Here is a 57671-nt window from a genome sequence, read left to right on the forward strand (position 1 = left end):
CCGACTCAGCATCCCGGAAAAGGGTGAATTTGTTTTTCCAGGTAGTCGGGAACCAGCTGTTGTCACTTAAGTAACGTGTTCGTACTTTGAAGCTGTCGTTATCAATATTCCCGGGGTAAGCCGCATAATGTCCTTTCATCCCTTTCGGATGCAGGGGAAGCTGGTTCCACTTGATGCAAACATCGATGCTGCTGGTGTTCTTAATGGCCATTTCGTAGTTTCCGATCACCATCCAGGTTCCGGCGGAAGTATTGATCCCGAAAGGTGGGAAGGATTTCGTATTATCGATCTTGCCCAATTCGTTGTAAACCTGCAGATCGTTGATCCCTTCTACTTTGGTGCGGATCAGGATGCGCTGAATGGATAATTGATGGATCCACGAAAACGGGTAGAGCCAGGCATCGAAATTCAGGCGGATCTGGATAGCCGGGAATTCGGATACAAACCCATGCACTTCTTCCGTGCAGCCGGAGGTAGATGGAAAATCTTCCGGAAGCAATAGTTTCAGGATCAAACGGTTGCGGGTTGTGTCTTTTTTGACTTCGAAAACGGTGACGTTTGTCCAGCCGGTCGGCGTACTGATCGTAATGTAGAACAGGTTATTGAAAATGTTGGAGCGAATGGTTTGACGAACCCTTCTGACCCGGCTCATTTCCTGCTTGTCCAGTTTCATTTTGAGTAACTCTTCACGCGTAAACAGCAGTTTGTCTCCTTTCAAATGGCTGAGCTTGAGTTTGGACAACTCGTGTTTGAGCCATCTCAACCGTTCTATGACTTTCGGATCGTGGCTCTTTAGCTTTTCCAATTGGTGTTTCTCGTACCTGAATTTCTCGATTTTCATTTTGAGCAATTCCAGTTTTACGAGTTTCGGTTCAATCGATTGAAGGGTTTTAAGCCATTCCCTGTTTTCCGCCTCGAAATAAATATTCACCACGCGTTTTCCTTCCCGCAAAACCAGTGAAGGAGCTGCAATCCGTATCCCGATAGCGCGCGTTTCAAGTGAGAACTCATTGTCGAAAAGCAGTTTTCTTTCCGCTACCGGTTTATCGTGCAACAGGTTGCGGGTTTTGATTGCCGTTACGAAATTCAGGTTTGCAGCAGGGTAGTGGTACGGATTCCGTTCAAAGCAAACCGTGTAAGCACCGATCGCTTCAATATCGTGGATAGTTACTTCGTCTTCCAGGCGGTAAGTCAATACATTTTGGTTTGCATTCTTGCGGTTGAACCCGGTATTTTTTTCGATGGTAATGGTTCCCGGAGTGGCTTTGTCAAACGCCAGCCAGACACGGTCTCCTTTCACGGAAAGCGGGCTTACCTTCAGGTATTCCGTCAGGTACCAATTGGGAAAATCGTTCCAGCGGGAATTGTACTTTTCGATGACCTTTTGCAGGTTTTCCACAAAAGCCAGGAGCAGCGCCTGGGAGGGTTCCATTTTCCCGATGGCTTCGTGTGAATGCTTCATATGAATGCTTTTCAGCAAGGCTTTCAATTCCCCCAGGAAAGCATCGAAGTATTCATTGGAAACGTTTTGTTCGTTGTAAAAATGGATCCATTTGGCAATTTTGATCAGTTTTTCGAGCAGCACAGCTTTGTCGTTGTCCAGCATCTTGAAAGTGCCGGGAACGCGCAAGCGATCTAAACGATCTTTTCTGCTATGTCCGTCTCTTGATTCCAAATACTAAAAGTTCAAGTGTTCAAAAGTTTAAATGTTCAAAAGTTGCTTTTCCCGAAACTCAGTCACCTTGTTTAAAAGGCCATTGAGCAGAGCGAAATGCCGTTTCAATATCAAATAATTCGCAATTAGGCATTCGTAATTCGTAATTAAAGTTGTGTTCCTTCCAAAAAGTAGAACGGATAAACCATACTGCTTCTGCTGTTTGTTTGCCGGATCGTAAATTCCACTTTGATCCACAGGATTCCTTCCAGCGCGTCGCGTATTTCCACATCCACCGAATCCGTAATAATGCGCGGTTCACCTTCCCGGATGGCTTGCTCAATGATGTCGATGATCATGGTACGCTCCGAAAGATCGATTTTCGAAAACACCCATTTATCAATCGGGCAGCCGTAGTTGTAGCGAAAAACACGCTCTCCTGGAATCGTTGAAAACAAGATCCGCAGGCTTTCACAAATATCTTCTTCGTCGGAAACCAGGTGCACGCCGAGTTGATTGAATCGCACGGGAAAGGCCCAGCCGGTTCCTAAATAGGTTTTATCGTTCATCTTATCCTCCGATTAATACTGTTGGACATCCCAATACAATTGCTCCGCCGTGCGCGCAGGTATCTCCCATCCGGGCAGCCGGTTTGTTGCCGATCATGACCGTGGCGGAACCTTTAACGATGCTGTCGGGCGGACCTACGCAAACGCACATGTCGCCCATCACCGCAGCCGGTAATCCGCCGATGAGAACGGTTGGTACTCCCGGGCCGCTGATCGGTCCTCCGACGTGTGGAACAGGAGGAACTCCCGGTGTCACCATCGGACAGGTATGCATATCTGTTAGTCTGGCTGCTAAACTCATAGTCTCATTAATTAATCATTACAATGGCGCCTTTAACGGCTGTTTGACCTGCTGCGGACAATTCGGCCGAGGCATTTCCTTTCGCTGTGAAACTGGCGTCTGCTGTCAGCTCCACGTTTGTTCCTTTTACGGTTGCATTCACTCCGGCTTTCACACTGGCGTTTGTTCCGGCATCTACTTTTACTTCTGTTCCGGCTTTAAGCGTAATTTCTTTCGCAGCCTGGATCAGGATTCCGCTATCGGAAAGCACGATCTTGTTCCCATTCTGGTCGGCAAGTGTCACGGATTTGTCCTTATCGCTCAGAACCATTTTATTGGTGCCGGGAGTGGTTACCGTTACCACTTTATTTTCATCGTCCATTTCCAGTTTGATCCCGTTTTTGGTCTGCATAAGCTGGATCGGGTTCTTTTTGTCGATTTGCAGCGGCGCCGGATTTGCCGAACTGTACAAACTTCCGAGAATGATCGGGTAAGTAGGATCGTTGTTCAGGAAACCCAATATGACTTCGTCGCCCACATTCGGGATGAAAAATGCCCCGAAACTGTTGCTGCTCCAGAAATTGCTCAAACGCGCCCAAACCAGGTTCTTATCGGTATTCAACAAGGGAATTTCCACTTGTATCCTGAATTCTTTGGCCGGATCTTCATCCAGTTTTTTCACGACACCGATGTGCAATCCTTCGATACCCGGGAGAAGCCCGGAAGCCGGCGGAGTAACGACATCCGTATTTTGTGTGGCCATTTCCGGATCAATTCCCATTCCGGCAGTGGTGATCCATTCACCGTCTTCAATAGAATGTTCCACAGATCCGATAAAAGCATCTCCGTTGAACCGTTTTCCCAATCCGTCGAGTGTGATCAGGCAACCCGGTACAGCGAGTGAACTTCCCTGGAAGCGGATTTCACCGCGAATGCGCGATAAACCGGCTTTGAGCGATTGTGCGTCGGCCCAGGTTTGAAGCTGGGAGGAATCCCCGTAGCTTTCTGTTTGCAGTTCCCAGCGATCTCCACCTACAGCTTCGGAAAGGTCGGAAGGAGTCTGATCACCCTGTTCGTTTAGCGACGGAGCCGCAGATGCCGCTTTGATCATGGCTTGTGTAGCAATGTCCCAGGCGTAGGCATCAACTCCCGGTGTTTGGTCGGCAGTCTGCAATTCTCCCCGGAATGAGATGAGGTCTTCGCCGTAAGTTACTTTGAGAACAGCTGCCGCGGAAACTTTGGGTTTGATGACACTGACCTTTTTTTGATCTGTAATGATGATCAAGCCGTTTGCGTCTGCCCGAGAACAAATGAAATCCCAATCGGAACAGTAGTATTGGACCATTTCCGGGTGGGAAACCGTTGTTGCGTCTACGTCGGCTGTAAGTCCGGGATAAGTACCCAGGATGGTTGAGATGATGTCGCTGTCTGTTTGCTGCGGGAAGTAATTATTCTTCCGCATGAGCGTAGACGGGAATACAAAATCGGCACACTCAATTTCCAGTGTTGCCGTATCGTCTTCCGGGATATCTACGTTGTGTGTAATTACGACTCCTTCGAACAAAATGTGCTCGTTGCTTTGATAACCGGCCTCAATGCGAATGGTAGTTCCCGGAGCAAACGTGTCATCGTCACTTTCCGGAATTTCTTTCATAGGCATGTTTCCGGCCTCAAAAACCAGTTTCGCCCGCCCAATGCGATTGACTTCCCGGCGGATCCAGATGGAAACCGTTTCAAAGCTGTCGCTGATCTTTTCACCTTCGCTGTAGATGGTAAAAGTGACGAGTCCTTCGCTATTTTTTTCCGGAGATACGCTCATTTTCTTGCTAATGGTGGGAAGTGGATTTTTGTTCCCGGTTCAATATTTCTGAATTCGCTCAGGTTATTATAGGCTGCTATTTCGTGGCAAAACGAAGCGTCGCCGTAAATTTCATCGCAGTAGCGTGCAATGGTGTCTCCTGCGCGGAAGGTAATGATCCTCGAAAGGTCCGGCGAGTTCATTTGCGTGGTGTCTTTGTCGAAATAACCGGCAAATGAAAAGGATACTTTTACCCGCAAGGGTGTTCCGTCGGGAGCGAATAAACTGTAATCGTAATTGATACTTTCTACTCTTCCGCGGAATATGAATGTTCCCCAGATTACTTTGGTGTAACTTGGTTCGTGACTTTCCGAATTGATGCGGTAGATCGCTTTTTCGAGTTGATTGATACGGTCTTTGATCTTTCCGGTTTTACTTGGAATGATTCCCGTATCGTCCATCAACACTTCGAATGAAAGACTGTCAAGTGCCTGGGAACGGAATTTGCGCAGGTTTGCAACTCCCTGTGCTTCTCCGTTTTGAGAATAGTTCAGGCGTTTTCCCAATTTCATCGTTGCAGGGTTCACCTGTGTAGTGAAGTCACTGCTCTTCTTCGATTCGGAATAACTCTGGTTCTCATACCCGATGATTTTCAACTTGACCAATTCGCCCATTACCGATCTCCTTTCTTCATGCGTTGTTTGCGTAATGTATCCTGAACCTCTCTCAAAATGTCTTTTTTGAGTTTGGCGACTTTTAGATCCAAATCTCCCGTTGAGCCTGCTTTTCGCTCAATGGTTGTCCGGATACTGATTTCTTTAATGATAATTGACATAGATCTAAGAACGTTTCAGGGTTGTGTATGCAAATTCGATCGTTTCAATTAAAATGCTGTTGGATTGTGAATCCAGGTTTGCCACCTGCCATTTCACCGGGTATGCTCTCGAGCAGGTCCAGGTATAAACAGGAGTGCCATCCTGTCCAAGCAAATTCACCACAATATCTCTCGGAACAATAGTCTGCGAAAAATCGCCCTCCAGTATTTTTTTGATCCAGACCACATCGTTCCTGTTAATCGGGTTCAATGCTCTTTTCAATTGCAGGTTACCATGCTTCACTTGCTTGGGAAGGAGGTATGTAAATTCATTCACACCTCCTTCTTTCACGCTTTCTGTTTCTATTTCAGCTGATAATCCGGTTACTTCTTTAAACGCAAACTCTTCATTCCCGATTTTTACCTGGAAATAAAAAGCTACCGGAAGTTCCCATTTTGACTTGGCCATAGAATGTGATTAATTATTAGCTGTTGGCAATTGTTAATCCTTCGTGAGCAATCTCAACTGTTTCTACAGCTACCTCATTACCATCCGATTTCATATCCGTCCCGGTAATTTTTGTCGGCCATGCATTGTTCAAAGTCCAGACCATTGTTGGTGCTCCGGCTTCATCCAATAAACTGATCACAACTGTTTGACGCTCGATCGTATTCATCTTGATTTTGTTGAACCAATCCCAGAATCCGTTGTCTTTCACGAACACACCTTTTTTCAGGGTCACATTTCCGGTCTTTTTAATTCCGGGCATTTTGATCGTTGAAAACTCTTTGCTGTTTCCGTGTCTGTACTCAATGATTTGAGCTTCGATGTCCAATCCGGATACTTCCTGGAAAGGAACTTCTTTGTCTCCTAATTTTACCTGGAAGTAAAACTTCGGTAGAGGCCATACATTATCTTGTTTTTCTCCTGCCATGATTTCTTTTTTTTAATTCTATGAATGTTCAAATGTTCAAATGTTCAAATGTTCAAATGTTCAAATGTTCAAATGTTCAAATTGAACCTTTTAGACCTTTGGAACTCTTTGAACTTTTTTGAGCCTGTTTGATCTTATTTATTTAGCTTTTCTGCATTTGTTGCTGGAACGTAATTTCAATAAACTCCGCTGGTCTTGAAATCGCTACCAGGATCGTAATTCGCATGATTCCTTCCAGGATATCTTCCGGTGTCATCGTGTCGCCAAGCCCGATATGTACGCTGAATGCGTCTTCCGGAACTGCTCCTGCCAAACCGCCTCTTTTCCAGATCCCGTTCAGGAAGTTGCTGATCATACTTTTCACGCTCACCCACGTATTGGCAACGTTCGGTTCGAAAACATATGCTTTAGCCGCATTTTTGATGGATTCTTCCAGCATAATCATGGTTCTGCGTACGTTGATGTATCTCCAGTCAAGGGAGTTTCCATCCAGGGTACGTGCTCCCCAAACTTTGATCCCGTCGCCTACGAAATAGCGGATCGCATTCACTGCTTTACCGTTCATCGGAACGTTCAGGTCTTCCTGGTCATTGAAAGAAATGCTTACTGTAGGGCTGATCACGTTTGCAACGCTGATGTTTGCAGGTGCTTTCCAAACTTCTTTGGTTCCGTCAACCAGCGTGTAAATTCCTGCCATAGCTGAAGCCGGTGGCAACAAGTTGATGATCAGTAACATTTCACGCATCAATTCACTGTAAACGGAAGAGTGGCGTGACAATACCTTGTGTGCAGTATCGATATCCAGTTCGAGTTTTTTGAAGTCATCCGATGTCGGATCGGACTCAAGCAATTCAAAGTATTTGTCTACGTTTGCTTTACTTACTTTTTCAATAAACTCCGTCAGTTTTCCTGCTTTGTCTTCAGCAGTAATTAACGCAGCAATTGCATCCGGATCACTAAAATTCTTGAAGGTAATGTCGTTGTCTGAAACAATAGATGTATTCAACCACGGATAATATACAGCTCCGTAATCCAGGAATTCGGTACCGATTTTTTCACGGAAGTTTTTGACATTCTCGCTTCTGGTATCTTTGAATCCGTCGAATACATCAAAAATAGCCACGCGGTTTCTCATTTCCCCGCCACAGTGAGACAATGTTTTCACCTGTACATTCGCACAACTGTCTACTGTGCTCAAATAAACAGCTTCCGGTACCAGGACCATGGTTGGTTCTTCTTCTTTTAAAAGCGTGTCAATCCCGTTTTTTAGTTTTTCTTCATCCAAACCCCCGGTATATCCTTCACCAACAGAGACAATGTAACATGGGCCACCTCCGTTTGCAAAGAAAAAACGCATTTGGTAATAGAAGTTATACTTATCACCTTCACGCTGTACCGTGTGCTTCACGCCGTTGAGTGACAACGTTGCAACTCCAAGCTGCTCTTCGCCGTCCTCACCGTCTTTGGCAGGAGTTGCGCTGAATTTTGGAACCGGAGCTCCACCGAAATACTGCATGAATTCAGCCAGGGAGCTGATCTTCCAGGGCTTCATTACTAAAGATTTGTTTCCGTCTTTCGCAAACTCTGTATAACCTATGAACGCAGGTACGGCAGTAGCAGCTTCGACAACAGAATTAGGGAACGCGTTCTTTTCAACGATGTATACCCCAGGTGTTTTCATTGTACTCATATTTGGATTTATTGTATTGATTTATAAATAGATATAACTTGTTATGGTGTCCTTCGGGCTGAAGGGTGAAAGTACGTTTACACGCGGAAAGTCGGGAAGCCTGCTCAACAGGTTTTCGCCGCTTTTTCGCAGTTCCCACAAATGAAACTGGTATTCGCTTTTTTGCTTCAAAGGCAGTGTTTCGGAAGAAACAAACCGGTAGAGCACTTTTTCGGTTCCGGGAAGTTTCAGTTCTTCTGCTTCCTTAAAGACCACTTTTTCACGCTGTTCGCGGATTTCCAATGGTCCCATGACATAATTTTGCGAAGGAAATACCAGGAACTCCACGTGTTTCAACTGGCTTTTCAACTGAATTTCAACTGTTTCGGTTTCTGTAGCATTTAAACGCTGATCGTTTACCGGAATAGTAAGGATTTTCCAAATCCCGTTTTTGTTGTAATTGATCAACGACCAATCCGTCCCGGAAGCGGCAGCCTGATCGGTGTAATAATAGAATTCGCTTTGTTTGGTTTTAAAATAAAAGTTCAGTTTGCTTGCTTCATTCAGCAGGATTTGTTCTTCCCCGATTACGAACCAGGTGCGTGCATCGTGTTGTTTAAAGAGGAGTCCCGCTTTTTGAAAGCGCATTTTCGTGTGGTCGTCCGGTTCAAGTGATAAACCGCACTGCTCCGCATCAAAATATTCATGAAGTACGACTAGTTTCAGCCAAATCCGGTATGTTCCCTGCCAACTCATTGCAGCCTGGTATTGCTTCTTGGTTGGGAAATAGTGTAGGAGATATCGGTAATCTCGTTGCCTGTGATCTCTGTTCCGCGAATCTTGCAAACAACGGACGGATAGTAATTCTCACCGGAAATGCTCCACAAGTTGGACAATTCGTGCATGCTCAGGTTCATAATTTCCATCGTGAGCTTTTTGCCTTCGTCTCCGGTTGGAATAATCTGATTGCGCTGAATGAATGACATGACCCCGGAAAGCAGGCGAATTGATTCTTCGTACTGTTTCTCCTGAAAAATAACCGAAATCATCACGTGTAAGTTGATCCATATCGGCGGATTTACAGACCCGAATGTGGTATCGGAAACAGACCTGCTTGGAGTGTATGTGCTGATGACCGTTTCCCGCTCCACACCGATCAGCGATATGGCCACGCGGTTCGGAAAGGATTTCGACGGATCTTTCACGGGAGAAATGAACACAATATCCTCCGTCAATCTGTAGCGGATCTTCAGATAGTCATTCAATTGTCCGGAAAGCAGTTGCAGTGCTTCGAAAATCATAACTCAGCGAATAAATAGGTAACCAATAAATCAAGCTTACAAGGATACATTCGAATGGCGAAGTTTTATTTCGCGATGTATCTTTTCTTGATTTTGAAAAGAACATCACCGAGAATAGCACGCTGGTCGGGTTTCAAATGCCGGGAAGCTATGTTGCAGACATCTTCCAATAGGTCTAGTTCAGACACGTTCAATTGCTGGTAACCGAACTGGTAATCGGAGTCTTTGTAGAAATACGCTTTTCGTTTGGGACAATACTCAATAGGAGCGAAGAAGCCGAGAAACGTATCGTCTTTCATCGAGTTCAAATCCAGCTGGATCGTACGCTGGGAAACCTCGTATCCGAGATTCCGCTTGCATGTCTCAGCAATGATCGAAGTCTTTACATAAGTGTGCTTCCGGAGAAGTTCATCGATAACCGCATAACGGGCGATGGCAAATTTGTTTTGAGGCATGTTGTAATGAATAGTGAAATTCCGTAGGATACAAACAGGAAATTTTTCCAGAGATCACCTGGTACGCAAGAGTTGTGAAATGTGGTAAAACTGGTCTTTTCCATGGGAATTATCGAGTGAACAGTGAGCGATAAAGGTAGCAATAGTTTGATACGAAGTGTGTTTTTTGAAAAAAAATAAACGAATTTCTAACAGAAGAACTAAAAAATTATCACCTCGTAATTAATTGATTATCAACGATTAATAGTTTTTCGGTTTCCATTTTGATCGCGTGCTTTTTTCCCGAAAACAGGGGGTAACCCTGGTGTAAATGATCAATGAAGGAATGATCAATTATCAAGGTGTTTCGGATGAAACCAGGTTCGTCCTTGATAATTGATAATTAACCCAATTGATAATTACCCAAACAGGTCTCCTGTTGTTTCGATCAGTTTTGGTCTCTGCAATGATAGTCCGCAATGGTTATTCAGTTCTTTTACAAGATAATCGGTGAGTTGTGGTGTGTACAATTCGTCCGGTTGGTGCATGTAAAAGTGTATTTCCCGGATGTCTTTCTCCAGCCACGATTTGATGCGTTTCACCCAATCGTCGATGCGTTCGTAATCGGTAGGATGCAGGCCGTTTCCTACAAAACGGATAAATGTTACCGGAGCGGTAATTTCCATGTGCGCGCAATCCCTTCTTCCCGAAACATCCGTGATCACAGAGCCGATTGACAGTTCATGCAAGGTTTGGAACAGTTCCCGGCGAATGGCTTCATTCCCGTACCAATCCGGGTGACGGATTTCCAGCGTGATATCCAGGTCTTTGGGTAATTTTTGCAGGTAGGAAAAAAGCGCATCCCGGCGCTGCGGACCGAATTTTTCACTCAATTGCAGGAACATCGGCCCTAAATGATCTCCGAAGTTGACCACCGAAGCGAGGAAACGATCTGTGTCCGCAAGTGCTTTTGTACTTGAAAGATCGCTGTAATGACTGATGGATTGCGGGAATTTCGGACAGAATTTGAAATCGGTTCCTTTTGCCTTCTCCGCCCACTTTTTGATCGTTGCTTCCGGGTAAATCTGGTAATGGGTCGTATTGAGTTCAATTCCGTTGAAATTCTGAATGTAGAAGTCCAGGAACTCGGATTCTTTCGTTTTTGCCGGATAAATTAGCCCGACCCATTCTTTTCGTCCCCATTTTGCACCCCCGAGGAAGAGTTTGGGTTGTTTTACAGCCGGTTTTAATGTCCGGGTGAAAGTCCCGTCTTCCGGCAGGCGAAAATTCATTTTATCCAATAAACTGCGATCTATTTTTCCGAATTCCATGAACTAAAAATAGTCAAAATTAAGTGGTTTTGAACAATCAGAAAATGCGATTTGCAGGCAGAATACGGGAAGCACAATGTTACCGGAATATTAAATCACGGAGGTGTTAAAAAGTTCTTTTAAAAGCCAAAAATAAAAAGTCGTAACTTTCCAGGGTAATCAAAAACAGCAGATTGAAATTTACCCGTTAATTGGCTGAAAATAAAAATGTTGTGTTATGGCTATACCAGTTAGACTTGTCAAGGATTTGATTGAATTCTCTGACACCATTCCCGATTTACAAGGCATCGGATTAAAAGTTTTTTCCTACGGTAAAATCAAGAATATTTACTGGTGGGGAAAGGGCATTATCAAAAGCGTGGAAATCGTCCAATACAGAAACCTGGAAGACTATTTTAATGAAGGAAGCGGAGATCCTGTTTCGCGTTCATTCGGTCGTACGAACCTGCCTGCAGAAATTGAGTTTTTTATAAACCAAAAAGAAGAATTTCCTGCTTTGTTTGTGAAATAGTTCAAATGTTCAAATGTTCAAATGTTCAAATGTTCAAATTGAAGGTTTAACTTTTTGAACCCTTTGAACCCTTGAAACTTATTTGAACGGTCTAATTCCGGTTGTAATCATTATTGGTATAATTATCGTCCCCGCGTTCCCAGCCGCCCTGGTTTCCCATGTACTTTTTGTCCGGATCATACGTTCCGTTTTTGATGTCGCGCATCATGCGGTCGGCCCGGCGCTGATTTCCTCTGGCAGCCAGCCAGTTTGCCAGAACAACAATTAAAGCAGCAGCAATAATTAATCCTCCGATGCAAATCCAAACTAGAGTACTTTCATTCATTATCGTTGAAAAAACAATTCCGGATGAAAGATACGAATTCAATATTAAAAGAAGTTCTTAACGAAAATTAATATACCAATCGGTATATAATTAAGAAAAAGGACTACATTTGTCGGGTATTTGGATCATAAAATCATGACAAAGGCAGAACGTACACGGCAATTCATTATAGAAACAACGGCTCCGATCTTCAACAAGAAGGGATACGAGGGGACTTCTATTTCGGATATTACCACTGCAACTGGCCTTACCAAAGGAAGTGTTTACGGGAATTTCAGGGATAAAGATGAATTGGCGGCGGAAGCTTTCGATTACAACCACGGAATTATAAAAAGCGAGATCGTAAACCGTTCTTTGGGATTGAAGGACCCGGTTGAACAATTGCTGGTGTACGTTGATTTTTACTCGGAAGTTTTTGAGAAAGTTTACGTGGCGGGCGGGTGTCCTTTATTGAATACGGCCGTGGATACCGATGATTCCAATCCGGAATTGTTTGGCAGGGTGCAAACAGCCATGCAGGACTGGTATGATCATGTTGAAAGCGTAGTAGCTTACGGAATCAAGAAGGGAATTTTTTCCTCTGAAACCGATGCAGGTACGTTTGCCAACCATTTTGTTTCGCTGATTGAAGGCGGAATGCTCTTGTCAAAAACATTTAAAAGCAAAAAACACTTGAACTTAAACCTGGAATTGATCCGGAAAATGATCGTGGAAATGACGGTTTAAAATTTTTTTACTCTAAAATATACCGATTGGTATATTTAACATAGCAATATGGCAATGTTCAAATATAGCAACATCGAAAAATTGAAAAATTGAAAAATTGAAACATGGAAAATAACGCATATATCTTAGCAGCAACCCGGACCGGAACAGGTGGTTTCATGGGTTCTTTGTCTTCCTTTTCTGCTCCGCAACTTGCCGCGGAAGTGATCAAAGACGCACTCCGGAAAGCAGGAATTCAACCGCAGGATGTAAACGAGGTCATCCTGGGAAATGTACTTTCGGCCAATATCGGCCAGGCTCCGGCCCGACAAGCAGCGCGTGCCGCAGGTATTCCGGATGAAGCCGACGCAATGACCATCAATAAGATCTGTTCCTCCGGGATAAAATCCGTTTCCTATGCCGTACAATCCATTCTCCTCGGAGACAGTGATGTCGTAATTGCAGGAGGAATGGAAAGCATGTCGAATGCTCCGTATTACATCGAAAATCACCGCGAAGGGCATAAAACAGGTCATCAGCAAATTGTAGACGGAATGATCAAAGACGGTTTGTGGGATCCTTATCACAATTTCCACATGGGAAGTGCTGCCGAACTGGCAAACACGAAGTATGGGATTTCGCGGGAAGAACAGGACGAATACACGCTGAAATCGTTTGCAAAAGCAAAACAGGCACATGCTTCCGGCAGTTTTAAGAGCGAGATTACTCCGATTACGGTGAAAACCAGAAAAGGAGAATTCATTTACGATAAGGATGAAGACATGGAGAAACTGAACCCGGAAAAAGTCAGCCAGTTGAAACCGATCTTCGAATCCGACGGATCAATCACCGCAGCGAATGCTTCCAATCTGAATGACGGAGCAGCCATCCTGGTGATTGTTTCCGAAAAATTTCTCCGGGAACACGACTTAAAACCACTGGCGAAAATCGTTGCTTTTTCCGATGCAGCGCAAGCCCCGGAATGGTTTACAACATCACCGTCAGTTGCAATCGAAAAAACACTTCAGAAAGCCGGAATCGGGGTTGATGAGATCGATTACTTCGAAATGAACGAAGCATATGCCAATGTGCCGATCATTAATTCGCGCCTGGCAAATGTGGACCTCGAAAAAGTAAACATCAAAGGAGGAGCAGTGGCACTCGGCCATCCGCTCGGAGCTTCAGGAGCACGCATCCTGGTAACACTCACACATATCTTGCAGCAACAAAAAGCCCGCTACGGAATGGCAGCAATCTGTAACGGCGGAGGAGGCGCTACTGCAATGCTGATTGAAAACATACAATAAGTAAAAACACATTTCGACTTCGCTCAGTGGCCTTTGCATAGGTGGCTGAGCGGAGTCGAAGCCACAAACAAATAAATAATACACATGAAAACAAATGGAAATACCATCCTGATTACAGGTGGTTCAGCAGGGATCGGCTTCGAATTGGCAAAACAATTTTCAAAATTGGGAAACAAAGTAGTGATTACAGGTCGTAACGAAGAAAGATTGAAACAGGCAGCAAGCCAACTGGAAAATGTGGTTGCGATCCAGGGCGACGTAACAAACGCGGAAAGCACGGATCAGCTTGTTGCTCAAATCAAAGAGCAGCATCCGGAACTCAACATGGTGATTAACAACGCCGGTTACGCAGACGTTTACCAACTGGACACAAACGCTAATGCGGCGGCAAAAGCGGGTCAGGAAATGGAAACAAACTACTTGTCCATTGTCGGGTTAACGGAAAAATTACTTCCGACCCTTTTAAAGAACGAAAATGCAGCAGTGGTGAACGTAACTTCCATAGTTGCTTATTATCCGCAGAAAATGCTGCCTACTTACACGGCAAGTAAAGCTGCGTTAAGAGCATACACCGATGTTTTGCGCGACACTTTTGAAGAAAAACTGAACGTTTTTGAATTGATTCCGCCTTTGGTAAACACGGATTTCTCTAAAGAGATCGGCGGAGAAAACGGAATTCCTCCGAAAGAAGTAGCCGATGAATTGCTTTTGGCTTTGGAGAAAAACCAATGGCGCGTTCCGGTGGGAATGTCTAAGGATTTTGTTCAGATTTCCAATTAATTCATGGAAAAATACGGTAATCGATGGGTGCAGCACAGTATTTTACTGACTGCACCTTTGTTGACGGTCCTGGATGTCTTTATTGTAAATGTAGCAGTTCCATCCATCAAAAAAGGATTGCATGCTTCGGATGGAGAAATCCAGCTGGTCATAGCAGCTTATTTGTTAGGATACGCTTCTTTCCAGATTACCGGGGGAAGAGCGGGAGATTATTTCGGTCGTAAAAAAGTATTCTTCTGGGGAATGGTGTTTTTTACGCTTGCATCCTGTTTGTGCGGTTTGGCTGCGACGCCTTTCATGCTGATTACCGCACGATTTTTCCAGGGAGTAAGCGGTGGATTTATGATGCCGCAGGCATTGTCCTATGTACAACTGCTTTTCCCGGAATCAAAAGAACGCACAAAAGCGATCGGGCTGATAGGAATTACATTGGGCCTGGCATCCGTCCTGGGACAGTTCCTGGGAGGTCTTTTCTCCGATATGCAGGGAGCAATTGAAGGCTGGCGTTACATTTTTTTTATCAATCTTCCGATCGGAATTGTTGGCCTGTGGGCAACAAGCCGGTTTTTGATAGAAACCAAAATCAATAAAACCGGGAAGTTTGATTATTCAGGAGTGTTAATACTGACCATTGCTCTCGGAGCTTTGATCTATCCCTTAACACAGGGTCGCGAAATGGGCTGGCCTTTGTGGAGTTTTGTTTCCATAGGAATGTCAGTGCTTCTAGGTGTCTTTTTTATCAGGGATCAGCACAGGAAACAGCACGCGGGAAAAAATTCGCTGATCGATCTGAAATTATTCCGTATCCGCGATTTTAACCTGGGTTTGGGAATCGTTTCCCTGCATTTCATGATGCACACTTCTTATTTGTTAATTGCGACCATTTATTTTCAGAACGGCTTGAAACTGGGAGCTTTTGAAACAGGACTTTATTTTATCTGGTTCGGGGGATTTTTCACGCTCTCTTCGCTGTTATCCATCAAACTGGTGCATGCCTTCGGTAAGCCGGTCATTCAGTTCGGAGTACTGATGATCATTACTTCACTGGTTCTCCAATCCATTTATTTCCGGACAACTTTAGACCATGTAACCTTCGTATTGATCTTATCGCTTTACGGTTTGGGAGGAGGATTGGTACTTCCTTCACTCATGAATATAGCATTGCGAAGTATCCCGTCTGATTTGGTGGGAGGTGCTTCCGGTGTCTACAATACCATCCAGCAGGCCTCTTCATCCATTGGTATCTGTTTGGTGGGAGGAATTTTCTTCTATTACATTTCAAAAACAGCATCTGCAACAACAGCATTCCATATCGGGCTTTATGCGGAAATGTGTTGTGCTGCCGGAGTATTCTTATTGCTTTTGCTGGTGCCGAACAACATAAAAAAATGATCATTCAATTAAAGAATCATGGAATTTACAAAACAGCGCGAACGCGTATACTCCTGGGAAAACCCTTTTGAAGGAGTGGAATTGTCCAAAGGCCTTTCGGGAATGGAATACTTGCTGGCAATTAAAAACGGACAGGCGCCGGCTTCTCCGTTGATCAATACACTCGATTTTTCACTGGGTGAACTGGAAGAAGGAAAAGTGAGTTTCTATTTTGAACCGCAGGAATTTCATTACAACCCGAACGGAAGTGTACATGGCGGAGTCATCACGGCAATCCTCGATTCTGCCATGGGTTGCACGCTTCATTCGCTTTTACCGAAGGGAACCGTTTATACGACTTTGGAACTGAAAGTCAATTTCCTGAAAAGGGTACATGCCAATTCCGGGGTGCTCACTGCAACAGGAAAGATGATCCACCTGGGAAATTCAACGGCTTTGGTGGAAGCTTCATTAACGGATGAATCAGGTAAGAAATACGCATACGCCGTTTCGACCTGTATGCTGTTGAGAAACGATAAATAGTTCAAATGTTTCTGCCGCGGCAGATTCAAATGTTCAAATTAAATCTTTTAAACCCTTGAACTGTTTAAACTTTTTTGAACCTGTGCGAACGATTCGCAGAACAGCAAAATGTATGGATAGTATGATGATCTAAAATATTGAAATAAAAATCATGAAAAGAGTAGTTATAACCGGGATGGGAACGGTAAATCCGTTGGGAAAAACGGTGGATGAATTTTGGAAAAACAGTGTGGCCGGAAAAAGTGGCGCGGGAATGATTACCCGTTTCGATGCAACGCATTTTAAAACACGGTTTGCCTGTGAAATCGATGGGTTTGACCCTGAAAAATACTTAACGCATGCGGAAATCAAGCGCAGTGATCTCTTTACACAATATGCATTGTATGCAGCAGCACAGGCTTTGGAAGATTCCGGGCTGGAACTGCAAAAATTGGATCCTTTCGATGTAGGTGTGATCTGGGGAACCGGTCAGGGCGGAATGGGTACTTTTGAAGAAGAAGTAAAGAACTACGTTCAAACAGACTTCATCCCCAAGTTCAATCCGTTCTTTGTTCCGAAACTCATCGCCAACATGGCCTCCGGGATGATCTCGATCAAGTTTGGTTTGCAGGGAATCAATTATACGACCGTTTCGGCCTGCGCCACTTCGAATACGGCTTTGATGGATGCCTTCAATTATATCCGTTTGGGAAAAGCCAAAGTGTTTATTTCCGGCGGATCGGAAGCACCGATTACAGAAGCTTCTGTTGCAGGATTTAATGCCATGAAAGCCATGTCGACGAATAATGAACATCCGGCAGAAGCCAGTCGCCCGTTTGACAGTGCCAGAGACGGATTTGTAATGGGAGAAGGGGCCGGAACACTGATTTTGGAAGAATACGAACACGCCAAACAGCGCGGAGCAAGGATTTATGCTGAATTGGTAGGAGCTTCCATGACCGCGGATGCTTATCACATGACAGCCACGCATCCCGAAGGTTTGGGAGCAATGAAAGCCATGCAACTGGCCATGGCCGAAGCACAACTCAATCCCGACCAGATTGATTACCTGAATGCTCACGCAACTTCAACTTCCGTCGGAGATTTAAGTGAAATTGCGGCTATTCGTGCTGTTTTCGGGGAGAATAGTTCGCTGAGTGTCAGCGCTACGAAATCCATGACAGGGCATTTGCTTGGGGCTGCCGGGGCCGTGGAAGCAATTCTTTCGATCAAGTCGATCACTGAGAAACTTATTCCGCCGACGATCAATCTGCATCAGCTGGATCCGGCAATTCCAGGTCAGTTGGACATTGTACGGAATCAGGCCATCGAAAAAAATGTAAAAGTAGCGATGAGTAATACCTTCGGTTTCGGCGGACATAACGGAATTGTGATTTTCAAAGAAGTCTGAACAGAATCAGGACACGATTAATTATCCGGGATGAAAATCACTCTCGATCCTTAAATCATTCATCATTGATAATTGGTAAAGTCGTATATTTGAAAAACATAATTCTACGCCATGAATGGGTTATTGACTTTACAGGAATTTTATGCCAGCATTTTGAACAAAGGAACAATGGAACAGTTTTCCCATTTGTCTAAAATGAGCCATTTCAATGTCTTTAAGCGCGGACAAATCCAGTGTGCACGTATTACGGAGCTTCACCGGACCGACTTTCATAAGATTTCCCTGGTGGTGGGTGAAGGAATTATTCATTTTGAAGACCGGAAAGTACCGATTTCAGGCAAAACACTGGTTTTTTACCACCGCAACGTGCCGCATGTCTGGGAACCGGTTTCCGAAGACCAGCAGGGATATTTCTGCCTGTTCAACAGCCATTTTATCGAGACATTTTTGCTGGACACGGTTTTCCGGGATACACCGCTCATGAATATGATCATGAACCCGGTTTATCCGTTGTCGGATGCGGAGGCCCGAATATTTGAACTGATTTTCGAGCGAATGCACGATGAAATGGAAGGCGATTACGAAAAGAAGTACGAAGTGATCGTTCATTATTTACACCTTTTATTGCATGAAACAAATAAGTTGTGCACGCTCAACGGAGGTGATAAGAAACCTCAGGCTTCCGTCGTATTAACCGCTTTATTCATGGAAATGCTGGAAAGACAATTCCCGATCGATTCTTCCGATCAATCCTTGTCACTGAAAAAACCAAGCGATTTTGCAGAGAAATTATCCATCCATGTCAATCACCTGAACCGTTCCATTAAGGAAGTAACGGGTAGAAGCACTACCGAGATTATTTCTTCCAGGTTGGCAAACGAAGCCAAGGCATTATTGCGCCATACAGATAGCTCTGTTGCTGAAATTGCCTACACATTGGGTTTCGAACATCCCTCCAATTTCAATAACTTTTTCAAGAAACAAACACGGCTAACTCCCAAATCGTTCAGAGCGGAGATTTAGTTAAAAAATGTAAAATGTTTGATTTTAATAATTAATTGCATGAATTGAATAAGTTTTTGCGGAGACTTTGAAAGATCTTTGCTGCAGAATTTGACCAAATAGTTAAACCAGTAACAAAGATTCGGATTCCGGCTCACACGATTTACCCCACTGGCCGGAGTTTCAAAAAAAGACAAAAATTTATGATTGCAAAAAGAACAAACCACTTATTGGCGGCACTGTCGCTGGTACTTTTATCTTCCTGTAGTTCGGAAGAAGCGCCTGCTCCGGTCGGCGGGATTAAACCATACCAGGTATTGGAGATCGAACAACAAAATACAACTATTGAAACAACTTATCCCGCAGTCTTAGAAGGAGTAGAGAATGTGGATATTCATCCTAAAATTGACGGATTCGTAGAGAAAATAGCGGTAGATGAAGGCCAGTTCGTGAAGAAAGGACAATTATTATTCACCATTTCCGCTCCGCAATACGAGCAATTGGTTCGCACGGCAAGAGCAGCCGTTAAAAGTTCAGAAGCAGCAGTAAGCGTGGCTCGTTTACAGGTTCAGAAAACCAAATCATTGGTAGACAAGAACATTGTAAATAAGTACGAATTGCAGGAAGCGGATCTGACCTTGCAAACGCGATTGGCCGAATTGGCACAGGCGGAAGCAAACCTGGTAAATGCCAATGTGAATTTGGGATATACCCGCATTTCAAGCCCGGTTGACGGGGTGATCGGAAGTTTGACTTTCAAGCCGGGAAGTTTGGTGTCGAGCAATATGACCAAACCGCTGACAACCGTTTCCAATATCACAAATATCTATGCGTATTTTTCCATGAATGAGAAACAGTTGTTGGAGTTCATCCGCAACACCAAAGGTGCGGATTTCAAAGCGAAAATTGCCAATTTACCACCAGTATCGCTGGTACTTTCCGACGGCTCCGTTTACCCGGAAAAAGGGACCATCGGTTCTATCAACGGATTAATCGATCAGCAAACGGGAGCGGCAAGAATCCGTGCTACCTTCTCCAATAAACTGAATTTATTGCGAAGCGGCGGAAGCGCTCAAATCCGTATCCCGCAGGAAATTTCAAATGGTTTCCTCATTCCGCAGCGTGCAGTTGCAGATATCCAGGGGAAGAAATTTGTCTACATAGTGGGCAAAGGCGGAACGATCAGCATGACCAATGTAGAAGTGATGGAAGCAACCAGCGGACATTTCTACATCGTGACAAAAGGAGTGAAACTGAAAGACTCCGTGGTGCTGGAAGGAATCCAGTTCCTGAAAGACGGAATGAAGATCAAGCCGGTGAAAGCCGATCCGAAAGCCATTTATGCAGAATTGAATCAACAATAAGATTCGTCGAATACTCATCCAATTTTAAGTACGAATTATGTTTAAGAAATTCATCGAAAAACCCGTATTATCTACGGTGATCTCGGTATTGATCGTGATTCTCGGAATTCTCGGCCTGGTAGCCATTCCGGTTTCGCAATACCCGGATATCGCACCGCCAACTGTCCAGGTTTCTGCTTCCTACCAGGGAGCGAACGCCGACGTGGTGCTCAATAACGTGGTTATTCCGCTCGAAGAACAAATCAACGGGGTGGAAGATATGACCTACATGACTTCTACTGCCGGAAACGACGGAACAGCAACCATCACGGTTTATTTCAAATTGGGAACAAATCCCGATCTGGCGGCTGTAAACGTGCAGAACCGTGTTTCACGGGCTACCAGTTTGCTTCCTGCCGAAGTAAACAGGGCGGGAGTTGTAACAACCAAACGCCAGGCGAGTAACTTGCTGATCTTTAACTTGTACAGTGAAGATTCAACTTACGACCAGACTTTCCTTCAAAACTATGCAAACATCAACCTGATTCCGCAGATCAAACGGATCAAGGGAGTCGGGGATGCAACGGCTTTCGGTTTGATGGACTATTCCATGCGTATCTGGCTGAAACCGGATGTGATGGCGAGTTACGGGCTTGTTCCTGATGACGTCAACAAAGCATTGGCCGAGCAAAACATCGAAGCTGCACCGGGACAATTCGGTGAACAGGGAGATCAAAGTTACCAGTACACCATTAAGTACAAAGGCCGTTTGAAGGAAGAAACCGAATTCAGCGATATCGTGATTCGCGTCGGAGAAGGAGGCGAAGTGTTGCGCCTGAAAGACATTGCACGCATCGAGTTAGGTGCTCAAAGTTATGGAAGTTCGGTTCGTGTGAACGGGAAATTCGGTCTGGGAGTTGCCGTAAACCAAACAGCAGGTTCGAACGCCCAGGAAGTAATCGAAGGAACTTTGAAAGTATTGGACGATGCACAGGCTTCTTTCCCGAAAGGTGTGAAGTATACAACTATCGTGAATGTTAACGACTTCCTCGATGCATCCATTGAAAAAGTATTCCATACGCTGATCGAAGCATTTATCCTGGTGTTCCTGGTAGTATTCCTGTTCTTACAGGATTTCCGTTCGACCTTAATTCCGGCGATCAGTGTTCCGGTAGCTATTATCGGTACATTCTTCTTCCTGAACCTCTTTGGTTTCAGTATCAACTTATTGACATTATTCGCCCTGGTACTGGCGATCGGTATTGTAGTGGATGACGCGATCGTGGTTGTGGAAGCCGTTCACGCAAAACTGGATCAGGGATACAAATCATCCAAAAAAGCAACCATTGACGCCATGGACGAGATCACCGGCGCAATCGTTTCCATCACATTGGTCATGGCCGCAGTGTTCGTTCCGGTAAGTTTTATCCAGGGATCTACGGGTGTTTTCTACAAGCAATTCGGGTTAACACTAGCCATTTCCATTATCCTTTCAGCTGTAAACGCATTGACCCTGAGTCCGGCTTTATGTGCTTTGTTATTGAAACCGCATAAAGATACACACGGTCAAAAGCAAACCTTTATGATGCGTTTCAATACGGCGTTCAATACGTCCTTCGGGAAACTAACCGATCGTTACAAGCGCATCGTTTCCTTCTTCAGCAGAAAGAAATGGATGGTGGTTGCAATCCTGTTGATCTTCACCGGCCTGTTGGTTTGGGGAATGAAAACCACCCCGAAAGGATTCGTTCCGGCAGAAGATATGGGAACTATTTTCTCCGATATCACGCTTGCTCCGGGAACCTCCCAGGAACGCACGGAAGAAGTACTGACGGAAATCGACAACATTGTACGTTCGGTTCCGGAAACCAAATTCACCCTGCGGGTAGTCGGCCGCTCCATCATTTCCGGTGCGGGTAGTTCCTACGGAATGGTATTGGCCCGCATGAAGTTGTGGGATGAACGCGACCGCGATGTGAAAACGGTCATTGAAGAGCTCTTCAAGAAAACAGCACATATCAAAGATGCGAAGATCATTTTCTTCTCCCCGCCGACCATCCAGGGATTTGGTAACACCGCCGGATTTGAATTCCAGCTGCAGGATAAATCGGGCGGAGATATCAACGAATTCAATACCGTTGCACAGAATTTCCTTGGCGCATTGGCACAAAGACCGGAGATCCAGTATGCAACAACTTCATTCAACCCGAACTTCCCGCAATACCAGATCGATGTGAACGTGGTGAAAATCAAGCAGGCAGGTATGACCATGAATGACGTAATGAGCGTCTTGCAGGGATATTACGGGGGAGTTTATGCATCCAACTTCAATAAGTTCGGAAAGCAATACCGCGTGATTTACCAGTCGGAACCCGGCAGCAGAAAAAACCTGGAAAGTTTGAATTCGATCTACGTAAGAAATGCAAACGGAGAAATGGCGCCGATCTCGGAGTTTATTACGATGAAACAGGTATACGGCCCGCAGGTGATTTCCCGCTTTAACTTGTTTACGGCAATTGCTGTTACCGGTGTACCGAACAAAGGATTCAGTTCCGGAGACGCTATGAAAGCCATTGAAGAAGTGGCGCAAACAAGCCTTCCGGCTGGATATTCCTACGAATATTCCGGTTTGACACGGGAAGAAAGTGCGGGTGGAAATCAGACTTTGTACATCTTCTTGCTGGTAATCGTATTCGTTTACTTCCTGTTAAGTGCACAATACGAAAGTTACATCCTGCCGCTTGCGGTATTGATCTCTCTTCCGATCGGTTTATCCGGAGTATTCATCTTCGATAAGCTGTTTGAAGTAGACAACAACATCTATACACAGATTACGATCGTAATGCTCGTGGGATTATTGGCGAAAAATGCCATCCTGATCGTGGAATACGCAGTGGAAAGAAGAAGGCACGGAATGAGCATCGTTGAAGCAGCGGTAAGCGGTGCGACTGCTCGTTTAAGACCGATCTTGATGACCTCTTTTGCATTCATTTTCGGGTTGTTGCCGCTGATGCTTTCAACCGGGGTTGGGGCAGCAGGAAACACTTCCATCGGAACGGGAGCTGTAGGAGGAATGCTGGTAGGAACACTTTTCGGAGTACTCGTTATCCCGATCCTGTTCATTGTATTCCAGCGTTTGCAGGAAAGAGTGAAACCTTTGCAACAGGAGGATGAAACAGAAGAAGAAATCGCACACTAAAATGAAACCATTCATGAAAAAGAATCACATTATACATACCGTTCTATTCGCAGGTATCCTTCTTGTTTCAAGTTGTGTGACTACGCGCTATGAACGTCCGGAAATGAATACCGCGAATTTGTACCGCGATAACACATCGGAAGACACTACTTCCATGGCCGACCTGGAATGGAAAAAACTGTTTTCAGATCCGGTTTTGCATGATTTAATTGAAAAAGGGCTGGCAAACAACCTGAACCTGAAACAAGCCGTGGAGCGCATCAATATCAGTCAGGCATATTTGAAACAAAGTAAAATGGCCTTTTTGCCAAGTTTGCAATTGGATATTACTTCCACGGATGCGAAGCAATCCGGTCGTGCGATCAATGCACCGGCTGGTTTTATTAAACTCACGACGCATACAAACCGCATTCAATTGGGAACATCCTGGGAAGCGGACATCTGGGGAAAACTGAGAAGTGCGAAACGCGGGGCAATTGCAGGAATGCTGCAAAGTGATGCTTCCAAACGCGCTGTTCAAACCCAATTGATTGCAGACATTGCCAATACGTATTACAACCTGCTGGCTTTTGATATGCAGTTGAAAATTACGCAGGAAACCATCGAATTGCGCAAGAAAGAAGTGGAAACACTGACCGCTTTGCAGGAATCCGGGAAAGTGACCAGTGCAGAAGTACTGCAAAGTCAGGCAAACCAGTATGCGGCAGAAGTCATGGTGCCGGAATTGCAAAACCAGATCTGGCAGGCAGAAAACCTGTTGAACTACCTCCTGGCACGTGGCCCGGAGAAAATTTCCCGTGCTACGCTGGAGGAGCAAGTGATCTACACCGACCTGCGTTTGGGAGTTTCTTCCCAATTATTGAAAAACAGGCCGGATGTACAGGAAGCGGAATATGCCTTTATCCAGGCTTTTGAAAACACGAACGTGGCAAAGACTTATTTCTATCCGTCATTAACCCTCACGGCAAACGGAGGATTTGCAAGTTTCAAAATCCAGGACCTGTTCAGTCAGTCCATTTTCTATAACATCATTGGTGGTTTAACCCAGCCGATATTTAACAGAGGTCAGAACAAAGCGCGTTTGAGAACAGCGAAGGCGGAGCAGCAGATTGCATTCTACAATTTCCAGGATGTGATTTTGCGAAGTGGGATGGAAGTCTCAAACGCGCTTTATGCCTACCAGAATGCCACGGAAAGAGAGCGTATCCGTAAATTGCAGATCGAATCCCTGACTACGGCCGTAGAAAACACGCAGGAATTGCTGAGCAACCGCAACGAAACCAATTATACGGATGTATTGAGCTCCGAACAAAACCTGATTGCTGCCCAAATGAACGGTATCAATGACAAGTTGAGCCAGTTGCAATCCGTTGTGAATTTGTACAGGGCACTTGGAGGAGGCTGGAAATAATTACGAATAATATGCAGGCACGCGATTAATCGCGTGCCTGCATATTTGTTTTGATTTGACATTCATAATTCGCAATTAGGACTTATATTTGGCTCAACTAATATTCAAATCAATGAAAAATTTAAAACTAATTGCCCTGCTTGGATTGGGATTCATGACCATTCAATCTTGTTCAAAAGAGAGTGAATTGTGTCAGTGTACCGATATGGCTACTGAAATCCTGAAAGGTGAGCGTGAAAAGAACTACGACGGAACTTTCCAGAAAAAATATTCGGAAGATCACAAAGCTGAAGAAGAAAAGTGTAAGAAAATTTACGAGAAAATGGGAACAGATAAAGCTTCCATGGAGAAAACCCGTAAAGAAATGAAAGAATGCAGCGGTTACGATGCATTTGTAGACGAATCTGTGAAGCAATTGGAGAATTTCAAAAAACAAATGCCTTCCATGTCCAAAGAAATCGATGAATCTATCAAGCAAATGCGCGAGGAATAAAATTCATTGTTCAAATAAAAAAATCCGGTTTCATCTGTTGAAACCGGATTTTTTTGTTCCAATGGTTTAAATGGTTCAACATTTGAACCGTTGAACTATTTGAACTATTTGAACTTTTTCCTCTGCGGCTCATAAATCCACCGCACAAAAAAACTGTACGAATCGTACCGCGTATCTGTCGGGATTCCTGCCACCAATCCCACTTTCGAAGTTTTTGAAACCGTTACCCGCATTTGCGGACGCAAAACCACCGATGTAAAATCCCTTGCTGCCAGTGTATTCACTTCCAGTCCCACAACGCTTTTGGTAGCCGGTATCGCATAATGCACACTTCCGTTAATGTGTACATAAAACCCGGTATTTCCTGAGTGCATTTCCTTTTCCCACTCCGGGCCGGTTATAAGCATCGTGTGGATGTTATTCTTCCAGCTTTTTGCCAGTACCAGGAACGGATGCATGAGATTGGCCCGCACGATTTGCTCCTTTCCGTACCTATTGAAAGAAGTCAGTTCGAACTCATTCAGGTAGCCGACAGCTGCCGAAGTATTGAATCGCGGAGAAACCAGGAAGGTATACTGCGTGGCGAGTTTCAGTCCGTCCAGGCGATTTCCGGGAAGCGGCTCTTTTTGATCGCGTGAACCCATGGAAAAAGTGAAAGGGATTTCCACTTCGAACCCCAACCGGTTGACAGGAGCAAATTCGTATTCCACCAAAGTCGTCAATTCCACATGATCATTCAAATGAGCACTTCCAAACCCGATGTTCCATTCACGTTCTCCTTTTCGTGCGCCCAGGTCACGGATCAAATCCACATACAATGGTTCAATGTGTTTGACCTTTGCCGGAAGCGTTGTATCACGGGGTTGAGCGGTTGAATAAAAGCAATGGAACAGACTTGCAACTGCGAAAAACGAAACGAAAAATATTCTCATAACCTGAATTTGATGAGACAAAGCTCCGGCCCGAATCTGGAAAAAATCGGGAACATTTTGTACAACGGTAGAGCCGGAAAATTTTCCATCCCGACTTAGGCTGTTAAGCGATGGATTCTTTGTATTTTCGTTACTGACAAAACTGAAAGTAGTAAACGCTTCATGAAAAATAAAATCACTGAACTTTTTCAGATAAAATATCCGTTGATCCAGGCCGGGATGATTTGGTGTTCGGGGTGGGAATTGGCAAGTGCCGTTTCCAATGCCGGCGGGCTCGGAATCATCGGTTCAGGTTCCATGTACCCTGAAATTTTGGACGAACACATCCGCAAGTGCAAGGAAGCAACCCAAAAACCTTTTGCAGTCAACCTTCCGATGCTTTATCCGAATATCGAGGAGCACATTCAAACGATCATCAAACACCAGGTTCCCATCGTTTTTACTTCGGCGGGTAACCCCAAAACATACACTGCACGCCTGAAAGAAGCCGGAATTACAGTTGTTCACGTGGTTTCTTCGGCAAAATTTGCTTTAAAAGCACAGGAAGCCGGTGTAGATGCCATTGTTGCGGAAGGATTTGAAGCCGGCGGACATAACGGGCGCGATGAAACAACTACCATGTGCCTGATCCCGATGGTGAAAGCGGTGGTTTCCATTCCATTGATCGCAGCGGGAGGAATTGGTACCGGAAGAGGAATGCTGGCGGCTATGACTTTAGGCGCAGACGGAGTTCAGATAGGATCGCGGTTCATTGCTTCTCCGGAATCTTCGGCACACCAGAACTTCAAGGAAGAGGTGTTGAAAGCGAAAGAAGGAGACACCATGCTGACGTTGAAAGAACTGACACCGGTACGACTGATGAAGAATTCATTCTTCGACAAAGTGGAGGCAGCCTATGAAAGTTGCGCTTCCCATGAAGAATTGAACGAATTGCTCGGAAGAGGAAGGGCAAAACGCGGAATGTTTGAAGGGGATTTGATCGAAGGGGAATTGGAAGTCGGACAGATTTCGGGCCTCATCACCGAACTAAAACCGGCCGGAGAAATTGTCAGCGAAATAATAAACGAATTTAAGGTCGCTTTGAACGAACGAAGCGATGCCAAATATGCATTTGAATGATCGCATTTAACCGATTTAAACTAGCAAACGGGCTAACAGTCCTGCACCATTTTGATTCCACGACTCCGATGGCAGTGGTCAACACGCTTTACGACGTCGGAGCAAGAGACGAGTCGGAAGAAAAAACGGGCTTCGCACATTTGTTCGAGCATCTGATGTTCGGCGGGTCTGTAAATATTGCTGATTTCGATGCGCCTTTGCAGCGTGCCGGGGGAGAAAGCAACGCCTTTACTTCCAACGACATTACGAACTACTACGATGTGCTTCCGGTGCAGAACATAGAAACGGCGTTGTGGCTGGAGAGCGACCGCATGCTTTCCCTGGCTTTCACGCCGAAAAGCCTGGAAGTTCAGCGAAACGTAGTGATCGAAGAGTTCAAACAGCGCTATTTGAATCAGCCGTATGGCGATGTGTGGTTGGAATTGAGGCCTTTGGCATATAAAAAACATCCCTACAAATGGGCTACGATCGGGAAGAATATCCAGCACATCGAAGAAGCAACAATGGATGATGTGAAAGCCTTTTTCAAAGCACATTATCATCCGGCGAATGCCATTTTGTGTATCGCAGGAAATATTTCACTGGAAGAAACGAAGCGTTTGGTAGAGAAATGGTACGGAGATATTCCCGCCTCTTTAAAACCACAACGCATGTTGCCGAAAGAACCTGCTCAGGAGGAATACCGCGAATTGACAATCGAACGCAAAGTTCCCAATGATGCGTTTTACTACAGCTTCAAAATGCCGGAAAGAAAAAGCTTCGAATACTATGTGGCTGATATTATTTCCGATGCTTTGGGCCGTGAAAAATCATCCCGTTTGTATTCCAAACTGAAGAAAGAACTGAAGTTGGTGACTTCCATCAATGCATACATTACCGGGTCCTTGGACGAAGGTTTGCTGATTATTGACGGGAAATTGAGCAATGGTGTCACATTTGAAGAGCTTGATCAGGCACTTTGGCCTTTATTGGAAGACATCAAAAAAGAATTGATGTCGGAAGCAGAAACTTCCAAGCTGCTCAACAAGATCCGCACCGTGAAGGAATTCCAGGAGCAGGGATTACTGAACCGCGCCATGAATTTGTGTCTGTACGAATTATTGGGAGATGCCAACGGGGTGAATGAAGAAAATAACCTGTACCAGAGTATTACGGCAGAGCAGATAAAAACGGTGGCAAACCGCTTGTTTACAAAAGAAAATACGTCGCTTTTGCGCGTTAAATCCATCAAAGAATGAGTATGAGAACCAAACAGCCTGAAACGAAACAGGTAGACCATATTTCGTTTGTAAAGCCCCATATTTTCGATGTAACACCGGATGTGAAGCTCTTATGGATGAAAGAAGTTCCGAATGAGACTGTGCGCCTGGACCTGTTCTTTGATGCGGGAATTACGCGTGGAAACAAAAGTATTCCAGCCATTGTACACAGCTTGTTGTTATCGGGAACCAACGAATTTTCTTCCGTAGAAATCCACGAACGCATTGACGCGCTGGGAGGTTTCCTGGATACCGATATTTCATTCGAAACGGCGGTGGTAAGTATTTACTGCCTGCGCGAACACATCCGAGAGATCTCGAATATCGTGGCAGATGCCATTCAGAACCTGTCTTTCCGGGAAACAGAAGTGGAAGATGTACTGCGTTCCATGAGACAGCAATTTGCCGTGAACCAGCAGAAAGTGAAATACGTGGCGCAACAGCAATTCAGAAAACACCTGTTTGCTTCCAATCCGGATTATTCAACCATTTCCGAAGAATCGGATTACGACGAAGGAAATGTGTCGGCCTATAAAAAATACTGGAAAGACCATTACCTGGAAGGATTGACCCGCATTACACTGGTGGGTAACCTGGAACAAGACGAGGTGGATGCATTGATCGATTTGTTCGGTAAATGGGCGATCGATGGAAAAGTGCAACACGCGGGAGGATTTAAGTTCCAGGCGGAGCAGATCGATTTTCCGAAAGAAGAGGCCGTTCAGTGCGCGGTCAGAATGGGGCGTTTCCTGTTCCCGAAATCTCACCCGGATTACATCGATTTCCAGGTGCTGAACACCATTTTGGGAGATTATTTCGGTTCCCGTTTGATGTCTAATATCCGCGAAGACAAAGGATATACCTATGGAATCGGTTCGGGGGTGATGGACATGAACCAAACCGGTTATTTTGTGATCGTCACCGAAGTAGGTAAAGAAGTGCTCAGCCCGACTTTGCAGGAGATTAAATTCGAATTGGAACGCCTGCAAAATGAGCTTGTTCCGGAAGACGAACTGGATTTGGTGAAAAACTACATGCTGGGCCAATTGCTGAAAAGTGCAGACGGTCCATACGCCATGCTGGATATGTACAACGGTGTCGATATGTATGATTTAACCCTCGAATTCTACGACGAAGCCATCCGGAAAATAAAGAACATTACCCCTGAGCGCATTCAGGAACTGGCAAAAGAGTACCTGAAGTACGAAGATTTTTTAATCGTAACAGCAGGTTAAGACAACGCATCCGGAATTTTTACGTTTTCCATATAAGTATTCAGCCTTTGCGCTCTCCTTTCTTTGCGGTTAAAAGATCTGTGACGATCCTTACCCGTTAAGAAGCAAAGTAATGTAAACTAAAACAGCGTTTTATACGTTATAGACAATATGATTCGGGTAACTCTCCTTCTGATCTTGAGTGTTTTCGCCTTGAAAGCACATGCCACTCACGTGATGGGTGGTGAGATTACCTGGAAATGTACCGGAAACGGATATGTTTTTCAATTGGTTTTTTACCGCGATTGTAATGGTGTAGACGTAAACCCGGTTTCTGAGAACTTAAGCGTATGGAACCATTCTTCCGTAACAAGTATCCCTGTTTTATTCGTCAGCCGCACAGATATTTCCCCTAACTGTACACAAGTTCCCGGATCTCCGAATCCGCTTGCATGCGGCTCGGGAGCCAACGGTGGAAACGGGGTAGGAGCAGTGGAAAAGATCATTTACCGGTCCAATCCTGTTATTTTATCCGGTGTTCCGCCGGCACAGGGATGGATCATCACCTACAGCAACTTTTCCCGCAACGGAAATATCACGAACCTGGTAAATCCCACCAACTACGGAGTAACGATCCGCGCAACGATGTACGCTATTCCTGGCGCTGCAGCTGGAGTATGTTCGGATAATTCCCCGCAGTTCCTGCAGGATCCGTACCTGGTACTTTGTGCGGGAGAAAATTACGAATACAACATGCACCCGGTGGATGAAGATTTGGATTCCGTGGTGACCGTACTTGCCGCCCCGATGGACCGCATCCAGGGAACAAGCTACAATCCGCCCTCTGATCCGGATTATATTCCCTATGAAGCGGGATTCAGTGCTACGAGCCCAACTCCGGATGCGACATTTAACGCCGGAAATGTTCCTCTGACATTAGATCCTCAAAACGGGCATTTGAGTTTCCGGTCCTTTACCATTGGAGGTTTTGTAGTCAAAGTCATTGCACAATCTTACCGGAAAGGAGTGTTGATCGCAGAGGTCGAACGCGAAATGCAGCTGATCGTAACGAATTGTCCGGCGGCTAACAATGCACCGGTTATTAACGGGCCTTTCGGAGGTCTTTTCGAAACAACGGTCAATGCGGGAACGCTGGTCAATTTTACTCTCACAGCAACGGATGTAGAGTTTTTACAGGACGGAACTCCTCAAAGCAATTACCTGATTGCAACCGGCACGCAGTTCGGAACCAATTATACCAGTACAAGCGGTTGCGATGTGGCACCTTGTGCAACGCTGAATCAAACACCTGTTATTACGGGTGTTCAGGGAGTTTCTACCAATTTTTCCTGGCAAACGGATTGTGCTCATCTGATAGATGCACAGGGAAATACGGACGATGAGAAAACATATACGTTTGTATTCCGCGTGCAGGATAATTTCTGTCAGATCCCGAAAACGACTTTCAAAACGATTACCATTCACGTAAAGAACCCGGGAATCATTCCACCCACGAAAATCAATTGTATTTCAACCTTGCCGAACGGTACGATGAACATCAGCTGGGATCCGGTTTCGAACCCGAATAACACGTTTGTGGATTACGAATTGTATTCCGTTCAAAACGGGCTGATCGGAAACTTCCCGATCGGAACAACAACAACTAACGTTCCTGATCCCGGAACAGACAACGAATTTTACATCCTGGTGAAATCCGGTTGTAATGTAACAACTTCCAGCGATACGGTGAAGAATGTACATCTGGACCTGCTCAATCCTGCAAATGGAACGGCTGTTCTGGACTGGAACCTTCCGGCTCCGAACCCGCTTCCGGGGATGGATAACTTCTGTACGATCTACCGGGAATACCCGACAGGTACCTGGACTTCGATTGCTGTACTCCCATACAATACCGTTCATTTTGTGGATACCATTGACATCTGTTCGGCATTCCTGAATTACCAGGTTGCCTATTCCACACCGACTTGCCAGTGGTCTTCCAACATCATCGGGGATCTTCTGCAGGATGACATTACACCTCAAATCCCGATCATTTCAAGTGTTTCGGTAGATACACTAACCGGGAATGTGGTCATTACCTGGAACGAAAATTACGCGAAAGATACTTACGGGTATATTGTCTATCACAAAGACGCGAACGGATTTATCGTGGAAATTGACACCGTTTGGGGAAGGCCGAATACAACTTACACACACCCGATTTCGGTAAATGGTCCGGAAACGTATTCCATTGCGGCATTCGATTCCTGTTTTACGCCTGCTATTCCGCCGACCTACCAAACCTCAGCGAAAGCAGAACCGCACACGAGCAGTTACCTGACTTACACGACCAATAGTTGTACTTCCCAGGCTGAATTGACCTGGACAGCTTACGGCGGGTGGGGAACAGGTCTCACCGGTTACACTGTTTTTGTCAAAGAAGGCACGGGATCGTGGGTTCCGGTGGCCACCACAACGGATCCGTCTTATGGGCTGGATTGTACGCCTTTGGTGAACTATTCGGTCACTATCAGGGCCAATAATTCCAATGGAACCGAGGCGTTTTCAAACATACAGTCTTTTGTGATCCATGCTCCTTCGCCGCCGGCAATCAATTATTTGCGAGTGGCAACAGTCGATCAGAATACCGTGGTATTGCGGCACGAAATTTCTGTCGGGTCGAATGTACAGGCAGTTCGGTTTGAAAAGTTTGACATGGCAACCGGTCAGTTTGCTCTTTTAGGTGAAGTGCAGGCTACCGCGTCTACGCTTACAATCACGGATGCGGATGTAGATGTCGATAATTTCAGTTACACGTATCGTGCGATTGTGGTTGACAGTTGCGGGAATCTCGGAGCTACTTCCAATCGGGCACGAACCATTTTACTGAAAGTCACTACCGATCAAACCCGTTTGTCGACATACCTGAATTGGTCTCCGTATGGGGATTACGACGGTGGTGTGTTGCAATACCTGATTTACCGGGGAATTGACGGAAATTACCCGGCAACTCCAACGGCCGTTGTGCCACCGGACCAGCGTTATTTTGAAGATTTAGTCGACGAATTGGGCTACGAGCACAGTGGCAAAGTCTGCTATTTCGTGGTCGCTGAAGAAGCAACGGATCAATATGGTATCCATGAACTGAGCTTCTCCAATGATGTTTGTGCGGTCATCGAACCTTTGGTATATGTTCCGAATGCTTTCACGCCGGGCGGACTGAACCCGATCTTCATCCCGGTTGTTTCATTCCAGGATGTTTCCAAATACGAATTTTCGATCGTGGATCGCTGGGGACAACTGGTTTTCCAAACGAATGACCCGGCACAGGGTTGGGATGGCCATCATCAGCAAAGCGGCAAATTGGTCGCACCGAATGTCTACGTTTACGTCCTCAAAGTGGTCGACGGCAACAACCAGGAGTATTTCTTCCGCGGAAATGTGACGGTGATTCATTGATAAATAAAAAATTGTAGGCACGCGATGCTTCGCGTACCTACCTGGTTTTTTATTTATTCATGGAACAAAAAATGACAATAATCTGAAATTTAACCGACGTTATTTCCCTGAAAATGCTTACCTTATAGGGCTAATTGGAACTATGAGAACTTCCGGACAAAAATTGCTTACTCCGCACCTCACAAGCGAAGCTTCATTAAAGACTTTGGTAGAGAACAGAACCGTTCATACGCTGGATTACTGCGAATTGAATTTGTTTGAAACCTACCAGGAATCGCATTTGGTGCCTCTGAAATTTAACGACCTGGTGGTAACCAGTATGCTGCGCGGAAAGAAAGTCATGCATTTGTTTGACGATCCGGAATTTGATTATTTTCCGGGTGAAACGGTGATTGTTCCTTCACAGGTTGAAATGAAGATTGATTTCCCCGAAGCCAGTTTCGATAATCCGACGCAATGTTTGGCTTTGGCAATCGATCATCAAAAGATCAAAGACACGCTGCACTTTTTAAACGAGCGTTATCCCAAAGAAGGTTCTTCCGATTTCTGGCACCTGAACCATTCGGACTATTTCTTCTACAACAACGAAGAAATGGCAACAACGATCAATAAACTGATTAAGATTTGCATGAGTACGGCACTCACAAAAGACGCGCTTGCCGATACGGCCTTGCAGGAATTATTGATTCACATGATCCAGCTTCAAACAGTAAACAAACTGGACGGATCCGGGTTCAAAGATCACTCGTCCCTTTTACAACACATCGTGAAGTTTATTCGTTCGAACCTCAATGACCGTTTGACGATGACTGATCTGACCAACGAAGCGTGCATGAGTAAAACCTCTTTTTACCGCTACTTTAAGCGTGAATTGGGAATGAGCCCGAATGAGTTTGTTTTGAAGGAGCGCATCAAATTGGCAAAATCACTGCTTAAAAACCCGGATATCCAGGTGAACCAGGTGTGTTTCGAATCCGGTTTTGACGATTGCAACTACTTTATCCGGGCATTTAAGAAAATAGAAGGAATCACCCCGAAACAATTCCGGCAGTGCCAGGGAATTAATCCGTTAAAAATCTGAGTGGAGTCAGATTTGCTGCTTCTTCTTCCGTAAAAAGCCGGCTTTTGATAATGAAGCGAACTCCCATTGGGATTTCCAGGGAAAAACTGGAACCTCTTCCGGGTGTTACGTCCAAAGTCAGATGCGTGAACTTCCAGTATTCGAACTGGTCCTTACTCATCCAGAATTCGCACCCTTCAATTTCTCCGAGGCAAACATCGCTGTTTCCCACCTTAAAATCACCCTTCTCAAAACACATGGGCTGAGAGCCGTCACAACATCCGCCACTCTGATGGAACATCAATTCCCCGAAACGGTTCTTTAGCTGATTGATAACCTCAGCAGCTTCCGGCGTAAGATCAATTCGTGCATACATAGTCTTTTCTTATTATGGTTAAAAAGCCCACGGAACAGTTAGCTCCGCAGGCCTGATTGAGAAACTACCCCAGTTTCTCACCCTTGAACATCTATAAGGTTCAATCGCTCAAACGAGTTAAAAACATTCAAATACTTGAGTTTTTAATCACTTTGAACCTGTTGATCTCTTTGAACCTTTTAAACCCTTAAAAGAATCCCAGTTTATTTTTATCGTAAGAGATCAGCATATTTTTTGTTTGGCGGTAGTGATCCAGCATCATCTTGTGTGTTTCACGGCCAAATCCGGATTTCTTGTACCCGCCGAACGGAGCATGGGCCGGATAAGCGTGGTAACTGTTCACCCAAACACGTCCTGCCTGGATGGCTCTCGGTACCTGGTACAATTCATGTGCATCGCGTGTCCATACGCCTGCACCCAATCCGTACAACGTATCGTTTGCAATTTCGATTGCTTCTTCGGTTGTTTTAAAAGTAGTTACACAAACCACAGGCCCGAAGACTTCTTCCTGGAAAATGCGCATTTTGTTATGGCCTTTCAGGATTGTCGGCTGGATGTAATATCCGCCTTCCAGATCTCCCGGAAGTTTTTGAACAGATCCTCCTGTAAGTACTTCAGCACCTTCTTCCACACCGATCTTCAGATACGACTGGATCTTTTCATACTGGTCGTTGGAAGCCTGTGCACCCATCATTACGTTTCCGTCCAGTGGATTTCCCATAACAATGGCATTGGTGCGCTCAATGACACGTTTCATGAATTTATCGTAGATAGACTCATGGACCAATATGCGCGAAGGGCAGGTACAAACTTCTCCCTGGTTGAGGGCAAACAATACCGCTCCCTCAATGGCTTTGTCAAAGAATTCGTCGTCCGCATCCGCAACGGAAGGGAAGAAGATATTCGGGGATTTACCTCCCAATTCCATGGTGGAAGGAATGATGTTCTCGGAAGCATATTGCAAAATCAGTCGTCCGGTGGTGGTTTCACCCGTAAAAGATACTTTGGAAATGCGCGGTGACTGGGCCAATGGCTTTCCAGCTTCCAGCCCGAAACCGTTCACAATATTGATCACTCCCGGAGGAACCACGTCTTTGATCAGTTCCATGAGAATAATAATGGAAGTCGGAGTTTGTTCTGCGGCTTTTACCACCGTACAGTTTCCGGCTGCGATTGCCGGGGCAATTTTCCATGTGGCCATCAATAAAGGAAAGTTCCAGGGAATGATTTGTCCGACAACACCCAACGGTTCGTGTAAAGCAATACTAACGGTGTTGTGGTCCAGTTCGGAAATCGTGCTTTCTTCCCCGCGGATCACTCCGGCGAAGTAGCGGAAATGGTCAATGCACAAAGGCAAATCTGCAGCGCGTGTCTCACGGATTGCCTTTCCGTTATCGATGGTTTCTACGGTTGCCAGGTATTCCAGGTTCTCCTCCATGATGTCCGCGATCTTGTTCAATACACGGCTTCGTTCTGCTACGGATGATTTTCCCCAGGTTTCAAATGCTTTGTGGGCAGCATCCAATGCCAGTTCAATATCTTCTTTGGTTGAACGGGCTGCTTTCGTAAAGACTTTTCCGTCGATCGGAGAGATATTGTCAAAATATTCACCTTTTACAGGCGGAACAAATTCCCCGCCGATGAAATTATCGTAATGGGATTTAAAATTTGGTCGTTGTGCTGTTGAGCTCATAATTATCGATTTAATAGAATTACAAATGAACCGGGAAAGTGAAAAGTTTTATAGCACTATTCGTTCAAATGATAGCACAATTGTTCCTGGTGAATTGAAAACGCAAAATGAATAATTGAATAGGGGACATTAGTGTAAGATCATCGTATGCAGATCTTTTCAATTCTCAATATCATTTTCAATTTCTTGTTTCGCAATTCATAATTCGGCTTTCGCAATTATTTGTCGTATTTTTAAAGCATGTTGACCCGATTTTTGCGAAAACTCAACGGCGGAATATTCTTTCTGAGAAATAGTTTGACTCCCCGCCAATTCTTATTGATATCAAGCGTAATTGTTGGTGTTTCCTGTGGTTTGGCAGTGGTAGCACTGAAATCGTTTGCCCATGCGGTGTTGGTATTTGCCAAAGAGCTCAATCAGCAATTGCATTTCAAGTACGTCGATTTCATTCTGCCCGTTTTCGGGATCGTACTGACGATTCTGATCACTCGCAGGCTCCTGAACGGGAAGCTGGAAAAGGGAACCTGGCGGATTATTTATGCCATCACTAAAAAATCGAGTATCCTGCCGCGCAAGCAGATGTACGCACAGGTCATTACCTCATCCGTAACGGTTGGGTTCGGTGGTTCTGCCGGTTTGGAATCCCCGGTAACGATCACAGGTGCCGCTTTCGGATCGAATTACGCCCGCGTTTATAAATTGTCGACCAAAGAACGGACTTTACTCCTGGCTTGTGGTGTAGCAGCAGGAATTGCAGCCGCCTTCAACGCACCGATCGCCGGAGTATTGTTTACCATGGAAGTGCTTTTGGCGGATGTCGGGATTACGGCCTTTATTCCATTAATGCTGGCTTCTGCTTCGGGGGCTTTGCTTTCCGGCGCGATCCTGAATGAGAGTATTTTGTTGTCGTTTAAGAACATGGCCGCTTTCGAAATGCGAAATGTGCCGTTCTACATTATCTTGGGAGTTCTGACAGGCTTTATTTCCGTTTACCATTCGCGTGTTTTCAACCGGGTAGAAACCTGGATTGAGCACTGGAAAATGGGGCCTTACCAAAAAGGAATAGCCGGGGCCTTATTGCTTTCTGCATTGATCTTTGTGTTTCCGTCCTTATTCGGGGAAGGATACGATAGCATTCGTTCGCTTTCCAGCGAAAAAGTATTCAACCTGCTCGACGGAACCTTGTTCGAATCGTTTAAACAATCGTGGTTTCCGCTATTATTTATCGGTGCTGTGGTATTCCTGAAAGCCATTGCAACCGGTTTGACTTTGGGCTCGGGCGGTAACGGGGGAAATTTCGCACCGTCCTTATTTGTGGGAAGTTATACCGGGTTTGCCTTTGCTTACGGCTGGAATTTAACCGGGATCGCTTTCTCCCTTCCGATCACGAATTTCACGATGGTCGGTATGGCAGGCATGCTCAGCGGGTTGTTTCATGCTCCGCTGACGTCGATTTTCCTCATTGCGGAGATCACCGGAGGTTACGGCCTGATGATTCCGCTGATGATCGTTTCTTCCATCAGTTTTGCGATCTCAAAGCGCTACTCCAATCATTCCATGGATATTGTAAAACTGGCAGAGGAAGGCCACGTGGTGCGCGCAGATAAAGACAGACATGTGTTGTCTTCCATAGAGAGTGAAGATATCCTGGAAGAAACCATGGTGGTGCTCAAACCCGATGATACCGTTTCGACCTTGTTTTTGACGGTTCAATATTCGCAGCAGGCTTTAATTCCGATTGTTTCGGACAACGGCATCCTGCTGGGAATGATCTACCTTGACGATTTACCGACCATTCTTCCGGTCTATTCCTCCGATCCGAATACACACCTGGAAGTGGTGATGGAACCGATCCGTTATTCCCTCAATCCGCGGAGCACCATGGAACAGGTCATGGAAATGTTCGAGCACTCCAAATTGAATTACCTGCCGGTAATCGATAACGACCAGGTGATGGGTTATTATTCCAAGCACCGCTTGCTGGAAGCATACCGCAAACGGGTCATGGAGAATATTGTGGAGTGATTTTTTTACATTGGAACTTTTGAAATTTCTATTTTAGAAATTTGAAATCTAATAGTTTACTAATGTTACTTACTAACGATACTATTCAAAACACTAAAGATTGGTTAGATTATACTGATGTATTTCTTGACCCAGTTCTCTTAATACTAACTTTTTTCCTTGGGTATTGGATTTCCAATTGGCAAGTTAAACGAAAAGAAAAAAAGGAATTAAATGAACTATACGATTATTTCCTTTTATACTTAGCTCGACAAGAAGCTACAATATCTTTACAAATCAAGGCAATAGAGGAACTTATTAATGAGTTAAATTACCTGAAACCATTTAAAACGATAAGAGCTAAATTTATTATTCAACCAATTGAACTTTTAGAAAATTTAAATAGGGCTCAAATTGTTGAATCATTTAAATTTAAAAGTCATCCACCCGTTGAGGCTATTAATCTGTTTGTATTTATTAACCTCTGTGTCGAAAATTTTAAAAATTTTCAAGATTCACATTTAAACTTTGGGAAGAGACAAAATGAAATCCTTTATAAGTGGAATGAATTAATTAAAGATTTCCACATTTCGAAAATCAATTCGATTAATATGTCCACAACAGATATCATTAATATTCCAGAGTTGATGACTTTGAATAGATATTATAATGATTTTTGCGAGCTAAAAGACCCAACCCCGGAAAACGTAATGGAAGTATGCATTACCCCTTTGAAAAAGTATTTTGGCGAACTAGGAAAAATTGACCATACGAATAGTTATGCTATTCATTATATACCTAAACTTGAACAAATAAGAATAACATATTTTACAAGTGAAGAGTATATTAGACAACAACAACAATATCTTAAGGACATGCTGGAAGTATTGAAGGTGCAAATGGAAAAATCAAAAATCAAGAATTACATTACTAATCTTTAGACGAAGAAGATGTTTTCTTCAATGTGTTGAAATGGAAAATAAAATAAAAAAAAATTGGTTTGAAGATAATCCGACAAAATCGATAATTACTTATACGCTTATAATTATAGGAGCTGCTTGGGCTTTTTATAGATTTACTTTTGAAGAAAATAAACTTGACTTGTATAAAGCTCAAATTGAATCCAAAAAATCTGAAATTTCTCAATATATGGCGAGGATTGATTTTTTAGAAAAAGAGAATACTAGATTAAATGTTATATTAAAAGATTTTGAAGATTGGAATTCAAAAAGTTCAGATCCTGGATTGTTTTATAAAAATAAATTTAAAGAGTTAGCATTACTAAAAGCTAAATATGAAAAATCTCTTGCTTTAAATAATACGGTTTTAAACAATACAGCACACAATTCTAAAAACTCAAAAACTTCATTAGATGTTGATATCTCAAAATCGAGTACTTACATTAACGATGATTTAGGAATTGTAATTGCTGTAAACGATGTTAACCTATATGGTGATTGTAATATTACAATTAGTGTAGGGATGAAAAAAAATGAAACTTTTAAAGATGTAAAGGTAGGAAGACAATTTTCCTATGATAAAATAAGTATTACTTTGAGTGAAGCTCAATATATTGGTTCATACGCAAAATTTCATATTTCAGTTAATTGATGGAATAACTCTTCTATCTTTGCCCGAAAATAAAACCACCCATGAAAATCATTAGTAACATCTTTTTCCTGGTCGCAGTTCTTTTAGTCTTTGATTCCTGCACCATCACCAAACGTCATTTCGGAAGCGGATATCACGTGGAATGGAACAAGAAATGGAAAGAGAATGAAGCAGCTTCTGTCGCTGAAAAACAAGATGCTCCATCTGATACTTTATACGCTCAGGCAACGCCCGTTTCCAAACCAGATTCCGATAAACTTCCGTCAAAGAAAGAACCAAAAGTTGTTGTTATTGAAACGGTATCGGAAAAAGAGGGAGTAACGGAGAATTTGACGGTCGGTGAAACAGGAATAGCAGAAAAAACAGTTCAGGACGGAATTACTTCCGGGGATGAAACCGTTCAGGAGCAAGTGAAAACCGCAACTGCGGCAGATGATCAGCCAACAGATGCTGCACCGAAGAAGAAAGTAGAACCGTTGACCTGGGTGGCATTTGCATTCCTGCTCGCAGGAATAGGATTCGGTTTTCTGCCGTTGTCCCTGTTTTCAAGTTTCGCCCTTCCGCTGATTTTATTTTTCCTCTTTTTCCTGATCGCATTTATCAATGCAGTGAGTTCTGCAATACGCATCAAACGCAACCCGGAAAAATATAAGGCAAAAGGATTCACCTGGCTGGTCCTGGTGCTTAGTTCCATTTGTTTCGTATATGCCCTGACGACTTTGCTTCTTTATATGATCAAAGGGTCCGTCCTGAGTTTTGGATAATTGTCAAAAAAGCCCGGACTTTGAATTTTATTTTGCTAACTTGCCTGAATGTAAAACCACGAATAGTCAATCATGGAGGAAGTTTTAAAAGACGGCGACTTTTGCATTGTTACAGCCGGAACTCACAAAGGAAAAAGCGGTACTGTCCGCGATTTGAATGTGAGCAAAACCGGGCATTTAACCATTACGGTAGTCCGGGAGAACGGAGTACGGTTTAAAACATTGGGCAGGAATGTACGCGTTCAGCCCAAACAGATTGATACAAATTGATACACGCATTAACATGAATAAAAACTTAGCCCTTGTCACTAGTTTGCTGGTATGTCTGAACAGCTTTACACAGGTTTTGATAAACGGTGGCCTTGAAGGGCCTGAAAGTTCGATTACTCCGCCAAATGGTTGGGAAGCGGTGCCGCATACGGATCCGAATTGCGAATCAGTGTACCAATTTGGTGCTACTCCGGATGTTACCACAGCAACAGGTCCGGTGGCTTCAAACGGCATCAACGGAAATCCGCATGGTGGGCTCTCATTTGTGAGTGGTCTTTATTTAGGCTCGCCCGTAGAAATTACCCATCACGAGGGAATCAAACAAACCGTTTCGGGCTTTACACCCAATGAGGAATACCGCATTTCTTTCTGGCAAACGGTTATCAAGCAGCAGTCTACAGATTGTCTCGACACTACCGGGAGTTGGGGATTCTACCTGGATGATAACCTGGTGGCAGTCGTTCCGATGAGCCATAGTTTGCTTCCTCCGGCCAGTTTGAACCATGTATGGGATTACCGGGAAGTGTTTTTCACAGCGACTGCTGCAGACCATGTTCTGAAGTTTCTGCCGGCAGATGATGATACCAATCAATTAGATCAGCAGGGAGATATGGGAGCTGCTTTGCGAATGGGGATCGATGATGTGGAACTCATTCTTGCAGCCAGCGCCGGATTGGATGAGTCGGCCTCCAATACTTTGAAAATATCACCTTCTCCTACAAACGGGGAATTTCAATTATCCGTTAAGGACGGGATGATCATTCAACGGGTAACCATCACAAACTACCTGGGAACTGTAATTGATTACCGGGAGTTAAACAATACAACTGCGAAACTGGATCTTACAGGAAATGCTGCCGGTATTTATCTCGTTGTAGTGACATATGAAGGAGGGAAGACGATCACTTCAAGAATTCAGAAATTATAAAGTACGGATGCGAAGCACCGCGTCCCCTCTTATTATTTTTCAATTTGATCAAATAACTGTTTAACAACTGCTTTCAACTTTTTTGCTTCACTAACAAGACTCAGGTGAACAATAGATCCGAAAAGTCCGGTAGCTCCAAGCAACATCGCAATACGTACCAGCCAATGGAAATCGTTCCCGAACAGACATCCTGCCGCAAATAGGAGTTGAATGAAAATGAGAGCAAACCAGGAAATTTCAGAATACTTGATCGTGACATTGATTTGTGTGAGATCTTCAGGTAAAGACTGGAAACGGATATAAGCATCCGCCGAAAAACTATTCCGTTCAAACATTTTTGCCCGGCTGCTAACCACAAACTCATCCCAGTTAAATTCCACCGAATAAAATGTGTCTGATCCGAATGTGGCCTTCTGTACAAGGTCTTTTTGACTCAAATCCTTTAGTTCCCGGATTAAGAGCTCTTTATTCTTCGGAAATTGAAAATGGTATGTTCTTTTGAAAAGCATGCTTCAAATATACCTGAGAATTCCTTACAGGATACTTGCCAGGATTGAATACTCCAGGATTCCTGTCCAGTCGATCCGACCCCCCATTTTATAATTCCGATAGAATTAACGAAATAGTAAATAATATCTTGTGAACCTGAGTCAACTTTTAAATGGGAAAATTTCCGACGGGCTCCTACGTACTCTATACTTTCTTGCGATTTGTCTCATTTATTCAAACCAAGCTATGTGCTCTATGTGAACTATGTGGTTCATTTTTTTAAGGGATTAATTTAAACCAATCCAGCGGTTTATCCGTCAAATTGAACTTCAGCGTAAACCGGATGCGCTCCGCATAATTTTGAGTAAGGTATGCGTTGGTGATATTTTCTGACTGGACCACCGGGAAATAAACCCCGAAAGTTGTTCCCAGTCTCAGTGCCAATCCTGCATCAACTGCTACGGTAGGAGTAGTTTTGAAAGCCTCGTCAAACATTCCGAAATCCGCGTAAACACCGAAGATCTTTGGCCCGACCGGTGATTCCAGGTAGAAGTTGGCAGTTGTCATCCAGGTAGTCGTCATCCCGAAATATCCCGATTTCCCGTTACCTGCAGTAGAACGGAATCCTCCCATGTTATCCAGGCGCTGTTGCGACCACATGCCGGTTTGTGCCGAACGCCCGAAGAAATAATCTTCCACGAACAGATCCTGGCTTCCGCTGGCGCCACTGAGTGCATAGGCATAATTGAAGGCGTTTCCGGAATGGTACATGTTGAAATTCCAGTAGTTTCCGGCAAACAAACGCAACTCAACCCAGCGTGACCGCTTGTTCTTCACATAGCGGTATTTGTAAGTGGCAGCAACGGATGAACGGGTGAAATGGTCACTGTTGACCGGGTTTGCTGCATAATCCGTTCGGACCTGCAGATTCACCCGGTGATCTTCCCGTGAAAAATTGAAATCGTATTGCAGGTAGCCGCCAACCAATTCGCGCTGTTTCGGCCGGGTGATATCCAGGCGGTACATGGATTGCACACGAATGTTCTGGCTGATCGGTCCGCCCACCCGGTTCCCGATTTTTGCCGTCCAATAGGGAAGAATGGCCACGTAATAACCGTCGTTCGTTCCCAGCGTATCGTTTTTAAAGGAGCGCAGGGAAACTCCGAACCGGGAAAGTTTCAGGTGCTTCTTCGGTAAACAGCTGATACTTGCTTCTGCAATCCCGGAAATCCGTTTTCCGCCGAAGGAATACATCGGGGCTAACAGGAATTGAAAGCGTTTGGACGGGATGCTGAAATTGTGGAGCGCTGCGCCCAGCATGAATTTGTCGTAGGCATTTCCGCCTAAAACAGGACTCCAGAACAGGTTGCTTCTCGTAGGCTCGTTCTTCCCGATCAGGAATTGCAGGCGTGGGCGTTCAACCTTCCCGAAAAGCCCTCTCTGATGCCAGTAATTATTTGTCTGGAAAATTTCCGGAGCCTTTCCGCTGGCATTGATCTGTACGGCATCCATTTCGGAGTCAAAAGTAACCTCTTGTTTTTTGGAACCGTTTTCAACCCAAATGGTTTGGACTTTTTGGCCGTTACGGAATCCGCTTACTTCAATCGGTCCGTCGACCTGCCCGGCATTTTTAACCGTAACAGTTGTTGTTCCGCCAAAGGATTTCACTTTGGTAAGCTTGTAATCAATGTAATTCGTTGTTTGGATCAGATCCACGAAAAGCCATGAAAGATCCTTTCCCGTAACGCGTTCCAGTGTCGCACGCATATCCTCGGGTTGCGGATGCTTAAAGCTCCATTCGTTGTAATAGCTTTGCATGGCCCGGTCATAAAGCGAATCGCCCAGGTATGCTTTCAGGTAGTTGAAGACCAACCCCGTTTTCTGGTACATAATTCCGGCATAGTTGATTTCAGTGAAGTTTGCCGAATGCGTTTCTATCGCCTGGTCTTCCCCGATTCCGGCAATGATCCGGTACATAAAATCCCCGCTGTCGTAATGGCTCAGGTGATCGAAATGAAACCTGCCATTCAGGATCTGGTCCGACAGGTTCGTGTTCTTCGGGTATTTCGTATACATGTAACGCATTTCGTTCATGGTGTTCATTCCTTCGTCCATCCATCCGTGAACGCGTTCATTGCTCCCCAATATCCCGTAAAACCAGTTGTGGCCTACTTCGTGCACGATAACCGTTTCCAGTTCGATGTCTGATCGCGAATCCCCGATGACTGTGATATTCGGGTATTCCATACCGCCCCCGGCAGAAATCGTTCCGTCAACGGCAGTAACGTGGTTATACGGGTAATCCCCGTTCCAAAGCGAGTAATAGTATGTTCCGTCGCGAATGTATTCCGGGGCACGTTTCCACAAACGGGCGTTCCCGGGAGTAAATAGCGACCAGGTCGTTACTTTGCGTTTGGAATGCGGCAATTCCACTTCGCCTTTCAAAACCAGGTAGCGCTTATCTGCAAACCAGGCAAAATCGTGAACGTCTTTTTGCGTATATCGAATGGTTTTCCATTCAGGAGAGGAGGCGGGAAATTGGTTGCTGTTATTCTCCTTTTGCAGGTAACTCTGCAAATTTGCCTGGGTAGAAGCTGCCTTTTCATCCAGGAAGGCAAGCTCGGAAGGTGTTTGCAAATCTCCTGTTGCACCTACCACATAATTTTCCGGAAGCGTGATCGAAACATCAAAAGTCCCGTATTCCGAATAGAATTCGCCCTGGGTTAAATAAGGCATCTGGTTCCAGCCGTTCTTGTCGTAAACCGCTGGTTTCGGGTACCATTGGGTAATCTGGTACGATTGTCCCACATGACCCAGTCGGGAAACTTCTCCAGATGGGATTTTTACGTGAAAAGGAGTTGTAACGGTAACAGATTCACCCGGCCGTAAAGGCGCATTCAATTGCAGTTTGGCAATATCCGGGTTTTGAGGATCGAAACTGAACAAAGCATCCTGGCCGTTCACCTGGAAGTGAAGCGAATCAATTCCGCCGCGGATGGAATCCTTCCCGAAGGTAAGAATACCGTCGCCGGTTTCGTACAATTGTTTCCCAAGAGCCGTTTTCCCGCTGGTATAAGCATTCGGCCACAAATGAATGTAGAGGAAATCCAGCGTCTGGGGAGAATGATTGTGATAAACAAAGCGTTCGTATCCGCTCAGCGTATGTTTCACGTCGTCCAGTTTGACAGTAATCGTGTAATCAACCTGCTGCTGCCAGTAATTCTGACTGAATGCATGCAGGAATACACCGGAAAAGATTGCGGATAGTAATAGGGATTTCATCTTGTTTTTCTCTGACTGCAAAATTAATCGAATATGCAGTAGCAAAGTAAAATTTTACGCCCCTACCGGTTTAATAACTATTTTTGTGAAATGCAGCGCTTTTTAGTTATTCAAACAGCTTTTTTGGGAGATGTCATCCTGGCTACTCCCGTAATCAGCGAATTGAAGCGTTTGCATCCTTCAGCGGAAATTGACGTGCTGGTACGAAAAGGGAACGAAGCCGTTCTAAAGAACCATCCGGCCATCCATGAAGTGTTTTCCTTCAACAAAAAAGAAGGAAAGTATGCTGAAATGCGGCGGTTGGTCCGTTTGTTTCGCGCCAGGAAATACGACGAGGTGATCAATCTGCAGCGCTTCGGAAGTTCAGGAATCATGACCTTTCTTTCCGGGGCGAAAAAGAAAATCGGTTTCAATAAAAACCCTTTCTCATTCTGTTACGACATCAAAATCAAACATGAAATCGGGACAGGGAAACACGAAGTGGAGCGCAACCTCGAATGCATTGCACACCATGGAGCAAATCAGCTGGTGCGACCCCAGGTTTTTCCTTCTCCCGAAGATCGTGCGAAAGTGGCAGAATACACACAGGGACCTTTCTACACACTGGCTCCTGCGTCCGTTTGGTTTACCAAGCAGCTTCCGGAACATAAATGGGTTGAACTGGCCAATAACCTGAAGCAAAAAGGAACCGTTTACCTGGTTGGCGGCCCGGCCGACTTCGAATTGTGTCAGCGCATATTGCAAGCAGCGCAACTGCCTCCAGAGAATAATTTGGCCGGCAAACTGAACTTGCTGGAATCCTGCGCCCTGTTTGAAAAAGCAACCCGTTGTTTTGTGAACGATTCCGGTCCTTTACACATGGCTACCGCGGTGAATGCCCCGGTTACCGCCTTCTTCTGCGCAACCGTTCCGCGCTTTGGTTTCGGCCCGCTTTCCGCTGATAGTGAGATCCGCGAAACGAAAGAAGTACTGACCTGCCGGCCTTGTGGTCTGCACGGCGGCAAAGTTTGCCCGGAAGGACATTTCAGATGCGGAAATATCAATGTGAATGTTTGACCACGAGGCGCACCAGGACCACGAAGATTTTTTGGTTTTATAAGTGTGAAGTAGCAATCCACAACAAAAAACTATGTGCTCTATGTGTCCTATGTGGTTCAAAGTCCGCGAGCAGAGCGAAACCACCAATTCCCTTCTTGAAAAACAGTTCACATCAATCGTTTCTTCAATCCCACAACAAAGTACTATGTGACCTAATGTGTCCTACTGTGGTTCATTACGCAAAAACAACCTCGTGCCCTTCGTGGTAAAAAAATGAGAGCGAAGCGAAACCACCAATTCCCTTCTTGAAAAACAGTTCACATCAATCGTTTCTTCAATCCCACAACAAAATACTATGTGACCTATTGTGTCCTACTGTGGTTCATTACGCAAAAACAACCTCGTGCCCTTCGTGGTAAAAAAAAATGAGAGCGAAGCGAAACCATCAATTACCTTCTTGAAAAACAATTCGCATCAATCGTCTCCCAATCCCACAACAAAATACTATGTGACCTTATGTGTCCTACTGTGGTTCATTACGCAAAAACAACCTCGTGCCCCGTGGTAAAAAAATGAGAGCGAAGCGAAACCACCAATTACCTTCGTGAAAAACAATTCGCATCAATCGTTTCCCAATCCCACAACAAAAATACTATGTGACCTATTGTGTCCTACTGTGGTTCATTACGCAAAAATAACCTCGTGCCCTTCGTGGTAAAAAAATGAGAGCGAAGCGAAACCACAAATTCCTTCTTGAAAAACAGTTCACATCAATCGTTTCTTCAATCCCACAACAAAGTACTATGTGACCTATTGTGTCCTACTGTGGTTCATTACGCAAAAACAACCTCGTGCCCTTCGTGGTAAAAAAAAATGAGAGCGAAGCGAAACCACAAATTCCCTTCTTGAAAAACAATTCGCATCAATCGTTTCCCAATCCCACAACAAAATACTATGTGACCTTATGTGTCCTATGTGGTTGAATTACATGAACGTATCCCCGTGCGCCTGGTGTCCTTTGTGGTTACTTCAACGGCAGGCTCACCCGTATCGTCGTTCCTTTCCCCACCTCGGAATGCACCACGTAAACCTTTCCTTTGTGGTACTCAGAAACAATGCGTTTTACCAGCGAAAGCCCCAATCCCCAGCCACGTTTTTTGGTCGTGTAGCCCGGTTCAAAGATCGACTTGAACTGTTTGGGCAAAAGTCCTTTACCCGTATCTGAAATTTCAATGTACACGCGCTCAGGCACCACTTTGATTGTAACATCCAGTTTTCCTTTCGATTCCATCGCATCCACGGCATTGCGGATAATGTTTTCCATCACCCATTCCATCAGCGATTTATTGTGGCTCACCATCACTGGTTCATTGGTGAAATGAGCAGTCATTTCCACCTTCTGCGAAATGCGCGGACGCAGGTAATCCATCACGGCCTGTACGGTAATACGGATATCGCTTTGGGTCAATCGGGTTTCCGAACCGATCTTGGAAAAACGCTGCGAAACCGTATCCAGGCGTTCGATGTCTTTCTGCATTTCGGCAATGATGCTCTGGTCTACATCCTGGGTTTCCAATAATTGCACCCAGGCCATCAGGGAAGAAAGCGGAGTTCCCAATTGATGGGCAGTTTCTTTCGCCATACCAGCCCAAACCTGGTTCTGTTCAGCCTTACGGAAAGTACTGAAAAGCAGGTAACCGATAAAAATGAACAACCCGATGATCAGGAACTGGATGTACGGGAAGAACTGCAATTGCTTCAATTCGGCCGAATTATCGAAATACAGCAGGTTCACCTCATCGCCTCCGAAAGAGATTTGGATCGGTTCGTTGACTAACTCCAGGGAATGCAGCGTCTTTGCCAGGTTTTTCGGAGAAGTTTTTTCTTTCGGGAGATTGCTGGAAATCAGTGAATCCTTGTGCTTGTCCATCAGCACCACCGGGATCAGTTTGGAGTCGTTGATCAATTCGCTGTTGAAAGCAGTAATCAGCGAGTCCCGTTCTTTTTCCAGTTGAATGGTTCTTTTGGTATCGGTGTAGAACGAGGTCATCGTTAAACCTTTGACCACTTCAATGCGGAAAGGAACGTGTTTTTTCTCCCAAACGGTGGTCAGTGCCAATAAACTGTCTTCGTATTTCCGGATCAGTTCCTTGCGGGATGCTTCCGGGTAAAGAGGCCGTAAATCTGCCGTATCGAAGTCAATATTGGTGTAACTGGAAATCTGGTTTTGATCGTCCACCAAAATGACCGGAATGTCTTTGTTCTCGTCGATGATACTGATCGGGAAATGGTAATCCGGGAAACAATTCAGGTTCTCAGGTTCCTTGGAAATTTCCTTTGTCGCATCGAGGTAAAGTTTAATTTTCCGACGCTCATAGCCCCGCAGCTGACGGAAAGCACGGTCTGTAAATTCGACCAGTTCAGCTTTTTTCTTGATCGCATCTGCCCATTGCTTCGCACGCAAACGCTCCCGGTCGGATACTTTCTGTACCGTTGAATTCGATACCCATAATGAAGCAGCTACCATAATCAAAGCGATTACCAGCAGCACGATTTTCCATTTCTGTTTGTTGGAGTATAAATTCATCAGTTACGAATGTAGTTAAAAACGGGATTTTGTGAAGTAAATTGTTCCAATTCAATTTTCCTTTCCTACCCTTGCATCTTCACTTTCGCAGAGAAGAGGCAATCTGGTCCTCCTCCCTTGAGGGAGGATCGAGGAGGGTGGATATCGCCCGGAGGCCGTCCACTCCAAGCCACCTCCTCTGACTGATTCTGATGCTCGTCAGAGTCGTCAGACCTTAATCCCTCCTCAAGCAGGAAGACTGGAATTTTTCATTAATTTTGCGCCTGAAAACAACTAGAAAAACATGGCTGACTTTTTTTACCAGGAGCCGTTTCCTATTCAAAAGGACACGACTGAATACCGCAAAGTTTCTTCCGATTTTGTTACCGTTGAGAAGATCGGGAACAGGGAAATACTGAACATCGATCCGAAAGCATTGGAATTCTTAGCACAGGAGGCATTGGCAGATGTTTCCTTTTACCTGAGAACTTCCCATTTGGAGAAATTACGCGCTATCCTGGATGATCCGGAAGCAACGGATAACGACCGTTTTGTGGCTTACAACCTGTTGCAGAATGCGACGATCGCTGCGGAAGGACAATTGCCTTCCTGCCAGGATACCGGAACGGCTATCGTAGTGGGCAAAAAAGGAGAAGACGTCTATACCGGCGTGAATGATGCTGAATACCTTTCCAAAGGAATTTACAATACTTACCAGGAGCGCAACCTGCGGTATTCGCAGATCGTGGCTTTGGATATGTTCGAAGAGAAGAACTCCGGTTCCAACCTTCCTGCTCAGATTGACCTGTACGCCACACAGGGAGCGAAATACGAATTCCTGTTCCTGGCTAAAGGTGGAGGTTCTGCCAACAAAACATTCCTGTACCAAAAAACAAAGTCCTTATTGAATGATGCTTCCCTGGAAGAATTCATCAAGGAAAAGATCAAGGATTTGGGAACTTCCGCTTGCCCGCCATACCATTTGGCGTTCGTAGTAGGAGGGACTTCCGCTGAAGCGAACCTGGCGGCAGTGAAAAAAGCTTCCGCGGGATATTACGATCATTTACCGACAGAAGGAAATATGGGCGGCCAGGCTTTCCGCGATTTGGAATGGGAAAAGCGCATCCAGAAAATTTGCCAGGAAAGTACCATCGGGGCACAGTTCGGTGGAAAATACTTTACACACGATGTACGGGTGATCCGTTTGCCTCGTCACGCGGCATCTTGTCCGGTTGGATTGGGAGTTTCCTGCTCTGCCGACCGTAATATCAAGGCAAAAATCACCAAAGACGGGTTATTCGTAGAACAATTGGAGAAAAATCCGCGTCGTTTGTTGCCGGAAGTTCCGCCGCATTTGGAGCCGCCTGTAACAATTGACCTCGACAGGCCGATGGCTGAAGTATTGGCTGAATTGTCCAAATACCCGATCAAAACACGTTTGAAACTGAATGGAACATTGATCGTGGCGCGCGACGCTGCTCATGCCCGCATCAAAGAATTAGTGGATGCAGGCCAGCCGATGCCGGAATACTTCAAGAATCACCCGGTTTATTATGCAGGCCCTGCCAAAACCCCGGAAGGAATGCCATCCGGAAGTTTCGGACCTACAACGGCGGGCCGCATGGATTCATACGTAGACTTATTCCAGAGCATGGGCGGAAGCATGATCATGCTGGCAAAAGGAAACCGTTCGAAAGACGTAACCAATGCCTGTAACAAATACGGCGGATTCTACCTGGGATCAGTTGGAGGCCCGGCAGCGATCCTTGCAAAAGAAAACATCCTTTCCGTAGAATTGGTCGATTTCGAAGACATGGGAATGGAAGCAGTTCGCAAGATCACCATCAAAGATTTCCCGGCGTTCATCATCACAGACGATAAAGGAAACGATTTCTTCGCGAATTTGTAAAAGACATAAAACACAATGGCAGGGGCGGTACCGTATACGGGATTCCGCCCCTGCTGGTTTATGGTAAAGCTGTCATCGTGTAACAGGGTTTCACTTATCTTTGAAGAAAACTGCAAAATGAAAAAAGAAACCTTGCTATTCTTTATGCTGTTAGGTGGGTTATCCTTTGCAAATGCTCAACCCCGCTTTGTAAACGGGACCTATGAGAACGGGTTCCATATAGCACAGGTCGACAAAACGCACATCCGCGGATATTTTGAAAGTTATACCGGAATGGATGAAACTACCGGACAACCACTGTTTTCCTGTGTTTTTATGCTCGAAGGAACCTTCGATGGCGGAGATAAATACACGATCAAAACCTATTACCCGTTCGATGCCGACACGATCCGCGGGAAACTGATGGTAGCCGATACAAACATGATCCACATCTGGCTGGATGAAGATCCCGGAGGATGCTGGAACGTACAATCCTTTGCATCCGGCTGGCAGACCTTCATGCTCGACAAAAAAACACCCGTTATCAACTACTCGTACATCAAATCCGACAAAGCGTATTTCCACCAGTCCCCCGACCCGAAAACAGTGCGTAAAGGCTACATCCTCAAAAGCCAGTTTGTACAGGTTGAAAGGATCCAAAATAACTTTGCGTATTGCAGGTATGAAGGGGAGAAGGTAACGAAAGGATGGATTAAGCTGGGAGATTTGGGGAGGTAACACAATATGGAATAAACGTAGGCACGCGATCAATCGGATACCTGCTGTTTTTATAACGAACCGTTTTTTAAAGCATCAAATGGGTATATTTGATGAAATCATTGAATGAAAAACCGGCTGCTTTTTATCGTTTGCCTCTTGCTGCTGTCTGCACCTGCTTTTGCTGCTGAAAATCCGGCGTACCTGTATCTTAAAATGCCTTCCGGGATCAACACGAAAAAGTACCAATACCGGCTCCTTACGAATAATGTGAATAAGAGCAATACACGTGTCGGCTGTATGTTTTCTTCTATTGATCAGCCGGGACAAATCATTATCTGTGAGGTGGAAGATACCCTGGTGGACCTTCAGTTCATTGTAAAGAACCGCTGGGGTCCGGGTGAATACCTGCATCACCGTATCCGCATTCAAATAACGTCCGATTCCGTTTTTTATACCATTCCGGAATTGCCGGACGAAGCGGCAATAGATGCACATATCCGCGACAAGGAAAAGGTATACAGAAAGGAGCAACGCCGCGATGGGTTTCATGCGTTTATGACCGATTGGAAATCTATTTATACCTATGTGAATTTCTACCAGGGAAACCGCCCTTTCGGAGAGCTAAGCTTCAGTAATGCCCGTTACAACGATATACCGGTTAAAAGAGGAAGTTTATTCAGAAGCCGTCTGGAATACAAACCCGGTTTTATCCGGGGGCCGGTTTATGGCGCCGAGTTTAATTTCCTCTGGAGGAAACAAGATTTCATTCTCGGCCCTAAGATCGGCTTCCATCTGGCTATGCGTGCTGTCAACCTTGGTTTAAGTGCGGTTTATTACACCGATTTCACGCACGGCCTGGTTTGCCTCAAACCCCGCATCGGTATCAACCCCGGTATTCCCTGGGTCAATTTCTCCTACGAATACGCAATCCGCTGCGGTTACAACTATTTCGGGAACCGGATCAATGCCCATCAATTCAGCGTGTATTTTATCATTCCACTCAGGGTGGTGGAGTATGACTAACCAGGGAAGCACAAAACCTGGTGACTCTCTGGGTTTTTTCGATTAAAAGGATGAATCAGAATCATCATTAGTTATGGGTTTATTGAACCAGCGTTTAACCCATCGCTTTCTGATTTTCCATTCCCAATCCGTGTATTTCGGGAAATAATATTCGAAAAACCGGATGGTGTATAATACTTCTTTTTCGAGGTTTAAGTCGCGAGTGTTTTCCAGGTATTTGGCATCAAGTGTTTCTTCAAACAAAATTTGTTTCATGACAAAGGGAGGTAGTTTATTGAACCCTTTGTAGTCGTATTTCTCATCGAATACAATGCTGATTGCTTCATAGTTTTTAGTTTTTTTACCCGGGGAATGATGAAGGATGTTCGGGATGAGTTCCTTCCTGGTCGATGGCAGGATTTCATCATTGCGGAGAGTTCCTAGTTTCTCGAAAATTAAACCCGCTTCTTCATCGGTAAATTTCCGTTTCTTTTTAAAATCCGTTGTGTTGAGTACTGGACAAAAGTGTTCAATCCATTTGTTAAAGGTTTCTGCATCTATCAGGTAATACCGGGTGAAAAACTTTTTGGAGTATTCGATCTTCTTTATTTTTTCCAGGTCCTTTTTACTCATCAATTCGAAAATATAAATAAGAATCTGCATCGTATCAAGCTTTTTTTGCTCGACGTAATACTCATACAAACGCAGATAAACCTGGTGATCTTCATCGAAAGAATCAACAGGCACATTGCTATGCCCGTTGATAGGTCCATGTTCGTTACCCTCTGCTGCTCCAGTAAGCATCATTATTCGGATTTAGTTGATTGGAATGGTTATCCAATTCTTCTTTGGAATAACGGTAACAGTTGTCTGCTTTTTTCATATTTATACGAATTAAAATTTAGTCAAACTTAGAGGTAAGAAAGTTAGTTAACGGAAAAAATCGGAGATAGAAGAATCAGTGATTTAAATTCTTTAAGTGGCTTGATGTGATCATTAATAATAATCATGGTTTTTAAATTTAAAATATCATCGAATGTACTTGAATTTCAATCTCTTGTACCACCTGATTTGTCAAGATATGTTAAAGCAGATCAGCAGCTTATTAAGTGATGGCAACGGATGATTATTTGCAGGGAAAGGGTGATTATTCCGAAAGCTCCTGAACGATTTATACTTATTTTAGCAACTTATTCAACAGCCGCTACATGAAGAAATACCTGTGGATTATTTCCCTGAGTTTATACCTGTTGGCTTTTATTTTGCCGGTGTATTCCACCACGAAAGGTCCGGCTACTTTCGGTCAGGGGATTCCTATGCTGGCCTTGGGCTGGATCCAGGCATTCACCGAAAAAGGACTCGCATTGGCATGGTTCGCCAATCCGTTATTCATCATAGCCCTGTGCACCACCAAAAAGTATCCGGTTACAAGCGTGTTCTTTGCCGCCTTTGCAATCCTCACAGCACTTTGTTTTCTCCGTGGCGGTGTTATTTACCTGCCCCACGACGCAACACATTTCGCCTACCTCACCGGAATAAAGATCGGCTACTGGACCTGGCTGGCGAGCATGGTGGTGGTTTTGGTGGGGGCGGTTTTGAGGTGGAAGGGCAGGAATTAGGCTACTCCCAAATTTCCAAGTGAGTCGCTATTACGAATTTGATGGATTTCATCACAAATCAATTTCAATTGCTTCATATCTAATGCCATTTTGTGTGATGCATTGATGATTGTTTGTGCAAATGGATCAATACAGATACACAATCTTGGGTCGACCTTTTCATCTTCTTTTTCAACAAAATTACTTAGGAATTGATTAAGTAATTGCGCAACCAGAGCCGATTGCTGGTTGTTGAAAGGATCTTTTTTAGCAATATGTATTTTAAATGCACCAATATATTTTTGACCTTCATATTCAATTCTGAAAATAGAATTAGGCGAAACCTTAATGTTAATACCATGTATGGGTAAGAAATTCGCCTTTGTTTCAATATATTCTAATCTGAAATTTTTCACAAATGGTGGAAGTGGCATACTTTTAAAAAGTTCCAATGCTTCAATGGAATATTTGTTATCTCTTTTTTTCCAGTCCGTATCCGGGATTTTGTTTTTGATCCGTTTAATACCATTATCCAAAATAGATTGATTTCCTCCAGCTAAGATGTATTTAATTATAGGCCATTTGGCTGCTTGATAATGGAAGGGTCTGTCAGGATCAAAGCTCAGTTGGCCCTGGATAAGTGTTTTCTTTTCAGAAGGAGTGCTATTCAAAAATTTAGCTAAAGAAATAAGTGAAAAATCGAGATCTGTCATTTTTAGTAGTAATATAACCACTCTTCAGACGGAAGACTAATTTTTAAGTTGCTTTTAATTTTTTGATTTATAGTTTGTTAACAGTTTTGTGTGGCTTGGATTTGACGATAAATTGTTCTTCCATGAAGAAATATCTTTGTCAGAATAAAAATTGTCAACAATTTTTAAAATTAATTCCGCGAAATCCTTCAGAATGTTTTTATAAATGAAATTCGCCAGGTTCTCCAGTTCTTGATCAGAAAGATGATAGTCGCGAACTATAAAATGCATGTACCTGCCCTTTGACTCCCTAGTGGTGTTTTGAATATACTTTGGATGATTAGAAAGAAGCTTTTCGATCTCCAGATAGCGTGCTTTGTCCTCGTCCCACAATTCCAGGATAATTTGAATATGTTTATGACCTTGCATTAAATCACTTGTAATTATAGTGATATATGAATGAATTTTATTTTGTTCGTCCCAAAAATTCCTCCAATCTGTTGAATTTCCATGTGAAACCCAGCCCAATTTACCGGCAAGTAATTCGAATTGATTATTTATGAAGGTATTGGCAGCAGCAGTCGTTTCCTGAATTTTTAGAATTTTCTGTGCATGTTCGAAGTAAAATTTCGCTTGTTCATCCATGGTATAGTTCGTTGAAAATTGATCAATTGTATTTACAAAATCCGTAATATAAATCGTGTATTTATTTGAAAGATGAAAAGGTATCCCTTTTTCCTTCACTTTTTGGGTCCATTCAACATGAGTGATATTGATGAATGTTTCTTGGTTCGCGTCAGGAATCTTGTGAGGATATGGTGTTAATAGAATGCCAATTTTATGATCTTCAGAACATTGGAAATGATTCCAATAGTCTGTTAAATCATTGTTTAAATGATGAAATATTTTGTTTTCAACAAGAATTACCTGCTCACTCAATCTATCCGTGATTACAATATCGATTCTCCCATTTTTTGTAACCACTTCACACGTTGCGAAAGGATCTCCAAATGAAAAAAGTCTTTTTGATTTTTCTTCAATTAAATCTGTTAATGCGTCCATGAACAATTCACTCACTGCCTTTTCCTCACAGTTGATGAAATGTGCGTAGATTGAGCTATTGATATTTTCGTGGTATTGCTTTTTGATGATTTCCAGGAATCCAATAGGTAGTTTTTTGGATTCCGGGATATCAAGGGTGAGGAGATGTATCATAACAGAGATTCAATTTTTTATATCGGAAGTTAATTAAGTACTTTTTTGAAGTAAGAAATCAAATCCGAAATCAACCGTTCTTCTCGTTCGATAATGTCTTCCTTCACCCAGTCTGTATTTTTATGGTTTGCTAATTCAACAACGTTGGCAATATTAGATTTGCTATAATGTGTTTTCTTAGCATTAAAGTATCCATTCCCAGCTTGAATGTTTAATCGTTTCTCAAACAAGATCTTATTTCCGAATTTTTCTAAATAATTTTTAGCATCAATCTGTTCCCAACCGTTGTAATTGGTATTTTGCCATTTTTTAGGGAAGATATGTTCAATATCATGACCATTTGGAATTAGATCCATTTGGTGCTTATTTTGATAGGCATGTAGTAAGAGTAAAGATCTTGTTATTCTCGAATACGAATATATAGGAAGGCGTTCACGTAACTGATCGTCATTTATTTCCCTGGTAAAGCTATGATCTTGTGAGTTAGCAATATAAATACAGTGTTGGTAGATTGAATCTTTTATTGCGTTTACGGAAGGATTTTCAATAAAACGCACTAGCAGGAAAGCTTGTAAGTTTTCAAGAAATTTCGGAAAATTATCATTAAAAGTTGAAGTGCTCCTATTTATCAAATAATAAACTGATACAATATATTTCCAATATTCATTTGGATAGGTACTAAGAATTTGAAGTTGCTTCCAAGTATAAATATTGAAATCAACAGATATGGATTCATGTTTTTCATTCTTATTGATATATAACCAAAAAAGAGATAGATCGATAATGTTTGGCATTAAATCAGGGTGATGTAGCTTTTCATTTTTAATACCCCCCGTTTGATAAAACTTACGAAGTGCAATTTCTTTTGATTTATCTCCATTTACTGCGCGAATGTAATGTGAATAATATCTGAAAATGTCATCAATTGTAAGGTCTGATTTTTTACAAACTTCAGTCAAATCTTTCCATTTTTCGTTGAAGGCATATTTCTCATCTGAAGAAGGTTTAGATTTATAAATTTCTGATTTGAAAATGTCGGAATCCGCTAATGGCATGCCGCGATCATTTAATGTTGAGAAGATACGTAAAGCTGTATCAGGAGTATCGCATTCGATGGGTAAAATAATACAACGTTGTAGAATAGTAACACATAACTCCTGCCACTTAATAGGATTCAATGAAGCATATTCTTGACACTTAGTTAAAAAGAAATTATAGTTAATGGAATAGCGATCTTTCTTCACATGAGAAAGATGTCCAGTTTCAAGAATTGTATGAAATGTGTGGTTATCATCATCTGTTGCTACTTTTGACTCAATATGGGTTT

The 57671-nt window shown here is 44.1% G+C and carries 52 protein-coding genes (2 of these 52 only partly in view); 28 read left to right on the forward strand and 24 right to left on the reverse strand.

The features are described 5' to 3' along the window. The 13 genes from ABDW02_RS00915 to ABDW02_RS00975 form a co-directional block, all read right to left on the reverse strand. Nucleotides 1-1675: the 5' portion of a hypothetical protein gene (locus tag ABDW02_RS00915; RefSeq protein ID WP_343631208.1), read on the reverse strand. The gene continues 1661 nt to the left of window position 1, outside the view; only the first 1675 of its 3336 coding nucleotides appear in the window; its start codon is at nt 1673-1675; its stop codon lies off the left edge, out of view. A gap of 146 nt (nt 1676-1821) precedes the next feature. Beyond that, nucleotides 1822-2223 (reverse strand): GPW/gp25 family protein, encoded by a 402-nt coding sequence (locus ABDW02_RS00920; protein WP_343631210.1) that lies wholly within the window; start codon nt 2221-2223, stop codon nt 1822-1824. 1 nt (nt 2224) lies between these two features. Then, on the reverse strand, nt 2225-2524 hold the full coding sequence (locus tag ABDW02_RS00925) for a PAAR domain-containing protein (protein WP_144333034.1): 300 nt from the start codon (nt 2522-2524) through the stop codon (nt 2225-2227). Between the two features lie 7 nt (nt 2525-2531). Continuing rightward, complete coding sequence (gene vgrG, locus ABDW02_RS00930) at nt 2532-4322, reverse strand: type VI secretion system tip protein VgrG (RefSeq protein ID WP_343631215.1); 1791 nt, start codon at nt 4320-4322, stop codon at nt 2532-2534. After that, on the reverse strand, nt 4319-4975 hold the full coding sequence (locus ABDW02_RS00935; protein WP_343631217.1) for a hypothetical protein: 657 nt from the start codon (nt 4973-4975) through the stop codon (nt 4319-4321). The genes vgrG and ABDW02_RS00935 overlap by 4 nt, the downstream gene beginning before the upstream one ends. Further along, on the reverse strand, nt 4975-5136 hold the full coding sequence (locus tag ABDW02_RS00940) for a hypothetical protein (RefSeq protein WP_186280035.1): 162 nt from the start codon (nt 5134-5136) through the stop codon (nt 4975-4977). Before ABDW02_RS00940 ends, ABDW02_RS00935 begins: the two co-directional genes overlap by 1 nt. 4 nt (nt 5137-5140) lie before the next feature. Continuing rightward, nucleotides 5141-5584, reverse strand: a complete 444-nt coding sequence (locus ABDW02_RS00945) for a phage tail protein (protein WP_343631222.1) — start codon at nt 5582-5584, stop codon at nt 5141-5143. A 16-nt stretch (nt 5585-5600) separates the two neighbouring features. Further along, nucleotides 5601-6050 carry a phage tail protein gene (locus ABDW02_RS00950; RefSeq protein WP_343631224.1) on the reverse strand — a complete coding sequence of 150 codons (450 nt, stop codon included), beginning with the start codon at nt 6048-6050 and terminating at the stop codon, nt 5601-5603. 142 nt (nt 6051-6192) lie between these two features. After that, a complete protein-coding gene (locus ABDW02_RS00955; RefSeq protein WP_343631226.1) occupies nt 6193-7731 on the reverse strand; it encodes a phage tail sheath C-terminal domain-containing protein in 1539 nt (512 codons plus the stop codon). 30 nt (nt 7732-7761) lie between these two features. Further along, nucleotides 7762-8475: a hypothetical protein gene (locus tag ABDW02_RS00960; RefSeq protein WP_343631228.1), complete on the reverse strand. Its 714-nt coding sequence runs from the start codon at nt 8473-8475 to the stop codon at nt 7762-7764. Continuing rightward, nucleotides 8472-9020, reverse strand: coding sequence for a DUF4255 domain-containing protein (locus ABDW02_RS00965; RefSeq protein ID WP_343631231.1), 549 nt, complete (start codon nt 9018-9020; stop codon nt 8472-8474). Before ABDW02_RS00965 ends, ABDW02_RS00960 begins: the two co-directional genes overlap by 4 nt. Before the next feature lie 65 nt (nt 9021-9085). Further along, nucleotides 9086-9475, reverse strand: coding sequence for a hypothetical protein (locus tag ABDW02_RS00970; protein WP_343631233.1), 390 nt, complete (start codon nt 9473-9475; stop codon nt 9086-9088). A 398-nt stretch (nt 9476-9873) separates the two neighbouring features. Further along, nucleotides 9874-10785 carry a DUF72 domain-containing protein gene (locus ABDW02_RS00975; protein ID WP_343631235.1) on the reverse strand — a complete coding sequence of 304 codons (912 nt, stop codon included), beginning with the start codon at nt 10783-10785 and terminating at the stop codon, nt 9874-9876. A gap of 217 nt (nt 10786-11002) precedes the next feature. Between ABDW02_RS00975 and ABDW02_RS00980 the strand changes: the two genes are divergently transcribed. Next, nucleotides 11003-11296, forward strand: coding sequence for a hypothetical protein (locus ABDW02_RS00980; protein ID WP_343631237.1), 294 nt, complete (start codon nt 11003-11005; stop codon nt 11294-11296). Nucleotides 11297-11387: 91 nt separating this feature from the next. On the opposite strand, the gene ABDW02_RS00985 is transcribed toward ABDW02_RS00980, so the two are convergent. Continuing rightward, entirely contained in the window at nt 11388-11621 is a 234-nt protein-coding gene (locus tag ABDW02_RS00985) for a hypothetical protein (RefSeq protein ID WP_343631239.1), read from the reverse strand. A gap of 135 nt (nt 11622-11756) precedes the next feature. On the opposite strand from ABDW02_RS00985, the gene ABDW02_RS00990 reads away from it, so the two are divergent. The 11 genes from ABDW02_RS00990 to ABDW02_RS01040 all read left to right on the forward strand — a co-directional run bounded on the left by ABDW02_RS00990 (nt 11757) and on the right by ABDW02_RS01040 (nt 25165). Continuing rightward, entirely contained in the window at nt 11757-12347 is a 591-nt protein-coding gene (locus ABDW02_RS00990; RefSeq protein WP_343631241.1) for a TetR/AcrR family transcriptional regulator, read from the forward strand. 104 nt (nt 12348-12451) lie between these two features. Next, on the forward strand, nt 12452-13633 hold the full coding sequence (locus ABDW02_RS00995; RefSeq protein ID WP_343631243.1) for an acetyl-CoA C-acyltransferase: 1182 nt from the start codon (nt 12452-12454) through the stop codon (nt 13631-13633). A gap of 84 nt (nt 13634-13717) precedes the next feature. Further along, complete coding sequence (locus ABDW02_RS01000) at nt 13718-14413, forward strand: SDR family NAD(P)-dependent oxidoreductase (protein ID WP_343631245.1); 696 nt, start codon at nt 13718-13720, stop codon at nt 14411-14413. A gap of 3 nt (nt 14414-14416) precedes the next feature. Continuing rightward, the gene (locus tag ABDW02_RS01005; RefSeq protein ID WP_343631247.1) at nt 14417-15805 is read left to right on the forward strand and encodes an MFS transporter; all 1389 of its coding nucleotides are present in this window, start codon (nt 14417-14419) and stop codon (nt 15803-15805) included. A gap of 18 nt (nt 15806-15823) precedes the next feature. Further along, nucleotides 15824-16327 carry a PaaI family thioesterase gene (locus ABDW02_RS01010; protein WP_343631249.1) on the forward strand — a complete coding sequence of 168 codons (504 nt, stop codon included), beginning with the start codon at nt 15824-15826 and terminating at the stop codon, nt 16325-16327. A 151-nt stretch (nt 16328-16478) separates the two neighbouring features. Beyond that, nucleotides 16479-17717, forward strand: coding sequence for a beta-ketoacyl-ACP synthase II (fabF, locus tag ABDW02_RS01015; protein ID WP_343631251.1), 1239 nt, complete (start codon nt 16479-16481; stop codon nt 17715-17717). Nucleotides 17718-17828: 111 nt separating this feature from the next. After that, the gene (locus ABDW02_RS01020) at nt 17829-18740 is read left to right on the forward strand and encodes an AraC family transcriptional regulator (protein ID WP_343631253.1); all 912 of its coding nucleotides are present in this window, start codon (nt 17829-17831) and stop codon (nt 18738-18740) included. Between the two features lie 182 nt (nt 18741-18922). Then, complete coding sequence (locus tag ABDW02_RS01025) at nt 18923-20083, forward strand: efflux RND transporter periplasmic adaptor subunit (RefSeq protein WP_343631255.1); 1161 nt, start codon at nt 18923-18925, stop codon at nt 20081-20083. Nucleotides 20084-20120: 37 nt separating this feature from the next. Beyond that, nucleotides 20121-23261, forward strand: coding sequence for an efflux RND transporter permease subunit (locus tag ABDW02_RS01030; protein WP_343631257.1), 3141 nt, complete (start codon nt 20121-20123; stop codon nt 23259-23261). A 13-nt stretch (nt 23262-23274) separates the two neighbouring features. Next, nucleotides 23275-24672: an efflux transporter outer membrane subunit gene (locus ABDW02_RS01035; protein WP_343631258.1), complete on the forward strand. Its 1398-nt coding sequence runs from the start codon at nt 23275-23277 to the stop codon at nt 24670-24672. A gap of 112 nt (nt 24673-24784) precedes the next feature. Then, nucleotides 24785-25165: a hypothetical protein gene (locus ABDW02_RS01040; protein ID WP_343631260.1), complete on the forward strand. Its 381-nt coding sequence runs from the start codon at nt 24785-24787 to the stop codon at nt 25163-25165. Between the two features lie 104 nt (nt 25166-25269). On the opposite strand, the gene ABDW02_RS01045 is transcribed toward ABDW02_RS01040, so the two are convergent. Continuing rightward, nucleotides 25270-26097 carry an HAEPLYID family protein gene (locus tag ABDW02_RS01045; protein WP_343631262.1) on the reverse strand — a complete coding sequence of 276 codons (828 nt, stop codon included), beginning with the start codon at nt 26095-26097 and terminating at the stop codon, nt 25270-25272. Nucleotides 26098-26259: 162 nt separating this feature from the next. On the opposite strand from ABDW02_RS01045, the gene ABDW02_RS01050 reads away from it, so the two are divergent. The 5 genes from ABDW02_RS01050 (at nt 26260) to ABDW02_RS01070 (ending at nt 34229) form a co-directional block, all read left to right on the forward strand. Continuing rightward, nucleotides 26260-27216 carry a nitronate monooxygenase gene (locus ABDW02_RS01050; protein WP_343631264.1) on the forward strand — a complete coding sequence of 319 codons (957 nt, stop codon included), beginning with the start codon at nt 26260-26262 and terminating at the stop codon, nt 27214-27216. Then, nucleotides 27213-28454 carry a pitrilysin family protein gene (locus ABDW02_RS01055; protein WP_343631266.1) on the forward strand — a complete coding sequence of 414 codons (1242 nt, stop codon included), beginning with the start codon at nt 27213-27215 and terminating at the stop codon, nt 28452-28454. Before ABDW02_RS01050 ends, ABDW02_RS01055 begins: the two co-directional genes overlap by 4 nt. A gap of 2 nt (nt 28455-28456) precedes the next feature. After that, the gene (locus tag ABDW02_RS01060) at nt 28457-29710 is read left to right on the forward strand and encodes a pitrilysin family protein (protein ID WP_343631268.1); all 1254 of its coding nucleotides are present in this window, start codon (nt 28457-28459) and stop codon (nt 29708-29710) included. A gap of 150 nt (nt 29711-29860) precedes the next feature. Further along, a complete protein-coding gene (locus tag ABDW02_RS01065; RefSeq protein WP_343631270.1) occupies nt 29861-33148 on the forward strand; it encodes a gliding motility-associated C-terminal domain-containing protein in 3288 nt (1095 codons plus the stop codon). A gap of 142 nt (nt 33149-33290) precedes the next feature. Further along, nucleotides 33291-34229, forward strand: a complete 939-nt coding sequence (locus ABDW02_RS01070; RefSeq protein WP_343631272.1) for an AraC family transcriptional regulator — start codon at nt 33291-33293, stop codon at nt 34227-34229. On the opposite strand, the gene ABDW02_RS01075 is transcribed toward ABDW02_RS01070, so the two are convergent. Together ABDW02_RS01075 and ABDW02_RS01080 are read right to left on the reverse strand one after the other, a co-directional pair. Then, nucleotides 34210-34584 carry a DUF779 domain-containing protein gene (locus ABDW02_RS01075; protein ID WP_343631274.1) on the reverse strand — a complete coding sequence of 125 codons (375 nt, stop codon included), beginning with the start codon at nt 34582-34584 and terminating at the stop codon, nt 34210-34212. The two genes, ABDW02_RS01070 and ABDW02_RS01075, sit on opposite strands and share 20 nt — an antisense overlap. Nucleotides 34585-34771: 187 nt before the next feature. After that, entirely contained in the window at nt 34772-36277 is a 1506-nt protein-coding gene (locus ABDW02_RS01080; RefSeq protein WP_343631276.1) for an aldehyde dehydrogenase family protein, read from the reverse strand. A 240-nt stretch (nt 36278-36517) separates the two neighbouring features. Between ABDW02_RS01080 and ABDW02_RS01085 the strand changes: the two genes are divergently transcribed. From ABDW02_RS01085 to ABDW02_RS01110, 6 genes are all read left to right on the forward strand, one after another. Continuing rightward, the gene (locus tag ABDW02_RS01085) at nt 36518-38302 is read left to right on the forward strand and encodes a chloride channel protein (RefSeq protein WP_343631278.1); all 1785 of its coding nucleotides are present in this window, start codon (nt 36518-36520) and stop codon (nt 38300-38302) included. Nucleotides 38303-38364: 62 nt separating this feature from the next. Then, nucleotides 38365-39222: a hypothetical protein gene (locus ABDW02_RS01090; protein ID WP_343631280.1), complete on the forward strand. Its 858-nt coding sequence runs from the start codon at nt 38365-38367 to the stop codon at nt 39220-39222. A gap of 31 nt (nt 39223-39253) precedes the next feature. Beyond that, a complete protein-coding gene (locus ABDW02_RS01095; RefSeq protein ID WP_343631282.1) occupies nt 39254-39892 on the forward strand; it encodes a hypothetical protein in 639 nt (212 codons plus the stop codon). A gap of 41 nt (nt 39893-39933) precedes the next feature. Then, nucleotides 39934-40656, forward strand: a complete 723-nt coding sequence (locus ABDW02_RS01100) for a hypothetical protein (protein WP_343631284.1) — start codon at nt 39934-39936, stop codon at nt 40654-40656. Between the two features lie 72 nt (nt 40657-40728). Beyond that, nucleotides 40729-40926, forward strand: a complete 198-nt coding sequence (locus ABDW02_RS01105) for a KOW motif-containing protein (RefSeq protein ID WP_343631286.1) — start codon at nt 40729-40731, stop codon at nt 40924-40926. A 13-nt stretch (nt 40927-40939) separates the two neighbouring features. Continuing rightward, a complete protein-coding gene (locus tag ABDW02_RS01110; protein WP_343631288.1) occupies nt 40940-41854 on the forward strand; it encodes a T9SS type A sorting domain-containing protein in 915 nt (304 codons plus the stop codon). A 32-nt stretch (nt 41855-41886) separates the two neighbouring features. On the opposite strand, the gene ABDW02_RS01115 is transcribed toward ABDW02_RS01110, so the two are convergent. Together ABDW02_RS01115 and ABDW02_RS01120 are read right to left on the reverse strand one after the other, a co-directional pair. Beyond that, nucleotides 41887-42363 carry a hypothetical protein gene (locus ABDW02_RS01115; RefSeq protein ID WP_343631290.1) on the reverse strand — a complete coding sequence of 159 codons (477 nt, stop codon included), beginning with the start codon at nt 42361-42363 and terminating at the stop codon, nt 41887-41889. Nucleotides 42364-42622: 259 nt separating this feature from the next. Continuing rightward, nucleotides 42623-45625, reverse strand: coding sequence for a M1 family metallopeptidase (locus ABDW02_RS01120; protein WP_343631292.1), 3003 nt, complete (start codon nt 45623-45625; stop codon nt 42623-42625). A gap of 90 nt (nt 45626-45715) precedes the next feature. On the opposite strand from ABDW02_RS01120, the gene ABDW02_RS01125 reads away from it, so the two are divergent. Continuing rightward, nucleotides 45716-46681, forward strand: a complete 966-nt coding sequence (locus tag ABDW02_RS01125) for a glycosyltransferase family 9 protein (RefSeq protein ID WP_343631294.1) — start codon at nt 45716-45718, stop codon at nt 46679-46681. 1006 nt (nt 46682-47687) lie between these two features. On the opposite strand, the gene ABDW02_RS01130 is transcribed toward ABDW02_RS01125, so the two are convergent. Then, a complete protein-coding gene (locus ABDW02_RS01130) occupies nt 47688-49250 on the reverse strand; it encodes a HAMP domain-containing sensor histidine kinase (RefSeq protein WP_343631296.1) in 1563 nt (520 codons plus the stop codon). A gap of 283 nt (nt 49251-49533) precedes the next feature. On the opposite strand from ABDW02_RS01130, the gene ABDW02_RS01135 reads away from it, so the two are divergent. From ABDW02_RS01135 to ABDW02_RS01145, 3 genes are all read left to right on the forward strand, one after another. Further along, entirely contained in the window at nt 49534-51138 is a 1605-nt protein-coding gene (locus ABDW02_RS01135; RefSeq protein WP_343631298.1) for a fumarate hydratase, read from the forward strand. A gap of 117 nt (nt 51139-51255) precedes the next feature. Beyond that, nucleotides 51256-51855 (forward strand): hypothetical protein, encoded by a 600-nt coding sequence (locus tag ABDW02_RS01140; protein ID WP_343631300.1) that lies wholly within the window; start codon nt 51256-51258, stop codon nt 51853-51855. A 105-nt stretch (nt 51856-51960) separates the two neighbouring features. Continuing rightward, a complete protein-coding gene (locus ABDW02_RS01145) occupies nt 51961-52860 on the forward strand; it encodes a hypothetical protein (RefSeq protein ID WP_343631302.1) in 900 nt (299 codons plus the stop codon). Between the two features lie 42 nt (nt 52861-52902). On the opposite strand, the gene ABDW02_RS01150 is transcribed toward ABDW02_RS01145, so the two are convergent. Continuing rightward, nucleotides 52903-53646: a hypothetical protein gene (locus ABDW02_RS01150; RefSeq protein ID WP_343631304.1), complete on the reverse strand. Its 744-nt coding sequence runs from the start codon at nt 53644-53646 to the stop codon at nt 52903-52905. Between the two features lie 401 nt (nt 53647-54047). On the opposite strand from ABDW02_RS01150, the gene ABDW02_RS01155 reads away from it, so the two are divergent. Continuing rightward, complete coding sequence (locus ABDW02_RS01155) at nt 54048-54458, forward strand: hypothetical protein (protein WP_343631306.1); 411 nt, start codon at nt 54048-54050, stop codon at nt 54456-54458. Here ABDW02_RS01155 and ABDW02_RS01160 read toward each other — a convergent pair. The 3 genes in view from ABDW02_RS01160 to ABDW02_RS01170 are tightly spaced (at most 54 nt apart) and all read right to left on the reverse strand, a layout consistent with a single transcriptional unit that may run on beyond the window. Beyond that, on the reverse strand, nt 54455-55150 hold the full coding sequence (locus ABDW02_RS01160) for a hypothetical protein (RefSeq protein WP_343631308.1): 696 nt from the start codon (nt 55148-55150) through the stop codon (nt 54455-54457). The genes ABDW02_RS01155 and ABDW02_RS01160 overlap by 4 nt on opposite strands. 54 nt (nt 55151-55204) lie before the next feature. Beyond that, a complete protein-coding gene (locus tag ABDW02_RS01165; protein WP_343631310.1) occupies nt 55205-56344 on the reverse strand; it encodes a hypothetical protein in 1140 nt (379 codons plus the stop codon). Nucleotides 56345-56373: 29 nt separating this feature from the next. Then, nucleotides 56374-57671 carry the 3' portion of a DUF262 domain-containing HNH endonuclease family protein gene (locus tag ABDW02_RS01170; protein WP_343631312.1) on the reverse strand. Its footprint extends 403 nt past the window's final position, so 1298 of the gene's 1701 nt are visible here — the last part of the coding sequence; the start codon falls outside the window, past its right edge — the gene reads right to left on this strand; it ends in the stop codon at nt 56374-56376.

Source organism: Fluviicola sp. (assembly GCF_039596395.1).
GTDB lineage: Bacteria > Bacteroidota > Bacteroidia > Flavobacteriales_D > Crocinitomicaceae > Fluviicola.

Bases quoted from the DNA above. Each gene is read 5' to 3' on its own strand.
- ABDW02_RS00920 (WP_343631210.1), bottom strand. From the start codon at position 2,223: ATGAACGATAAAACCTATTTAGGAACCGGCTGGGCCTTTCCCGTGCGA.
- ABDW02_RS00925 (WP_144333034.1), bottom strand. From the start codon at position 2,524: ATGAGTTTAGCAGCCAGACTAACAGATATGCATACCTGTCCGATGGTG.
- vgrG (WP_343631215.1), bottom strand. From the start codon at position 4,322: ATGAGCGTATCTCCGGAAAAAAATAGCGAAGGACTCGTCACTTTTACC.
- ABDW02_RS00935 (WP_343631217.1), bottom strand. From the start codon at position 4,975: ATGGGCGAATTGGTCAAGTTGAAAATCATCGGGTATGAGAACCAGAGT.
- ABDW02_RS00940 (WP_186280035.1), bottom strand. From the start codon at position 5,136: ATGTCAATTATCATTAAAGAAATCAGTATCCGGACAACCATTGAGCGA.
- ABDW02_RS00945 (WP_343631222.1), bottom strand. From the start codon at position 5,584: ATGGCCAAGTCAAAATGGGAACTTCCGGTAGCTTTTTATTTCCAGGTA.
- ABDW02_RS00950 (WP_343631224.1), bottom strand. From the start codon at position 6,050: ATGGCAGGAGAAAAACAAGATAATGTATGGCCTCTACCGAAGTTTTAC.
- ABDW02_RS00955 (WP_343631226.1), bottom strand. From the start codon at position 7,731: ATGAAAACACCTGGGGTATACATCGTTGAAAAGAACGCGTTCCCTAAT.
- ABDW02_RS00960 (WP_343631228.1), bottom strand. From the start codon at position 8,475: ATGAGTTGGCAGGGAACATACCGGATTTGGCTGAAACTAGTCGTACTT.
- ABDW02_RS00965 (WP_343631231.1), bottom strand. From the start codon at position 9,020: ATGATTTTCGAAGCACTGCAACTGCTTTCCGGACAATTGAATGACTAT.
- ABDW02_RS00970 (WP_343631233.1), bottom strand. From the start codon at position 9,475: ATGCCTCAAAACAAATTTGCCATCGCCCGTTATGCGGTTATCGATGAA.
- ABDW02_RS00975 (WP_343631235.1), bottom strand. From the start codon at position 10,785: ATGGAATTCGGAAAAATAGATCGCAGTTTATTGGATAAAATGAATTTT.
- ABDW02_RS00980 (WP_343631237.1), top strand. From the start codon at position 11,003: ATGGCTATACCAGTTAGACTTGTCAAGGATTTGATTGAATTCTCTGAC.
- ABDW02_RS00985 (WP_343631239.1), bottom strand. From the start codon at position 11,621: ATGAATGAAAGTACTCTAGTTTGGATTTGCATCGGAGGATTAATTATT.
- ABDW02_RS00990 (WP_343631241.1), top strand. From the start codon at position 11,757: ATGACAAAGGCAGAACGTACACGGCAATTCATTATAGAAACAACGGCT.
- ABDW02_RS00995 (WP_343631243.1), top strand. From the start codon at position 12,452: ATGGAAAATAACGCATATATCTTAGCAGCAACCCGGACCGGAACAGGT.
- ABDW02_RS01000 (WP_343631245.1), top strand. From the start codon at position 13,718: ATGAAAACAAATGGAAATACCATCCTGATTACAGGTGGTTCAGCAGGG.
- ABDW02_RS01005 (WP_343631247.1), top strand. From the start codon at position 14,417: ATGGAAAAATACGGTAATCGATGGGTGCAGCACAGTATTTTACTGACT.
- ABDW02_RS01010 (WP_343631249.1), top strand. From the start codon at position 15,824: ATGGAATTTACAAAACAGCGCGAACGCGTATACTCCTGGGAAAACCCT.
- fabF (WP_343631251.1), top strand. From the start codon at position 16,479: ATGAAAAGAGTAGTTATAACCGGGATGGGAACGGTAAATCCGTTGGGA.
- ABDW02_RS01020 (WP_343631253.1), top strand. From the start codon at position 17,829: ATGAATGGGTTATTGACTTTACAGGAATTTTATGCCAGCATTTTGAAC.
- ABDW02_RS01025 (WP_343631255.1), top strand. From the start codon at position 18,923: ATGATTGCAAAAAGAACAAACCACTTATTGGCGGCACTGTCGCTGGTA.
- ABDW02_RS01030 (WP_343631257.1), top strand. From the start codon at position 20,121: ATGTTTAAGAAATTCATCGAAAAACCCGTATTATCTACGGTGATCTCG.
- ABDW02_RS01035 (WP_343631258.1), top strand. From the start codon at position 23,275: ATGAAAAAGAATCACATTATACATACCGTTCTATTCGCAGGTATCCTT.
- ABDW02_RS01040 (WP_343631260.1), top strand. From the start codon at position 24,785: ATGAAAAATTTAAAACTAATTGCCCTGCTTGGATTGGGATTCATGACC.
- ABDW02_RS01045 (WP_343631262.1), bottom strand. From the start codon at position 26,097: ATGAGAATATTTTTCGTTTCGTTTTTCGCAGTTGCAAGTCTGTTCCAT.
- ABDW02_RS01050 (WP_343631264.1), top strand. From the start codon at position 26,260: ATGAAAAATAAAATCACTGAACTTTTTCAGATAAAATATCCGTTGATC.
- ABDW02_RS01055 (WP_343631266.1), top strand. From the start codon at position 27,213: ATGATCGCATTTAACCGATTTAAACTAGCAAACGGGCTAACAGTCCTG.
- ABDW02_RS01060 (WP_343631268.1), top strand. From the start codon at position 28,457: ATGAGAACCAAACAGCCTGAAACGAAACAGGTAGACCATATTTCGTTT.
- ABDW02_RS01065 (WP_343631270.1), top strand. From the start codon at position 29,861: ATGATTCGGGTAACTCTCCTTCTGATCTTGAGTGTTTTCGCCTTGAAA.
- ABDW02_RS01070 (WP_343631272.1), top strand. From the start codon at position 33,291: ATGAGAACTTCCGGACAAAAATTGCTTACTCCGCACCTCACAAGCGAA.
- ABDW02_RS01075 (WP_343631274.1), bottom strand. From the start codon at position 34,584: ATGTATGCACGAATTGATCTTACGCCGGAAGCTGCTGAGGTTATCAAT.
- ABDW02_RS01080 (WP_343631276.1), bottom strand. From the start codon at position 36,277: ATGAGCTCAACAGCACAACGACCAAATTTTAAATCCCATTACGATAAT.
- ABDW02_RS01085 (WP_343631278.1), top strand. From the start codon at position 36,518: ATGTTGACCCGATTTTTGCGAAAACTCAACGGCGGAATATTCTTTCTG.
- ABDW02_RS01090 (WP_343631280.1), top strand. From the start codon at position 38,365: ATGTTACTTACTAACGATACTATTCAAAACACTAAAGATTGGTTAGAT.
- ABDW02_RS01095 (WP_343631282.1), top strand. From the start codon at position 39,254: ATGGAAAATAAAATAAAAAAAAATTGGTTTGAAGATAATCCGACAAAA.
- ABDW02_RS01100 (WP_343631284.1), top strand. From the start codon at position 39,934: ATGAAAATCATTAGTAACATCTTTTTCCTGGTCGCAGTTCTTTTAGTC.
- ABDW02_RS01105 (WP_343631286.1), top strand. From the start codon at position 40,729: ATGGAGGAAGTTTTAAAAGACGGCGACTTTTGCATTGTTACAGCCGGA.
- ABDW02_RS01110 (WP_343631288.1), top strand. From the start codon at position 40,940: ATGAATAAAAACTTAGCCCTTGTCACTAGTTTGCTGGTATGTCTGAAC.
- ABDW02_RS01115 (WP_343631290.1), bottom strand. From the start codon at position 42,363: ATGCTTTTCAAAAGAACATACCATTTTCAATTTCCGAAGAATAAAGAG.
- ABDW02_RS01120 (WP_343631292.1), bottom strand. From the start codon at position 45,625: ATGAAATCCCTATTACTATCCGCAATCTTTTCCGGTGTATTCCTGCAT.
- ABDW02_RS01125 (WP_343631294.1), top strand. From the start codon at position 45,716: ATGCAGCGCTTTTTAGTTATTCAAACAGCTTTTTTGGGAGATGTCATC.
- ABDW02_RS01130 (WP_343631296.1), bottom strand. From the start codon at position 49,250: ATGAATTTATACTCCAACAAACAGAAATGGAAAATCGTGCTGCTGGTA.
- ABDW02_RS01135 (WP_343631298.1), top strand. From the start codon at position 49,534: ATGGCTGACTTTTTTTACCAGGAGCCGTTTCCTATTCAAAAGGACACG.
- ABDW02_RS01140 (WP_343631300.1), top strand. From the start codon at position 51,256: ATGAAAAAAGAAACCTTGCTATTCTTTATGCTGTTAGGTGGGTTATCC.
- ABDW02_RS01145 (WP_343631302.1), top strand. From the start codon at position 51,961: ATGAAAAACCGGCTGCTTTTTATCGTTTGCCTCTTGCTGCTGTCTGCA.
- ABDW02_RS01150 (WP_343631304.1), bottom strand. From the start codon at position 53,646: ATGATGCTTACTGGAGCAGCAGAGGGTAACGAACATGGACCTATCAAC.
- ABDW02_RS01155 (WP_343631306.1), top strand. From the start codon at position 54,048: ATGAAGAAATACCTGTGGATTATTTCCCTGAGTTTATACCTGTTGGCT.
- ABDW02_RS01160 (WP_343631308.1), bottom strand. From the start codon at position 55,150: ATGACAGATCTCGATTTTTCACTTATTTCTTTAGCTAAATTTTTGAAT.
- ABDW02_RS01165 (WP_343631310.1), bottom strand. From the start codon at position 56,344: ATGATACATCTCCTCACCCTTGATATCCCGGAATCCAAAAAACTACCT.